Source organism: Paraburkholderia sp. SEWSISQ10-3 4 (assembly GCF_030464785.1).
Classification (GTDB): domain Bacteria; phylum Pseudomonadota; class Gammaproteobacteria; order Burkholderiales; family Burkholderiaceae; genus Paraburkholderia; species Paraburkholderia aspalathi.
The window spans coordinates 1-57,671 of the sequence record NZ_JALPRI010000032.1 but is presented as its reverse complement, the minus strand read 5'-3'; the positions used below and the strand labels follow the sequence as shown (position 1 = coordinate 57,671).

The window sequence follows — 57,671 nt, the reverse complement described above, 5'->3', positions numbered from 1 at the left end:
AAAAGGTAAAGGGCATGCTCAGCCGGGTGCTGCGGTCGAATTCACACGGTCCTGGTATTCGCGCGGCGTGCAGCCGAGTTCGCGACGAAACACCGCGTACATGTATTGCAGCGACGTGAAGCCGCAACGGATCGCCACCTCGGCACTCGACGCATCGCGCTTCGCCAGCAGCGCTTTCGCGACATCGAGTTTATGACGCAGAATTTCCTGATGCACGGTGCACTGCCGTTCGCGCCGGAAGTACTCTTCGAGCGACGATCTCGACACGCCCACGTAATCGGCAACCTGTTCGGTGCGGATGCCTTGGCACGCGTACTGGCGGATGAAGTGCCGGGCGCGCATCACATACGGACTTGCGAGCGGCTGGTGTTTGGTCGATTCGAGCACATTGATGCCGACCGGTGGCACGAGAATGCGCCGCCCCGGAAAACGCGCGCCGTGCAGCATTTGATGCAGCAAGTGAGCGGCGGTGCGGCCCATTTCTTCGGTGCCTTGAATCACGGAGGAAAGCGGAATACGGGTCAGCGTACGCGTGAGCGGATCGTTGTCGATGCCGATGATCGCCACTTCTTCAGGCACGGGAATACCCGCGATCAAACAGGCCTGCAGCAGATGCCGCGCGCGGGCATCGGTGACGGCGATGATGCCCACCGGCTTCGGCAACTGGGCGAGCCACGCGGTGAGTTGCTCGGTTGCCTGATTCCACGACGGCGCGCTGGTCGACAGGCCACGATAGATCTCGGTGCCGATCTGCTCGGCGCTATGGCCGTCCGTGCTGCGCAGGTGAGCGAATGCCAACTCACGTTGCTGCGCCCAACGGTTTTCCTGCGCTTGCGGCAGGCTATACAAAGCGAAATGCTCGAGTCCCGCGCCGATCAGATGCGTGTAGGCGAGCGAAACAAGCTTGGCGTTATCGGTCGCGATATAGGGTAAGTCCGGGGGGTAGTGCGCCGGATCTTCGAACGATGAACCGACCGCCACCACCGGCAACGGACAATCTCGCAGCGCTTCACCCACAGCGGGATCGTCGAAATCCGCGATGATGCCGTCGCCGTCGAAACGCTCGATACCCGTCAAGCGGCAGCGGAAATCTTCTTCAAGGAAGAGATCCCACGCCACGCGCGTCGACAGCAGGTAATTGCCGATGCCGGTGATGATCTCGCGGTCATACACCTTGTTCGCGTTGAACAGCAGCGCGATTCGATGGGTCGTCTGTGGTGTTTGCGGACGGGTCATGGCAGTGGGTGGCGTGCAGATCGTCAAGATTCGCAGCGCCTTCGTCTCCTGTTGGGCGCGCTCTGAAGGCAGCACCGTTTTTAAGCGTCTGGTTATTCTAGGCCGCGAACATCGCGCCGGTGTGAAACAAACGCATGGGCGGTAAGAAACATCAAGCACGCTGCGCAATTTCGCAATTGCCGATGCACCTTGCAAGCGGCAGCATGGCGTCACCTTGTCGACCGGCGCGGCGATACCGCACGGGTTGCAGTGCAGCATAAAACAGGAGACGCTGATGTCCTACTTCGAACACATTCCCGAGATCCGCTACGAGGGCCCGCAATCGGATAACCCGCTTGCTTATCGTCATTACGACAAGAGTAAGCGGGTGCTCGGCAAGACACTCGAAGAACATCTTCGCATTGCTGTGTGCTACTGGCATACGTTTGTCTGGCCGGGCGTCGATATCTTCGGGCAAGGGACGTTTCGGCGTCCCTGGCAGCAGGCCGGCGACGCCATGGAACGGGCGCAACAAAAGGCGGATTCCGCGTTTGAGTTCTTCTCGAAGCTCGGCACGCCGTATTACACGTTTCACGATACCGACGTTGCACCGGAAGGTGACAGCCTGAAGGCCTATAGCGAGAACTTCACCCGCATCGCCGACTATCTGGCGCGCAAGCAGCAGGATACCGGCGTCAAACTGCTGTGGGGCACAGCCAATCTGTTCTCGCATCCGCGTTATGCAGCAGGTGCGGCGACCAGTCCTGATCCCGAGATTTTTGCGTTCGCTGCGACTCAGGTTCGTCACGCTCTTGATGCGACCCAAATGCTGGGAGGCGAAAATTATGTGTTGTGGGGCGGCCGTGAGGGCTACGACACGCTGCTCAATACCGACCTCGTGCGCGAACGTGATCAGCTCGCCCGTTTCCTGCACATGGTGGTCGAGCACAAGCACAAGATCGGCTTCAAAGGTGCACTGCTGATCGAGCCGAAGCCGCAGGAGCCGACCAAGCATCAATTCGACTATGACGTGGCGACCGTACACGGCTTCCTGCTGCAATACGGATTGGAGAAAGAGATTCGCGTGAATATCGAAGCCAATCACGCGACGCTTGCCGGTCACTCGTTCCACCACGAGATCGCGACGGCCTACGCGCTAGGTATTTTCGGCAGCGTCGATGCGAATCGCGGCGATCAACAAAACGGCTGGGATACGGACCAGTTTCCGAACAGCGTCGAAGAACTGACGCTGGCCTTCTACGAAATCCTCAAACACGGCGGCTTCACCACCGGCGGTATGAACTTCGACGCAAAGGTGCGGCGTCAGAGCGTCGATGCGGAAGATCTGTTCTTCGGCCACATCGGTGCAATCGATAACCTGGCGCTCGCCGTCGAGCGTGCAGCAACGCTGATCGAAAACGACCGACTCGAAGCGTTCAAACGTCAGCGCTACGCAGGCTGGGAGTCGGAGTTCGGCAGCAAAATTCTGAAGGGTGACTATTCGCTCTCGACGCTGGCTACGGATGCATTGGCACGCGGTCTGAATCCACAGCACGCGAGCGGCAGACAGGAGCAACTGGAAAACGTTGTAAATCAGGCGATTTACAGCAGACGCTAAAAGGCAGTCGTGAAGTAACCGCCCGAAAAAGGGCGCGCAGTAAGACATAAAAATCGCGCGGCCACGTTGACCGCGCGAATAAAAGAAGCTTTGGGTTGTCGCTTGTCCGGTTCTGCGGCTCGCAGCGCAGACCGTCCAATCCGGTATTCCGGCTATCAGAACAAGGAGTGAGACATGAAATTCGCAACGCGTCGTACCGTACTGAGTTCGCTCGTATGTGGAGCGATGCTCGCCAGCCTGTCGCTTGTTGCGCCGCTCGCGCATGCAAGCAAGGACCACCCGGAAATTGGCTTCTGTATCGACGATCTGCGCGTCGAACGCTGGTCGCGCGATCGTGACTACTTCGTTGCAGCGGCAGAAAAGCTCGGCGCCAAAGTATCGGTGCAATCCGCCGATGCGAGCGAAGAGCGGCAGATTTCGCAGATTGAAAACCTGATCTCGCGCGGCGTCGACGTGATCGTGATCGTGCCGTTCAATTCGAAGACGCTCGGCAATGTGGTCGCCGAAGCCAAGAAAGCCGGCATCAAGGTCGTCTCCTACGACCGCCTGATTCTTGACGCCGACGTGGATGCCTATATCTCGTTCGACAACGAGAAGGTTGGCGAGCTGCAAGCACAAGGTGTCTTCAACGCGCAGCCGAAGGGCAACTACTTCATGCTCGGCGGCGCGCCGACCGACAACAATGCCAAGATGCTGCGTGAGGGCCAGCTCAAAGTGTTGAAGCCCGCAATCGACAAGGGCGACATCAAAATCGTCGGTCAGCAATGGGTACCGGAATGGAGCGCGTCGACGGCGCTGCGTATCGTTGAAGATGCGCTCACGGCGAACAACAACAAGATCGACGCAATCGTCGCTTCGAACGACGGCACCGCAGGCGGCGCGATTCAGGCACTGGCTGCGCAGCACATGGCTGGCAAGGTGCCGGTGTCGGGACAAGACGCTGATCTGGCCGCTGTGAAGCGCGTAATCGCCGGCACGCAGACGATGACCGTGTACAAACCGCTGAAGCTGATTGCAGGCGAAGCGGCGAAACTCTCCGTCGCGCTTGCGAAGGGCGAGAAGCCGGCCTTTAATGCACAGTACGACAACGGCAAGAAGAAGGTCGACACGGTGCTTCTGCAACCCACATTGCTCACCAAGAGCAATGTTGATGTGGTCGTCAAGGACGGCTTCTACACCCAGGCCCAGCTCGCGAGCCAATGAGCGTAACGTGTGCGTAGTTCAAGCCGGTGTGCCTGGCATGCGTCAGGCACATCGGCGCGATCACGCGCCCTGCAGCGAGGCATAGCGAATGAGTGAACCATTACTGACGATGCGCGGCATCGTCAAAGCCTTTTCCGGCGTGAAGGCGCTCGACGGCATCGACCTGACGGTGGCGCCTGGCGAGTGCGTCGGCTTGTGCGGCGAGAACGGCGCGGGCAAATCGACGCTGATGAAAGTGCTGTCCGGCGTCTATCCCCACGGTACGTGGGACGGCGAAATCATCTGGGAAGGCGAGCCGCTGAAGGCCGCGAGCATACGAGACACGGAACGCGCGGGCATCATCATCATCCATCAGGAGTTGATGCTGGTGCCGGAGCTCTCGGTTGCAGAAAACATCTTTCTCGGCAACGAAATTACGCTGCCCGGCGGCAGAATGAATTACGCCGCGATGTATCAGCGCGCCGATGAGTTGCTGCGCGAGCTCGGCATCAGCGGAATCAACTCGGCGCAACCGGTGATGAATTACGGTGGCGGCCACCAGCAGTTGATCGAGATCGCGAAGGCGCTGAACAAGCGCGCGAAACTGTTGATCCTCGATGAACCGTCGTCGTCGCTGACGGCTACGGAGATACACATCCTGCTGGATATCGTGCGCGATCTGAAGCGGCGCGGGGTTGCATGCGTTTACATCTCGCACAAGCTCGACGAAGTGGCGGCGGTGTGCGACACAATCAGCGTGATTCGCGATGGCCGCCATGTCGCGACCGAACCCATGCGCGCGCTGACCACTGACCGCATCATCTCCCTGATGGTGGGCCGCGAAATCAAGAACCTGTTTCCGCGTGAACCGCATCCTATCGGCGACGTAATCTTTGAAGCGCGCCACGTGACCTGTTTTGACGTCAACAATCCGCGCCGAAAGCGCGTGAACGATGTGTCGTTTACGCTGCGGCGTGGCGAGATTCTTGGCGTTGCCGGTTTGGTCGGCGCGGGGCGTACGGAACTGATGCAGGCGATTTTCGGCGCGTATCCCGGTGCGAGCGAGGCGACCGTGGTGATGGACGGCAAGCCCTTGAAAATTCGCGCCCCTGTCGATGCGATTCGCGCCGGTATCGGCATGGTGCCGGAAGATCGGAAGCGCCACGGCATCGTGCCGGGTCTGAGTGTCGGCCACAACATCACGCTCGCGGTGTTGCAACGTTTCGCGAAGGGCGGACGCATCGATTCTGCCGCCGAACTCGACACGATTCACACCGAGATGAAGCGGCTTTCGGTGCGCGCGGCGCATCCGATGCTCTCGATTGCGAGTCTGTCGGGCGGCAATCAGCAAAAGGCCGTGTTGACGCGCATGCTGCTGACGGACCCGAAGGTGCTGATTCTCGACGAACCGACGCGAGGTGTCGACGTCGGTGCGAAGTTCGAAATCTACAAACTGATTTTTCAACTGGCACAGCGCGGCATGTCGATCGTGATGGTGTCGTCCGAATTGCCCGAAGTGCTCGGTATCAGCGATCGCGTGCTGGTTATCGGCGAAGGCGAATTGCGCGGCGATTTCGTCAACGACGGCCTCACGCAAGAGGACATTCTCAGCGCCGCAATCCGTCCCGTGCAGCGATCCCTCAACCCGACCGCACCAACTGAAGCGAGTGCCGCATGACTCCCGACGTCACTTCCCAACCCGCCGACGGCGCTGCGTCGCGCGGCGCATTCGGTGGCCCGCAGCGCATTCAGCAACTGTTTGCGCGTTACAAGATTCTCGCGTTGCTGATCGCCGTGGCCGTGATCTGGCTTTTCTTCTCCTTTCTGACACACGGCGCATTCGTGACGCCGCGCAATCTGTCGAACCTGCTGCGGCAGATGTCGATCACCGGCATGCTCGCGTGCGGCATGGTGTTCGTGATCATCGCGGGCGAGATCGATCTGTCGGTCGGGTCGTTGCTGGGTTTGCTCGGCGGTGTCGCGGCGATTCTCGATGTGAACCGGCATTGGCCGATTGGCGTCACCGTGCCTGTCGTGATGCTGCTTGGCGTGCTCGTCGGCATGTTCAATGGATGGTGGTCGACCTACCGGCGTGTGCCTTCGTTTATTGTCGGCCTGGGCGGCATGCTTGCATATCGCGGCATTCTGCTCGGCGTCACCGGCGGTTCGACGATTGCGCCGGTCTCTGATGGTTTCGTGTTTGTCGGCCAGGGGTATTTGCCGCGTCTTGCGGGCGATACGCTGGCCGTCGCGCTGTTTGTCGTACTGGCGTTTCTGACCGTGCGACAACGAAGCAACCGCGAGCGTTATAAGTTGCGCGTGGTGCCGATCTGGCAGGACGTTGCGAAGGTGGTCGGGGCAGGCGTGATTCTGGCCGCGTTTGTCGCCACGCTCGATCGTTATGGCGGCATTCCTGTGCCGGTTCTGCTGCTGCTCGCGCTGCTGGGCATTTTCACGTGGATCGCAACGCAGACTGTTTTTGGGCGGCGTATTTATGCGGTGGGGTCGAACCTGGAAGCGACGCGGCTCTCCGGCGTGAATACCAATCGTGTGAAGCTGGCCATCTTTGCGCTGATGGGACTGATGTGTGCGTTCGCGGGGATCGTCAATACGGCGCGCCTCGCGGCGGGCTCGCCGTCGGCGGGATCGATGGGCGAACTCGACGCGATCGCTGCGTGCTTTATCGGCGGGACATCGATGCGCGGCGGCTCCGGAACGGTCTACGGTGCGTTGATCGGCGCGCTGGTGATGGCGAGTCTGGATAACGGCATGTCGATGCTCGATGTCGACGCGTACTGGCAGATGATCGTGAAGGGCAGCATTCTCGTGCTGGCCGTGTGGATCGATGTGGTGTCGGGATCGAACCGCCGATGAAACAGCAGGCGGTGCGTCATGCAAATGCTGACGCACCGCCTGCTAAGCGATCAAACGCTTTAGTTCACGCCGAGCAACGACTTCGGCTCCATGAAGGCTTCCAGGCCGAACGTGCCATATTCCCGCCCGATGCCCGATTGCTTGAAGCCGCCGAACGGTGCTGCCGGTTCGTGTGCCAACGTGTTGATCAGTACACGTCCTGCGTCGATGCGAGTGGCGACTGCGCGAGCCCGCGCTGCATCGGCTGAGAGTACGTACGCTTGCAGCCCGTAGCTTGTGTCATTGGCGATCGCAATCGCTTCCTCGGTATCGCGATACGCAATGATCGACAGCACCGGCCCAAAAATCTCCTCACGGGCAATCGTCATGTCGTTGCTGACGCCGCTAAATACGGTCGGACGCACGAACCAGCCGCGCTCCACGCCTTCCGGCCGGCCTTCGCCACCGGCAATCAATCGCGCGCCTTCGTCGATGCCGATGCCGATATAACGTTGCACGCGCTCCCACTGCTTGCGGCTGACCATCGGGCCGATCTGCGTAGCCGGATCGCGCGGATCGCCGGCTTGCATGCGAGCGACTTCAAAGCTCATCCGCTCTTCGAATTCCGCAAGGCGGCTCTGCGGCACAAGAATCCGCGTACCGGCAATACACGCCTGACCGCTGTTCATGAAACCTGCCTGGAGCGCCAACGGCACTGCCTCTGCGAAATCGGCGTCGTCGAGTATGACCACCGGCGATTTACCGCCCAACTCTAACGTGACGCGTTTCAATGTATCCGCGCCGGTGCGCAGAATCGTCTTGCCGACAGCCGTCGATCCGGTGAAGGAAATCTTCGCCACGTCCGGATGCGCGCTGATTTCCGCCCCCACCGTATCGCCCCGGCCCGTGACGATATTGAACACGCCCGCGGGCAAGCCGGCTTCGTGCAGCGCCTCGGTGATGATGCGAGTCTGGATCGCGCTCATTTCGCTCGGTTTGATGACGGCGGTGCAACCCGCTGCAATTGCCGCAGCCAGCTTCCCGCAGATAAAGCCGCCATTGCTGTTCCACGGTGTAATCAGTCCGGCGACGCCGAGCGGTTGCATGACCACGTCGGCCGTGCCGGCGCGGCGCGTGAAATCATAGGTCTGCAAGACCTTGATGACTTCCGCCAGGACGTCCGCTGGATATTTCGCCATCCAGCGTGCGCGTGACACCGGCGCACCGTATTCCTCGACGATTGCTTCATACAGCTCGTCTTCTCTCGCTTGAACCGCGGCGTGCATGCGTTCGAGCAGCGCGATCCGCTCTTCCTTGCTGGTACGGGAAAACGCCGGGAAGGCGCGTTTGGCGGCCGCGATCGCGCGGCGAGCGTCTTCCGCGTCGGCCAGACGCACCGTGCCGATCACCGTTTCCTTAGCCGGGTTGTGAAGATCGAACCACTCTTCGCCGTGCGGGGTGACGAACGCGCCGTCGATATAAACCTTGTCGATTTGCTGCATGAAAGCTCCTACCCAGGAAGTTGTTGCCTCAAAGATAGGCTCAAAGGATTAAGCCGACTAGCCATATAATCAAGGATGATTCGTTGAGCAGGATGGGATAATGAAGACGCCCGGTTTGAGCGAACTGGAAGGCGTGCTTGCGGTGGCGCGCCATCGCAGCTTCCGCGCAGCGGCCACGGAACTTGGCGTGTCGACATCGGCGCTGAGCCATGCGATTGCGGCGCTGGAGGCGCGCATCGGCGTGCGGCTCTTTAATCGGACCACGCGCAGCGTGTCGTTGTCCGAGGCGGGCGCGCAATTCGTCGACAGCGTGGCGCCGGCGTTATCGACCATTCGCGTGGCTATCGAGCAGGCCGGCAGCTTTCGTGACACACCGGCGGGCACGCTGCGGATCAATACGTCGACGGGCGCGGCGCGCCAGGTGATGCCCATGCTGCTGGAATATCTTCGGCGTTATCCGGAGATGAAGCTGGATCTCGTCACCGAGGGGCGCATGATCGACATCGTGGTGGAGGGCTTTGATGCCGGCATTCGGTTGGCGGAGATCGTGCCGCAGGACATGATCGCGGTGCCCTTCAACCAGCCGCAGCGTTTTGCAGTCGTTGGGAGTCCAGCCTATTTCGCCGAAAATCCGAAGCCGCGCAAGCCAGACGACCTGCGTGCACACCGTTGTATCCGCATGCGCATGCCGAGCGGGCGTATTTATCACTGGGAGTTCGAGCGACGCGGCGAGGCTGTCAGCGTGGATGTGCAGGGCATGCTGACGCTCGATGAGCCGCTGCTCATCATGGAGGCAGCCCGCGAGGGATTCGGACTGGCGTATATGACTGAGTGGAACGTGGCGGCGGATCTGGAAGCGGGCACGCTGCAGCGTGTGCTGGAGGATTGGACGCCGGCGTTTGATGGGTTGTGTCTTTACTATCCCGGGCGACGTCATGTGCCGGCGGGGTTGCGGGCGTTGATTGAGATGATTCGGGAGGGCGCGTGATAGTAAAAATCCGCCACATCTCGCATTTTTCCGCCGTTCAAGCCAGTTGCGTTGCAGCGTGCCACCACGCGATGAATAACATTTAATGAACTGACACACGGCTTGCATCCACCCTTTCCTCGAAGGGCATCCGCCAGCACGGTGCAGCTCGGCTGAAACCCTTTAGCTTTCAGTCCCCCATCCACTCTTCCGTCTTACTACTGTTCCAACGAAACAAATTCCCGCGCCAGCCCGCGCTTTCACAGCGTCCCCGCCACCGTGCAAGCTGATCGAGCCATACGATGTTAAAGCGCAGAACCTTCCTGCTAGGCGGCGCCGGCGCGCTCGGTGTGCTGCTGGTCGGCTGGTCGGTGCTGCCGCCGGGCCAACGCCTGACACCCTCCACACCGTTGTCGACGGAAGGCAACCAGGTCGCACTCAACGGCTGGGTCAAAATCGCCGCGGACAACACCGTGACGATCGTGGTGTGCAAAGCGGAAATGGGGCAGGGTATACACACGGGCCTTGCGATGCTGCTGGCCGAAGAACTCGACGCCGACTGGTCGCAGGTTCGGGTAGAGAACTCGCCGATCGACAAGATCTACAACAGCGTGCAGAACATCGTCGACGATCTGCCGTTTCGCCCGGATGACGACAGCACGGTCAAGCGCGCCACGGTCTGGATGACCCGCAAGCTGGTGCGCGACGCCGGCACGATGATGACGGGCGGTTCATCGAGCATGAACGATCTATGGGCGCCGATGCGTGAAGCCGGCGCCTCGGCGCGTGCGATGCTGATCGGTGCGGCGGCCGCGCAATGGAAGGTGGCACCCGGCGAATGTCGTACGGAAGGCGGCTACGTACTGCATGCAGCAGGTCACAAGGCGAGCTTCGGCGAACTGTCCGCGATGGCCGCACAGCAACCGCTGCCACGCAAGGTTGCGCTGAAAGATCCTGCTGAGTTCAAACTGATCGGCAAGCCGGTGCGGCGTATCGAAGCCGCGTCGAAAATCAACGGCACAGCGCGCTTCGGCATTGACGCGCTACCCGATGGTCTCATCTACGCAAGCGTGGTGATGTGTCCCACTTTGGGCGGCACGGTGGCGCATTTCGACGCCTCGCCTGCCAGGACGATGCCCGGCTTCATCAAGGCGTTTTCGCTGAAGCCCTACGCGGGTGGCAGCGGCGGCGTCGCGGTCATCGCCGACAACCCGTTCCGCGCGATGAGCGCGGTGAGTGCAATCAACGTGGTGTGGAATGACGGCGCTGCGGCCAATCTGTCGAGCGCAAACGTAGACACTCAACTCGCGCAGGCGCTGGACGACAGCGACGGCCACGCCTACTACCATCGCGGTGACGTCGACGCCGCATTGAGCGGTGCCGCGCGCACGATCAGCGCCGAGTACCACGCACCGTATCTCGCACATGGCGCGGTCGAACCAGTGAACTGCACGGTGCAGGTCGCGGACGGCGCGGCCACCGTTTGGGTTTCCACGCAAATGCCGACGCTCGCGCGGCAGCACGTTGCGAAAGTGCTGGACATCGACATCGACAAGGTCGACGTGCAAACGCAACTGCTCGGCGGCGCTTTCGGGCGCCGTCTCGAACTCGATTTCATCGCGCAAGCCGCGGCGATTGCGCGCGAAGGCGGTGGTCGTCCGGTACAAACAATCTGGTCGCGGGCGCAGGATTTCACCCACGATTTCTATCGTCCGGCGTGCGTGTCGCGACTCAAAGCCGGTCTCGACAAAGACGGCAAGCTGGTCGCGTGGCATGCCACTTCAGCGAGTCAGGCGATCGTGCCGGAATCGATCGTGCGTTACTACGGCGTGCCGCGCATTCCCATCGACAAGACCACGTGCGAAGGCGCGTTCGATCAGCCCTACGAATGGCCCGCTGCACGTGTGGCGCACAAGATCGTCGAATTACCGATCCCGATTGGATTCTGGCGCTCGGTTGGCCATTCACATCAGGCGTTTTTCACCGAAGGTTTCACCGACGAACTCGCTGTAGCCGCCGGTCAGGATCCGATTGCATTTCGCGCGGCGCTGCTCGCGCAGCATCCGCGCCATCTTGCGGTGTTAAGGCGCGTTGCAGCCTTGTCCGACTGGGGACATCCCATGACGCGTGCGGCCGATGGCACAAAGCGGGCGCGCGGCGTCGCGCTGCATGAAGCGTTCGGCAGCGTCGTCGCGCAGGTGGCAGAGGTATCGGTCGGTGCGAACAAGCAGATTCGCGTGCATCGGGTGGTCTGCGTGATTGACTGTGGACTGCCGGTGAACCCAAACCTGATTCGTCAGCAGATGGAGGGCGGCATTGTATTCGGCCTCTCGACTGCGTTGCAGGATGAAATCACTTTCGTCGGCGGTCAGGTGGCGCAGAAGAACTTCGTCGATTTCCCGGTTGTGCGGATGAACGACTGTCCGGTGATCGAAGTCGACATTATGCCCAGTCAGATGCACCCCCAGGGCGTCGGCGAACCAGGCGTGCCGCCGGTTGCGCCGGCGGTGGCCAACGCGGTATTCGCACTGACCGGTCAGCGCTTGCGCGCGCTGCCGCTGAGGGTTGCGTGAAACGCTTCAGATTGACGGAGAAAACATGGGATCGTTAAACATCAACGGCCGCGCGGTTGCCGTGCAAGCTGAACCGGACATGCCGCTTCTGTGGGTGCTGCGCTGCGACCTCGGCATGACCGGCACCAAGTTCGGCTGCGGTGTGGGCATTTGCGGCGCATGCACGATCCACCTGGACGGCAAGGCGGGCCTTGCCTGTCAGACACCGATGTCCAGCTTGCACTCGCAGAAGATCACGACGATAGAAGGCGTGCAGGGCGCCGAAGCGCAGGCGTTAAAAGCGGCGTGGATTGATCTCGACGTGGTGCAGTGCGGTTATTGTCAGAGCGCGCAGTTGATGGCGGCCTGCGCGCTGCTCAAGCAGAAGCCCAATCCCACTGACGCGGACATCGATGCGGCGATGTCCAACATTGTGTGCCGTTGCGGCACGTACCCGAGGGTAAGGGCGGCGATTCACCAGGCGGCTGCGAAACGGCGGCCCGTTTAAGGCCGGCATCACCGCAGACAGAGACGCCTGGGTGAGCCGATTACGAGCCCGGTGAGCTCAGTTCGCCAGCATCTCCACGACCGCCACCACTACCGTGAAAACGCCGATACAACCGCCCAGTGTGGCTGCGCCTTGCATGAATTGCGACATACGTGACCCCATAACGTGTGGTGTTGAGGCTCGTATTTAACCTGAATTGAAAGGTAAAAGAAAGCTTGTCAATAATAGCGATTTACCCGGATGAGGCGAGATGGGAGGGTCAAGGCGCTTTGGTGATCGGCGTCGGCACCGCGACCTTAGCCGGGGCAGCAGGAGTCCCAGCGTTAGAACCCGCAGCCCCAGGCACCGCCTGCGCGTCAGTCTCCCACCCACCACCCAGCGCGAGGAACAGATTGACCTGATCAATCGCCACCTGCCCCTCCGCAGCCGCCACCTGAGATTTCGTCGAAGTCAGCGTGCGGGTGGCATCCAGATCCGAAATAAACGACTCGCGCCCGGCGCGATACAGGCGATGTGTTTCATCCGCCGACGCAGTGGCCGACTTCAACGCGGCACGCAAGGCGTCGGCGCGGGCATAGTCGGACGCGTAGGTCGCGAGGCTGGTTTCGGTTTCGCGCAATGCGGTCAGCACCACGCCGTCGAACTTTGCCAACGCAACATTGCTTGACGCTTGAGCTTCACGCACACGACCCCGTGCGCCATTCGTGGGGAAGGTCCAGCTGATCAGCGGACCGAAGGCCCAGCGTGCCGTCGGCGAGGTGCCGAGGTCCTCCAGAACCCCGGTCAAACCCGCCGACGCACCGATGCTCACCGTCGGATACAACGCGCCCGTCGCGACCCCGATGCGTGCAGTCGATGCTGCCAGTTGACGCTCGGCCTCGCGCACGTCCGGGCGACGCTTGAGCAGCGCGGCACCGTCGCCGACCGGGATCGGCTGGCGGATCTGCGGCAACGTGCTGCAGGCCAGCACGGCTGGCGGCAAATCGGACGGCGCGCGTGCGAGCAGCGCTGCGAGCCGGTATTGCGCAATCTGGCGGCGCGCCGTATAGCGCGGAATATCCGCCGCCAACGTATCGACCTGGGTTTGCCCGCGCGTCACATCGGGCTGATTGCCGCGACCCGCGTCGCGCAATCGGCGCGATACGTCCACACGCTCCTTCTGCAAGGCCAACGATTGCTGCGCGATCCTGAGTTCCTCGGCGGCCGAGCATTGGTCGACGTACGAGCGCACCACATCCGCGACCACTGTAATTCGCGCGAGATCGGCGGCCGCCTGCACGGATTCCGTATCCGCCGCCGCCGCTTCGACACCACGCCGCAGCTTGCCGAACAGATCGATTTCGTAGGAGATGCTGATACCGATATCGCCTTCATTGACGACCGGCAGCTTCTCGGTAAGCAGGTACTGCTCGGCCGATTCCTGCGCGCGTTCGAGCAGCACCGAACTCTTGCCGGAGAAGCCGCCTTGAGCCTGCGCGACACCCAGCGCTTCACGCGAACGCGCGAGGTTCGCCGCCGCGACGCGCAAGTCGGTATTCGACTGCAGCGCCTCGTCGACCAGCTTGTTCAGCACCGGATCGTCGTAGAGCTTCCACCAGATCACCGGCACGTTCTGTCGCGTGGTCAGTTTGGCATCGGCGCCTTCGATCGGCGCGTTGGCGAGCGGCGCGTTGACCAGCGCCTGCTTCGGCAGTGCGTAATCGGGGCCGACATTCACGCAGCCGTTGAGCGCGACGCTCAACGGCAAGAGTGGCAGCAGCGGCAATAAGGGAAGGGCGCGCGACAGCTTCATTGCGACGCGCCCGACATGACGGCAGCAGATGCCGGTTGCGCAGTAGAAGCAGCGGAGGCAGCCGGGACAGCAGAAGTAGCCGAAGCCGAAGCCGCCGATGCATCCACCGTACCCGAAGCGCCCGCAGCCGGACGCTGCTTGCCGGTCGGCGACAGATCGCGCACCGACACCGTCGCGGTGCGTCCAGCGATCATGCGGAAGTCGGCAGGCACCTCGTCGAGCGCAACGCGCACCGGAATCCGTTGCGCGAGCCGCACCCAGCTAAATGCCGGATTCACGTTCGGCAGCAGATTCGACCCTTGCGTGCGGTCGCGGTCTTCAATCCCCGCGACGATGCTTTGCACGTGACCGCGCAGCACGTTTGGCTCGCCCATCACCTGGATATCGACCCGCTGGCCGATGTCGATGCCGCGCAACTTGGTCTCTTCAAAGTAACCGTCGACGCGGAACGAATGCATATCCACCACCGCCAGCACGGCACGGCCTGCCGAGACGAATTCACCGGTACGTGGTGCGCGGTCGTTCAGATAACCGTCGACAGGACTCACGATCGTAGTGCGTTGCAAATTCAGCTTGGCGGTATCGATCGCGACGTTCGCATCGGCGAGCGCCGCTTCCGCTGTTTCAACACGCGAGCGGCTTTCCTCTGCGACCTCCGCCGCAACCAGGTTGCCGAGCTGGCGATTACGCACGTCTTCGCGGCGCGCCTGATCGAGGGTAGCGCGGCGTTGCTGCGCGGTGGCCTGCGCCTGGCGCAGTGCGAGCGCGTAGCGGGCCTGATCGATCACGAACAGCACCTGGCCTTGTTTGACCTGCTGGTTGTCCACCACTTCGACCGATGAGATCAGCCCCGAGATATCCGGCGCAACCTGGATCACGTCGGCGCGTACATGACCGTCGCGAGTCCACGGCGCGAACATGTAATAGGCGACCAGTTTCCACAGCACGAAGGCTGCAACCACGACGACGATCAGGGTCAGCAGAATTTGACCGACGGAGAACCAGGTTTTTTTCACGTTATTAGTCTGTGCGAAACGACGACGACAAGGCCCAGCACCAGCACATAGATGCCGAGATCGAAGATGGAGCGATGCCAGACGAAGCGGTAAAAGCCGACGCGTTCGAACACCGTGCGAATGGCCAGGTTGATCAGATAGGCGATCAACATCAGTACCAGCACGGCCGGCACGAACACGCCGAAGATATCGATTTCACCGATCATCGCGGGAACGGGCAAAGGAGAGGATGGGGTTGCGGGACGGGCGCATCAGGCAGCGGCCTCCGGTTCGGGCGGCGTGGGTGTGATTAGCGTGGCCGGAAACAGCGAAAGACGCAAGCCGACCAGCGCGTGCAGCGCCTCGCGCAATCTGCGCGCCGAGGTTTGCGCGGTCGGGCCCGGCGCGCCGGCATTGGCTAGGCCTTGTGCGGTGACGCGCGCCACGGCTGCATCGATCGACGACATCAGGCTCTCGGGCACCGGTTGGCGCTTGCGCTGGTCGATGCACCATTGGAAGTAGTCGCGCACGTCTTCGAGGACCTGATCGATCGCAGCCGGCGCTTCGCCGCCGAGCTTGCCGGTCAGACGGCGCAGATCGAGCGCGTTGAAAGCAATGCGCAGATCGCGAAAACTTTCGATCGACGGATGGCGATGGTCGTCGGTGGCGGCAAGGCGTGGGATCAGCTGCATCAGGCGGTCGAGCATGCGTGCGGCGAGATTGCGCGGGTCTTCGATCGTCCGGGCGGACGCAGTCAGCGCCACGTCGGCCCAGCTCGAGCGCAACAGCCGGGAGGTCGCGAGTTCGGCGCCGAACGGCCGCGTCGCGCGGGTCCACAGATACGCATACAGCAAGCCGGCAAGGCCCGCGAGATTGCTGTTCAGGAAGATCAGAAAGTCGGCCGAATAGGCATCCTGAATGCTGATGAAGGTGGCCGTATTGACGGCCACGAGCACCGTTACCATGTTGAACTGCGGACGCGGGATCAACGTGCCGACAAGGATGAACGGCCCGGCGAACAGGATGACCAGCATCGGGAAATCGTGCACGTGAGGCAGCACGGCGAACAGATAGATACCGGCAGCCACCACGGCGATCGCCGTGGCGACGAAGAACTTGAACACCATGGGCGCGGGTTCGTCGAACGCGGCGAAGAAGCAGCAGGCGACTGCTGCCAGCGTCGCCGCATTAGCGCCGTCCGCCCAGCCTGAACTGATCCACAGACTGCACGCGATGACGACCGCGGCGCCCGCTGAAACCGTCGAAAACAGCATGATGCCGCGATCGAAGAACCGCTCGGTGCCGCCCAGCCGCCAGTGACGAAAACGCGGCCGCCACGAGCCTTCTTCGCGCGTGATGATGATGCGCAGCGAGCGGCAGTCCTGCCAGATATCGATCACCTGTTTCAGGCGCCACAGCGCGTTCGAAAGCAGCGCGTTGTCCCAGGTCGCCAGCGCGGCCGGCGGCGGCTGCATCGCGGCGATGCGCTCGCGCAAAGCGTTGGCTTCCGGGTCGGGGTGATAGCCCCCACTGGCTGCGGGAAGCGGCGCATTGAACCACTTGATGACGTCGTTGAGCAATGCTTCGAGGCCTTCTGGCCACGTCTGGCGACCGCTGTTGTAGAGCGCGATCAGCGGATCGGCCAGCGCCGACATCATCGGCAGCAGCAACTGCATGCGCCCGCGCAACTCGTGAGTGCGTGTCAGGATGTCCGGCCGGGTATGGTCGTAGGCCAACTGGCTCAGTAGCAATTCCAGCCCGTTGATCGTGCTCGCAATGCGCTGGCGAGCCCCCGAGATCGCCGAGCCCGCAATGCGCCCAGACAGCGTTTCGGTCGCATAGAACGCAGCGTCGCGAAACCACGCGTCGGTTCGCTCGATGATGGTGGGGGCGAGCCGGCTGGGAAACAGCGAACTGCCGACAATGCTCGCGCACACGATGCCGAGCAGGATCTCCTCGGTACGGCTGATAGCCAGATCGAACACGCCGCCTGGATTGGTCACCGAAGGCAACGCAATGATCGGCATGGTGTAGGCCGCCAGCATGAAGACGTAGCTGCGTGCAGTGCGATCGGCCACCGCCAGATACAGCAGCGTGCCGGTCCACAACGCGACGATCACGCTGAACAGGTATGGCGATTCGACGAAGGGCGGCACCAGCAGTACCGCAGCCGATGCGCCCAGCATGGTGCCGAGCGCACGATAAAGTGCCTTGGAGCGGGTCGCGCCGACAAACGGATTCGACACAATGTAGACGGTGGCCATCGCCCAGTACGGTCGCGGCAATTCGAGCGCGAGACCGATGTAAAGCGCGATCATCGCCGCGGCAAACGTCTTGACGGAGAAGAGCCAGTCGCGGATGGAGGGATAGACCATAACCCGTTACTCGGCGTCCCGGGGATTGGGGGACGCCGGAGCGTCGGCCGTGAAAGCAGCCAGCACCCGTAAGGTCGCTTCGAGATCGCTACGCGAGATACCTTTCAAAGCTTGCGCCCGCAGCGTATTCAGCTCTTCTTCCATTTTTGCGGTGACGGCGCGGCCTTCATCGGTGAGTGCCACGGTCTTGGCGCGCCGGTCTTCAGGATCTTCGTCGCGGCGCATCAGGCCGGCCGCGCACAGTTGATCGAGCAGCCGCACGAGCGAGGGCCCTTCAATGCCGATGTGATCGGCCAGCGTGACCTGCCGCACCGCTTCACCGAGCCGGCTGGCGGTGAGGAGGGGCGTGGCGCACGCTTCGGAAACATTAAAGGCCGCGAGCACGTCATGGCTCGTGCGCCGCCATTTTCTGGCAGCGACGACCAGGGTGCTGCTAACGGTGCGGCGCAAGATATCGAGATTCGACATGGCCGCTATTGTATTTCCTAAAAATTCGTTAGCAAACTATTGAATTGGATTTTTGTGAGAATGTACTCCGCGGAAGTCTGAAGTCGTAATGTGACAAACAATTGCGTCTTCTTCTCAGGCCGCGAGGCCGAGCCGGACGGTACGCGCCAGATCGTCGAGCTGGAATGGTTTGCGCAAGATCGTGCAGCGCTTGACGGCGAGACCCGAAATATCCACGTCCGCGTAACCGGTCGCGAGGATCACCGGCAAGTCCTCGCGCATCTTGCGCGCCGCGGCGATGACGTCGATGCCGTTCATGCCCGGCATCGCGAAGTCGACCACGAGCAAGTCGGGCTTGTCGTCCTGCAAACGGTTCAGCCCGGCCTGGCCGTCCGCGGCTTCGGTCACGGTGTAGCCGAGCATTCTTAAACACTCGACCAGCATCGCCCGCACCTCGCCGTCGTCTTCGACAACCAGTACGCGTTTCACGCCCACTGCGTTCCGTTCGACGTCGGAGACCACCGCGATCTGCGACGCCACGCGCTCGCGCAAGGGCAGCCAGATCTCCACTGTGGTGCCCGCGCCCTCTTCGCTGAAGAGGCGCGCAGTGCCGCCGGCTTGCCGCGCGATGCCGTAGACCTGGCTCAGGCCGAGGCCCGTGCCTTTGCCGATCGGCTTGGTCGTGAAGAATGGATCGAACACGCGCGAGACCACATCGGGTGGGACGCCTGAGCCGGTGTCGACGACTTCGAGCACGACATAGTGACCGTCGCCGAGCGTTTCATCGGGGGCTTCACGCTCTTTCACGTGAATGGCCAACTGACCACCGTTTGGCATTGCGTCGCGCGCATTGATCGCCAGATTGAGGATGGCCAGTTCGAGCTGATTGGCGTCGGCCTGGGTCCACATCTCTTCGCCGTCGAATTCATTGGTGTAGCGGATGCCCGACCCGAGCGACACGGTGATGATGTCGCGCATGCCTTGCAGCAAGGCGACCACGTCCACCGCTTTCAGATCGAGGTTGCTGTTGCGGGAGAAGGTCAGTAACTGGCCCGTGAGTTTCGCGCCACGCTCGGTTGCGCGTTTGACCGTGGCGGCCATGGCGCGAATGCGATCGTCGCTGCCGATCCGCGCGATCAACTCCGAGTTGACCATGATGACGTTCAGCAGATTGTTGAAGTCGTGCGCGATGCCGCCGGTGAGTTGCCCGAGCGCTTCCATCTTCTGCGATTGCACCAGTACGGCCTGCACTTTGGCGCGCTCGTGAATCTCCATCATCAGCCGGTTGTTGGCGGACGCAAGCTCCTGCGTGCGTCCGGCAATGCGGCTCTCCAGCGAATCGTTGAGGTGCACCAGGGCTTCTTGCGCCTCGATCAGTTCGGCCAGATGGCGGCGCGATTCGTACTGCCGCGAGCGTGCCCTTAGCGACGAGCCTACCGCGCGCCGCAACGTTTCCGAGTTCAGCGGACGCTCGAGCACCACCACGTTGCCGAGCCGCTCGAGCACTTCGAGGCTGCGCGCCGAACGGCGCCCGACGCGATTGGCGGCGAGCAGAATGAAGGGGAAGTCGGACCATGCCGGTTGCTGTTCGAGCCAGCCGAACAGGCGCGATGCGTGGCCGTCCGCGAGGGCTTCTTCGGCGATCAACGCACTGCCCGCGCCGGCATCCAGCGCTTCGGTGAGTGCATCGGCATCGCGGCAAGCAACGGATAGTCGGGCGTCCTTCTGCAGGACTTCGGCAATCACATCGGCGTCGCGGCCGAACGGCGCCAGGATAAGGACGCGTTGCTCCATGGCGTTACCGCCGCGACGTGTCGATGAGCCGATCCTGCTCGCCGAGCAGGGCTGTACCGCCGCGGTAGGAGGGCAGGCCGGAGAGCACACCTTCGAAGTCGCGCAATGCTTCGCCGACCTCCACGCCGTTTCGGCCGAGCCGGAACTGGCGGATCGAGCGCTCGTGCGCGGCGGCGCGGCTCTTCACGGCGGTGACGGCCGTCAGCACTTCGCCATGGTGTTCGAAGTAGCGGAACAGCACCACGACGTCGCTCAAATAGCTGATGTCGAGATCGTTCTGCACCTCGCCGATGATGCCGTGCTGGCCGAGCACCAGCATCGTGATAACGCCTTGCTGGTTCAGATAGCCGAGCAATTCATGCATCTGCAGAAGGAGATAGCGCTCGCCGGGCATGGCCTGGAGGTAGGCATTCAGACTGTCGATGGCGACGTATTTAGCGCCTTTGTTCTCAACCGAGTTGCGCACGTCGCTCGCGAATTCGCCGGGCGAGATTTCTGCCGGATCGATCTGGCGCAAGGTCAGCAAGCCGCTCTCGACGTGCGGCGCCAGGTACATGCCGAGCGTCGCGCAACGGATCATCAACGTGGTGAGGGTTTCATCGAACACGTAGTAGACACAGCGCTCGCCACGTTCGAGCGCCGCAATCAGGCACGACACGACGGTCGTGGTTTTGCCGACGCCAGACGGTCCGATCATCAGCGCGTTAGTGCCGGGGATCAGGCCGCCGCCGAGCAGCGCGTCGAGGCCGGACGTGCCGGTGCTGAGCACATTGGTGTCGAACGGCGTGTGATGCTCGGCTGCGACGAGGCGCGGATACACGTGGATGCCGCCGGTGTCGAGCGTGAAGTCGTGATAGCCCTCGCGGAACTTCATGCCGCGCATCTTGGCGATGCGCATGCGCCGCCGGTTGCCGCCGTAGTCGTGCACGAGGTTGTCGAGGCTGATCACGCCGTGCGCGATACTGTGCAACTGGACGTCGCCGGGGTCCGACGAATTGTCGTCGAGCAACAGCACCGTACATTCGCGGGTGGCGAAATAGCGCTTGAGCGCGAGAATCTGCCGGCGATAGCGCAACGGGTTCTGCGACAGGAGACGCAACTCGGAGAGACTGTCGAGCACGATGCGCACGGGTTTGAGTTCGTCGACCTGTTCGATGACGTTGCGCACGGTCTCGCCGAGCTCGACTTCGGCCGGGTGCAGCACGGTCTGCTCGTATTGCGGGTCGAGGCCTTCGTCGGACAGCAGCTCGAGAATCGTGAACTGGCTGAGGTTCCAGCCGTGGCTGTCCGCGACCGAGATCAACTCGGCGCGCGTCTCGGACAGTGTGATGTACAGCCCCGCCTGGCCCTGCTCAATGCCCTTGAGTAAGAATTGCAACGCAAGGGTAGTTTTGCCGGTGCCGGGCGCGCCTTCGACAAGGTACATGCGGTGGGGGGTGAGGCCGCCTCCGAGGATGTTGTCGATTCCCTCGATCCCCGAGGAAAGGCGGGCCGTTGAGGCGGCGGCAGGTAGGTTGGGCATAGCGTAGCGATCGCGTCGGTAGTGGCTTTGTTTTTTCAGCCGGTACGGACGGAATGCAATTTGTATGCCTATGGGTGCGTTGCGCCGGCCTTCGCGGGTGTGTCGCAAGCACCCGGAACGCTCAGCCGTGAACGCGCTCCTTGACCAGTTCGATAAAGCGGGTCGCCGCGCTATTGCGCAGTCCCGCAGGGTAAGCAAGATGCAGCGGAGCACTCAACTTCGCGGGATTCGTCAATGTGCAATAGACGGTGCCCACCTGGTCGTACCGTTGCATCGACGCCGGCACCAGCGTCACTCCCAACCCTGCCGCGACCAGATTGATTCCCGACACCATGCGCGGCACCTCGCGCGCAATCCGCGGGACAAACCCGGCTTGCCTGCATGCTGCCAGGATATCCGCATACATGCCCGGCGCCCCCGGCCGGCGGACCAGAATGAAGTCCTCGTGCGCCAATGCCTTTAACGACACCTGCGGCCTCTTTTTACCCGCCCCTTTCAGCAACGGATGCCCAACCGGCAATACCACCACCATCGGTTCGTCGAGCAATAACTCGAACGCCACGCCCTCGCGTACATCGACCGGCTTGCGGAGAAACGCGGCCTGAATTTGCCCCGCGGCCAAACGCTCGATAATTTCCGCCGCATTGAGTTCGGCAAGTTCCACGGCAACCTCGGGGCACACCGCGCGAAAGGCCCGGATCGTCTCGGTGGTGAAGGGATGGAACGCCGCCGAACTGGTGAGGCCGATCGAGATCGTGCCGAGCTCGCCGCGCGCAATCCGGTTCGCCCTGTCCACCGACTGTTGCAGCTCCTGCAGCAAGCGTTGCGCGTCTTCCGCAAAGGCTTGCCCCGCAGGCGTCAAAGTTACGCCGCGCGGCATGCGCACAAACAGTTCGAAGCCGATCTCTTCCTCCAGCGTTCGAATCTGCTGCGAGAGCGGCGGCTGTTGCATGGCCAGCCGTTCGGCCGCACGCGTGAATTGGCCTTCCTCAGCAACCGCCAGGAAGTAGCGCAAATGTCGAAGCTCCATCGTGTTCTGTCTCCTGGGTCGTGCTTTGCGTTCGATTCATTGCCATATCGTATAGATATGGATGGTGCATAAAACAGGTATTTTACATTTACCACGCCCAATCCTACGATCTCGTCCATCGCGTCGATCGAGGCCTGCGCTGCGTACGACAAGTACGGCAAGCAGGCTCGAGCGCCCCGCGACATAAAACAAAATCCACAGGAGACGATAGTGAAAAAGCAATGTGCGGTGGCCGCATTGGCCGTGGTGAGTTGCGCGAGTGCGCATGCTCAGGCATCGGTCACGCTGTACGGGGTGATCGATACGAATATCGAATTCCTCAACCATGCAGGGGCCAGTGGTGGCTCGCTGGTCCGCGAGAACTCCGGTGGACTGAGCAACTCGCGCTTCGGTTTTCGTGGGACCGAAGACCTCGGCGGCGGCAATAAAGCGTTTTTCATTCTCGAAGCAGGTTTCAACGGCAACGACGGCACCAATGCAACTGCCGGCGTGCTATTCAACCGGACCGCGGCGGTCGGGGTGTCGAATGAAGCCTTCGGTGCGTTGTCGGCGGGTTTGCAGTACACGGCGATGTACGACACGCTCATCAAGTACGACCCGATGGTGTTCGGCCAGCAATACACGTGGATGCCGACCACCGGCTCCGCGGACGGCTTCTCGTTCAAGGCGCGCGTGAACAACTCGGTCAAGTATGTGGGCCGCTTCGGCGGCTTGACCGCGACGGCGGATTACAGCTTCGGCGGCACGGCGGATTCGTTTCAAAGCAGCGCGGCATACGGCGGCGCGCTTGATTACGACAGCGGCAGCTTTGCCGCAGCGGTGGCTTACGACTACCGCAACGGCGCCATCAATTCGACCGGCATGTGGACCAAGTCGCGCAACTGGAGCGCGTCGGCGCGCGAGCAGATCGGCGACGTAACCGTCATGGGCGGCTACGAGCACTATCTGTTCAACCCGACCAAAGGCAAGACGGTGTCGTCGGCGTTGTGGTTCGGCGGCGTGCGCTATCTGATCGCGCCGACGTTCCGTTTGACGGCCGCCGCGTATTACCAGAGCAACAAGGCGGACAACGTATCGAACTCGTTGATGGGCGTGCTCGGCGCGGACTATATTCTGTCGAAGCGAACCGATGTGTACGCAACCGTTGCCTATGCCGCTTCCACGCGCTATGCCAACGACCAGTACACGCCGGTCGGCTTGACGAGCGACACCGCTTTCGGTCCGAACCAGACGGGTGTGACGCTCGGTATCCGCCACCGGTTCTGAGTTTTTGAGCTTTTCAACGACAGATTTGACGATGCGCCGCGTTCAAGACAGTGCACGGTGATCAGGAGCAAGCTGCATGACATTCAATCTTTCACGACGTCTGGCGATGGGGTGCGCGGCAGCCGGTGCCGCCATGCTGGCGTTGCTCGCGCAACCGGCATTCGCGGTGCATCCCTACGAGTCGCATCTGAAACCGGTGGCGACGATCTCGGATACACGGTTTGTGATCGACACGCCGCAAGGGCAAGCTGAATTTCCGCTGTACCTGTCGAAGGATTGGACCGTCGCGCAGCCGCAGGTGACGCGTGCGGTGATCGTGATTCACGGCAAACTGCGCAACGCGGACGTGTACTTCCGCACCGCGCAGAATGCACGCGATGCTGCTCATGCGGATCCCGATAGCACACTCCTGATCGCGCCGCAGTTCCTCGCCACGCTCGACACGCGTATGCATAACGAACCGGCCGACCTGCTGCGCTGGACCGGCGACGCGTGGATGGGCGGCGAAGCGGCGCGGGCGCCGCAGCCCATCAGTTCGTATGCAGTGCTCGACGCGATCGTCACGCGCCTCGCGGATCGCAAGCTGTTTCCGAATCTGCGGCACGTTGTATTCGCGGGGCATTCAGGCGGTGGCCAGGTCGTGCAGCGTTATGCGGTGGCGGCGCATAACATCGGCGTGCTGACGGACGAAGGCATCGACGTGCGCTACGTGGTGGCGAGCCCGTCGACGTATGCGTATTTCGATGCACAACGGCCGAATGCGCAAGGTGTAGCGGCGCCGTTCGATGCCGCACAATGCGCCGATTTCAATCAATGGAAATACGGCATGGACAATCGGCCGCCGTACCTCGACGACCGCTCGCCCGCACAACTCGAAGCGACGTATGCGTCGCGCCGCATTGACTATCTGGTCGGCGGCGCGGACGACGATCCGCAGCAAAGCGCGCTCGATAGAAGCTGTGCCGCCGAAGCGCAAGGTCCGCAGCGTGTCGCACGTGCTGAGGCGTATTACCGCTACATCCAGTCGCGTCATCCGGAAGGGTTGAAGCAGAGTTTTCATATCGTGCCGGGTGTGGGCCACAACGGCGCGCGCATGTTGACGTCGGTCTGCGCGTTGTCGGCGATGTTCGGCACCAAAGGATGCGAGCAATGAGCGGGGCGAGTTTGAATCAGCGTGACGGTGCGGTGTCGGCTACGGTGGCATCGAACGGGCTGAGCCCGTCGATGGTGCGGCGCGCGATCTTTGCCTCAGTGCTCGGCAACGGGCTCGAGTGGTTCGATTTTCTGATCTACGGCTACTTCGCAAAGATCATCGCGCAGGTGTTCTTTCCTGGCGGCAGCGGCTTCGTGTCGATCATGCTGACGCTCGCCACGTTCGCCGTGGGCTTTATCGTGAGGCCGATCGGCGGCATTCTGCTCGGCATCTACGCGGACCGGGCAGGGCGGCGCAAGGCGCTTTCGCTGCTGATCATTTCGATGGCGGCGAGCACGCTGTTGATGGGCCTCACGCCGGGCTATGCCAGCATCGGCATCGCGGCGCCGTTGCTCGTGGTGCTCGCGCGGCTGTTGCAAGGGCTCTCGGTGGGCGGGCAGTTCGCGACGGCCTCGGCGATGCTGGTCGAGTACGCGCCGCCGCATAAGAAGATGTTCTACGGCAGCTTCAATATGTCGGCGCAGGCGTTCGCGTTGCTGCTTTCGTCAGGCGTCGGTTATCTGCTAACCACGCAGCTCACGCATGAGCAACTAGTGGCGTGGGGCTGGCGCCTGCCGTTTCTGTTCGGCGCGTTGGCGGGGCCGTTCGGTTTCTACATCCGGCATCGCGTGGCGGAATCGCCGGAGTTCGAGCGCTTGCTCGATCAAAAGGACAAGCCGCCGCGCGTGACGGTACGGCAGTTCTTCCGCGATAACGGCGACGCGGCGATCTGCGCGATGGGCGTGATCATCATCGGCGCGGCGACCAATTATGTGTGGCACTCGTATCTGTCGGTGTATGTCGAGCGGCAATTGCATCTGCCGCTGTCCACCGCGTTGCTCGGCGCGTTCGTGTCGGGCGTGCTGAATCTGTTTCTGTTTCCGCTGTCCGGCAAGCTTGCCGATCGTTACGGCGCGTACCGGCTGTTCTATCCGATCGTGATCACGTGGATGGTGTGCGTGTATCCGCTGTATCACTTCGTCGTGACGAATCCCACGCCGGGGCATCTGTTCATCGCGCAGATGGTCGCAACGGTGTTCCTCGCCGCCATGTCCGGTTCGCACCCCGGCATGCTCGCGACGCTGTTTCCGGTGCGCAGCCGTTCGGCGGGCGTGGCGCTGTCGTACAACATTGCGGTGACGCTGTTCGGCGGCATGGCGCCGCTCACCATCACCGCCTTGACGCATCTGACCGGCAGCAGTTTGACGCCGGCGTTCTACCTGATTTTTGCCGGTTTCGTGTCGCTTGCGATGGTGTATTTCACGCGCTCGGGACGTGAGCCGGGCGGTGCAACGGCGAAGTTCGTCACGCGTTAGCCGCCACTAGCCAGACTGATTAGATGACTCACGAGCTTATTGCATGACCCAGCCTTTGATTACCGATGACGAACGCGCGCCAAATGAACGTCCGGTTGCCGTCGTCGCGAGCCGGCATCTGAGTGTCGCGACGCTTGCGGGTAGCGGCACCGTGCCGGTGTTCGCGAACGGCGACTGGCTTGCGCCGACGCATGACGTCAAGCGTGCCGTGATTCTGATTCACGGACGCCTGCGAAATGCGGACACGTACTTCAATCTGGCGGAGCGCGCGTGCGCACTGGCTGGTGGCGATGCGGCCGATACGCTGCTGATCGTGCCGCAGTTCCTCGCGAGTGCCGACGTTGGCGCGCATGCGTTACCGCCATCCACGCTGCATTGGGAATGGACTAGCTGGATGGGCGGCGACAACGCCGAAGGTCCGGCGCCGCTCAGTTCGTTCGATGTGCTCGACGCCATTCTGCAGACGCTGGCGTCGCGTGAGCAGTTTGCGTCGCTGACCGAGGTGGTGATCGCCGGGCATTCGGGCGGTGGCCAGGTGGTGCAGCGCTATGCCGTGGTGACGCGCGGTGAGGCGCCGCTCGTCGCGCGCGGAATTGCGCTGCGCTATGTGGTCGCGAATCCTTCGTCGTACGTGTACTTCGATGCGATGCGGCCGACAGCATCAGGTGAATTCGTGGCGTTCGATGCGACGGCATGTCCGTCGTTCAATCGCTGGAAGTATGGGCTCGAAGATTTGCCGGCCTATGCTTCGAGCGACGGTGATTCGAGCTCCGCTGATGCGCTCGAATCACGCTATGCGCGTCGTGACGTCACCGTGCTGCTCGGCGGCGCGGATTGCGATCCGCAGCATCCGGCACTCGACCGTTCATGCGCTGCGCAGACGCAGGGCGAGCATCGGCTGGGGCGCGGATTGGCTTACGCGCGCTATATGGCGTTGAGGCATCCGGAAGCGGCGGCGAAGCATCGTACGTTTGTGATCGACGGCGTCGGGCACGACGCGAACGGGATTTTTGCATCGGCGCAGGGGCTGGTGGCGTTGTTCGGCAAGGCATGAACCGTGCTACTGCGATAAGGCCAGCTTTCAAAGGACTGTGCCGACATGAACAAGACCCGAATTCTCGCGGCCGCGATCGCCGCTGTATCACTTGGCGCCTTGCTGCCGTGCAGCGCGAATGCTGACGATGCGCCTAGCCCGTGTGCATCGCTCAAACGGATCGTCGCGGCGGCGCCGGACGGCCTGGCTTCGCTGACACCGGATGACGGCAAGGGCGTCGCGCAACCCTACGGCGATGACGCCCAGTGTTCGGCGAGCCGCGGGAGTTATCAATGCACGTGGACGCCGCATCACGACGCCGGTTCGAGCGCGGACGCGCTGCAGGGTGTCGCGGCGGACATCGCCTCGTGCCTGCCGGACGCGACGCATGATCAGAATTCACCGGGACGTCAGCATTTTTATCTTGGCACGCGCGCCAAACGGACCGATATCACGTTGACGCGGGCTGATTCGAGCAAGTTGAGGCTGGTTGTATCGGGCAAGTGAGCGGGCACGTGCGTTTCGGACTATCCGAGCGTAGCCGTTATTGTGATGCTGGCCACCATGTCCAGCCGCGTCGCGAGCGTCGCAACTCGACCATCGAGAGCGGCGCGATTTCGATGTGCGGAAACACGCCCGGCGGCGCGCCGAGTGCATGAACGATCGCGGCCCGGATCACAGGCGCGTGCGTGACGGCGACCACGGTCTGTGTGTTGCCTTGTATGACGTCCTCGCTCAACGCACCGTTTAGCGCATCGAGCCACTGTCCCACCCGCTTCACGAGTTGACTGAACGACTCGCCGCCGTGCGCGGCCGCGTCGGGATCGTGTGTCCATGCGGCGAGGTCGTGTGGTGCTTCGACCGCGAGATCGGCAAGGCGGCGGCCGTGCCACCGGCCGTAGTCCATATCTGCCAGCCGCTCGTCGACCGATGCCGCGGCGCCGAGCCCCAAGGCCGACGCCGTATCGCGCGCACAAACGGCAGGACTGACGAAAACCGCCGCGTCATCCGGAATCGACAGACGCGCTCGTGCGGCGGCGGCTTCGGCGAGGCCGCGTGCGTCGAGCGGGTCGTCGGCAGGGAAGCGGCCCGCGCGCATCGCTGCGGTCGATGCGTGGCTGATCAGTAACAGCCGTATGTCCATTCGGTTGATTTCCATAAAGCCCGGACTAAAGCGGGACGCCGCGTACATGCTTTGCATTGCCGAGAGGCAAAGTTTAGCGCGTAGAATAGCGTCACTGCGAAGCACGGAAGCCGGTGAGAGCCCGGCGCGGTCGCGCCACTGTAATCGGCATTCATGAGCCGAAAGCCAGACCTGAGCTTCGCAGCATCCCTCTTCAATCGACTATCGGGGCGCGTTACCCCCAGGAGATGTCCATTATGTCCAACGCTGTTTTCGATTCCACGACACAGCCCGTCGCCCAACCTACGCCGATTCCGCTGCGTGAACTGCTGCCTTGGGTCGTGTTCGGCGGCTTGCTGCTGTTGCTCGCGCTGTATTTCGTTGGTGCGGAGCAGGGCGCCACGTCGCTGGTGCCTGGCATGTATGTGCACGAATTCGTGCACGACGGCCGCCATCTGCTCGGCTTTCCCTGCCACTAACGGAGTCGAACATGGTCGGTAAATTGTTGGTACGCGGGATGCTTGCAGGCATCGCCGCGGGATTGCTCACGTTCGGCTTCGCGAGATTGGTGGGCGAACCGCAGGTCGATCAGGCGATTTCCTTCGAGGAAAAGGCTGACGCCGCCAAAGGCGAAGCGCCCGAACCCGAACTGGTGAGCCGCGGCACCCAGGCGGGCCTCGGACTGTTGACGGGCGTGGTGACGTACGGCGCCGCGTTCGGTGGGCTGTTCTCGCTGGTGTTCGCGTATGCGTATGGCCGCGTCGGTACGCTGAGTGCGCGCGCGTTGTCCGCATGGCTCGCGCTTGGCGCGTTTATCACGCTGGTGATTGTCCCGAACATCAAGTACCCGGCGAATCCACCCTCGGTGGGCGACCCCGAGACGATCGGGATGCGGACCGGCTTGTTCTTCCTGATGATTGCGATCTCGCTGGCTGCAATGGTGTTTTCGCTGAAGGTTCGACGCCGCGCGGCACTGAAGTTGGGCGCATGGAATGGTTCGATCGTGGCGGGCGTCGTGTTCGTTGCGATCATTGCGGCCGTGCAACTGTCGATGCCGACGATCAACGAAGTGCCGGCGGCTTTCCCGGCGGTGCTGTTGTGGAAATTCCGCGTCGCGGCCATCGGCATGCAGGTGATTATGTGGACAACCCTTGGGCTGCTGTTCGGCGCGCTCGTTGAGCGAAGCAAATTGCTGGCTCCCGCGAGCCGCAGCGCCGCGAAGTCTGCTTACCTTTGATGTGAACGGCGTGACCGTGCGAGCCGCGGTCACGCCGACGTGCAGCGCGAGAGAAGCCAAATACATCAAGTACTTGGCGCGTTTGCCGGAATGTTATCCACAGGCTTGTGAACGTTTTCTGTGGATAAGCCACCCCTCTGCAATGCGCCGCTCCGCGCCAACCGTGTCGGCGATCATCGCTGCGTCCCCCCGCACCGCAAGCAACAAACCGATCTGCGTCAAGCACTTAGGTACGATGCCCCGTTGTTATCAACAACCCTATGAACATTTTCTGTGGACAAGTGCCATGGCCGCATAACGTTATGCAAATCGCTTGGTTGCCCGAAGCCGGGGCAAATCCGACACTCACTCCAATCTCAAGCAAACCGAGCCTGGAGCCATGTCGAACACATCAAGCTTGCGCCCATCATGGGCCACTCACTTCGCGGCACTTCTGCTGCTGGCCGCATCGGCACTAACGACGACAACGGCCATCGCCGCGCCACCTTCGGGCGATCCGATCCTGATAGGCGTCAGCGGCCCGCTGACCGGCCAGAACGCTCAGTACGGCGCGCAATGGAAAGCTGGTTTCGATCTTGCATTGGATGAGATCAACAGCCACAACGGCATCAACGGCCGTCCGCTGAACTACGTCTTCGAAGACAGCCAGAGCGATCCACGCCAGTCCATCACGATCGCGCAGAAATTCGTCAACGACCCGCGCATCCTTATCGAACTCGGCGACTTCTCGAGTCCCGCTTCGATGGCAGCGTCGCCGATTTATCAGCATGCCGGCCTCGTGCAACTCGGCTTCACCAACTCGCATCCTGACTTCACCAAAGGCGGCGACTACATCTGGAGCCCATCGGTCAGCCAGGCCGACGCGCAGCCGCTGCTTGCCGACCTCGCCGTGAAAACGCTCGGCCTCAAGCGCATTGCCGTGCTCTATCTGAACACCGACTGGGGACGCACCAGCAAGGACGTCTTCGTCAAAGCCGCCAATGAACGCGGCGCGCAAGTCGTTGCGGCCGAAGGCTATCAGTCGGCCGAGAAAGATTTCCGCGCGACGCTAGTCCGCGTGAGCGCCGCGAACCCGGATGGCATCGTGCTGATCTCGTACTACTCCGACGGCGCGCAGATCGCCCGCCAGGCGAGAACTAGCGGCATCAACCTGCCGATTGCTGCGGCCAGTTCCGTGTATTCGCCGAAATTCCTCGAACTCGGCGGTGAGGCCGTCAATGGCGTGGCGACGAACACCAGCTTCTTCCCCGGTGAATCCGGGCCTGAAGTGCAAAGCTTCGTTAAACGCTTCGAGGCGAAATACCACCGCGAGCCGGACGCGTTCAACGCGTATGCGTATGACGCCGTCATCATCGCCGCCTATGCGCTGCGCGCCGGCGGTCCTGACCGCAAGGCCGTGCGCGATGCGCTGCCGAAGCTGCACGACATTCCGAGCGTCGTGTTCGGCAAGGCCAATTTTGATCCGGCGACGCGTCGTGTGATCGGCGTGAAAAACATCAACGTGGTGGTGAAGAACGATAAGTGGACGTTGCTTGAGAGTAAGGCGACGGTTGCGCAGAAGTAGGCGTTCCGCTAGCGGTCTTGCGCTCCGAACATTCACAACATTCACGACTTTTGCGCCATGAGCCTTTTACTCGACCACATTGTGATTCGCGTCCACGATCTGACGCAGACCATTGAAAACTTCACTGCGCTCGGTTTCACCGTGCAGCAAGGCGGCACCCATGCCGATGGCGTGACGCATAACGCGCTGATCGGTTTCGCGGACGGCAGTTACATCGAGCTGATCGCCTTTTTGCAGGCGGCGCCGCAACGTCGCTGGTGGGACGTGGGGCAGCGTCACGGCGATGGATTTGTTGATTACGCGTTGCTGCCGTCGAGCGTGGGCGCAGTAATCGATGCCGCTCATGGACGAGGTCTGCTATACGACGGTCCGCAGGCAGGTGGGCGTGTGCGTCCGGATGGCGCGCGGCTCGAGTGGCAGACCGGCCGGCCGCAAACCAGCGACTTGCCGTTCCTGTGCGGGGATATCACGCCGCGTCATCTGCGTGTCGCTGAGGGCGCGGTGCGTGAACATAAGAACGGCGTGCGAGGGGTGGCGAGTTTGACGGTCGCTGTGAATGATCTGACGGCGAGTTTGCAGCGGTATCGGGCGTTGCTCGGTATCGGTGAAGGGGAGACGCGGACGGTGGCTTTGCCGGGGCTGGGGGCGGTGTCGGCGACGGTGTCGATTGGTGATACGTCCGTTGTGTTGCTGAGCCCCGTGCACGTCGATGCCGCGAGCGTTACCGCCGAGGGCGCGGCGTTGCGCCGGCAATTGGCCACGCGTGGGGAAGGGGTGTTGGGTGTCGCTTTGCGCGCTGATGGTAAAGCACAGCCGCAGGTGCTCGACCGTGATCGCACGCATGGCGCGTGGTTCGAGATCACTGCGGGGTGAGGGGAATCGCTTTTCGGCGCGCAGCGCTTGGTAAGTTAAGTGGATCAAGCAGTTGGCGCTGTTGTGGGGTTGTTATCCACAGGCTTGCGAACATTTTCTGTGGACAAGTTCACAACAGCTGCTGGCCTTGAATACCGTGGGCAAACAAAATCCGAATTCCATCGCCGCTTAGGCGCTCCCATTCCTAAGCGCCCAATTGAACACGCTCCGCGTTCTGGTGGCCGGCTGTGTCAACCGATCAAACAACTGGGCGACGGCGCCATCGAGTTGAGCGAGCGCTGGTGCCTTTGCCGGATCGACATCAACGGCAGCAGTCATCGGCACGGGCCCTTCCAACTCGTCACGTGTAGTCACTGCTACGCCACCGTTGTACCTGGCGATCAACGAGTCCAGCCGCGCAACGATCGATTCCACATGCGCAGCGCTAACATTCGCCGCATTGAGCGACACATCTTCCGACGACGTGAGCCGCCGCGAAGGATCACTCAGCACTCGAGCCCAATGCAAGCAGCACAGCAGCGACCCGGTGGCAAGTTCAACGCCGGGATTCCACACCACCACCCGCTGTGTCTGCAGTGGTTTCAACGCGATCCGTAGATCATGCCAGGCTCGATCGAGCTTGCGCATGACCGACGCCGTCTCGGGCGCTTGAGCAGTCGAGCCAGCAAGCCGCACCACTTCGCGCAGTGCGCCAAGCACTGCTCCAAGCCTCGTCTCGACGTGCCGGGTCGCCGCAAGCGGCATCATCAAAATCGCGACCGCAAACGACACGAGGCAACCGACCAGTACTTCTTCGATCCGCAACTCGACCAGCGGTCCCATTGCGAAGCCCAACTCGCCGTAAACGAGCCCGACGAGCACGGTAATGAAAAACACCCCTGGCGCATACGCACTCAGGATGTAGTAAGCCCATCCGAATACGCACAGGATCATCGTGGCCACGAGCAACACGGACGAGTCGTGCAGCGGCGCGACGAGCAACACGCTGACTAACGCGCCCGCCAGCGTTCCGGCGAGGCGCTGTGCGCCGCGGTAGATCGTGTCAGCGCGTGATCGCGTGCCGAGAAACACCACAAACGTCGTGATGACCGCCCAGAACCAGCGCTCGGGAGACAGCGAGTGGCCGATCAGCATCGCGAGAAAGGCAGCGGTCGTGGCGCGCGTGGCGGGCAGCCAGCAGAGTTTGGCGCGCAAATCGGCAAGCCATGACGCGGCGGACTGAGCACTCGTAGCGCCAGCCGGTGAAGGCGAAGCGCCGCGCACATGGCCTTGATGCGCAATTTCCTTGAGCCGCACAATCGCGTGATGCAGCATGTCGGCGCGTGCATGAGCGCCGCCGTGCGCCGGCGCTGAAGCAAACGCATGCTGTCCCGCCGCCACTTCCACTTCGACGATTCGCTCGCGAATCGTCTCGGCGTCGGGCGGATTCAGCAACGTCAGTTGTTCTTCAAGCGAGAGCGCGGCTTCGTTCAGTGCTGACAGATGCACCGCGCTCGGTGCCGCGAGTACACGCGAGGCGCGCAACGTCACCGTATGAATGGCAAGCCGGAAGCTGGCAGCCGCACGCATCGGCACGATCACGCGGCCGACGAGCGTGACCATCAGCGGACCGAACGCGGACAGCAAGAGCGACTGCACAAGATGCAGGGCAGAAGGATGCAGATACAGCCCAAGATAGAAGCACACCACGCCCAGCATCGCGCAACCCAGCGCACGCGGACCGCAGGCCTGGACCAGCATGCCAACGAACATCACGACCAGGAAGCCCGCATCCCCAGTGAGCGGATAACGGCTCAGCACGCTCGCTGCGGCAAAGCACACGCAGGCGCAGAGATAAAGACAGAGAAGCGTGCCGAACCACGCAGGCCGCCGCGCATCGCGCACGAACAGCGGCGCCACCATCGCAAAGAGGATGCCGGGCGCGGCGAGGGTAATCGGCTGGTGATGAAAGACGGTCCACGCGATGCTGGCAATGCCGGTGAGCAGGCAGGCAAGCGCAACGCGCAGCGCGGTATGGAGACGCACGAGTCCCGGGTCCGCAACCAGCAGGCGGTCGGCAACGCGTGAAAACGCGGCAGCAATCATGATCGATGATATCCAGGCTAAATGGCCGCCACCGGCTTTTGGCCGATTGCGACAGGGCGGGCGTGCGAGCCCGCCACCTTCGTAGCGTCGAATAGGGCTGCCGTGCCGGGATCACCGGCTGGAAACCCCGTCCGACGACGGGCGATAACACTCGAACAGGCATGCCGGACGCGCTGCAAAGGGTGGCGCAGCGCATCCGGCGGGTTCGGGTTTTCCCGGATGATACCGGGTCAAAAATGCGGTTGTCGAATTTTTGCGGCAGCGCAGCAGTACTGGAGCGTAATCAGGTCGCGTCGTGGAAAATCACCCCGAGCGTGTGCCGGTGGCCCGAGCGCAGGCGGCTCACGCCGTGCCGCAGATTCACCCGATACACGCCGCGTGTGCCCTGCACCGGCCGGTGATGGACCGCAAACACCACGGCGTCGCCCTTGCCGAGCGGCACGACTTCCGTACGTGTCTGCATCCGCGGACGCTGCTCCGTCATGACGAACTCACCGCCCGTGAAATCCTGGCCTGGCTCCGAGAGCAGTATCGCGACCTGAAGCGGGAACACGTGCTCGCCGTATAGATCCTGATGCAGGCAGTTGAAGTCGTCCTTGGCGTATTGAAGAATCAGGGGCGTTGGACGCAGCTGGCCGGCGGCGTGACAGCGCTCGATAAATTCGCCGTGGGCGGCCGGATAGCGGACATCGATATTCATCGCCTCGTTCCAGCGATTCGCGACCGGCGCGAGGCGCGGATAGAGCTCGGCGCGCAAGTCGGCGACCAACGGCGGCAGCGGATACGCAAAGTACTTGTACTCACCACGACCGAAACCATGCCGTGCCATCACGACGCGGCTTCGGTACAGATCGTCGCGCGGATAGTTTGCGCTCAGCGCATCGCATTCCTGCGCACTGAGCAGATTGCGCAGCATCGCGCAGCCATATCCGTTCAGTTCTTCTTCGACATCGAACCAGTCGATCGCGTCGACGCGCTGCGTGAGCGGGCTGGTGACCTTGTCCGCCTTCAGTGCTGCCGTGTGTTTCCGCTTGGGCTCGAACCCCAGCTCCAGTTCCAACTCCGGCGAGTGCGACTGCGAGTGAAGAGCCTTCGCGACCATATTCATGAGCATTCTCCGTAAGGCGATTCATCAAACGATGACCGAGTGTAAGCACACGCTCACGGCCACGCACTCCGACTCTTGCTCTCCAATTCCCGTATCGTTATGGCGGCGCTCGAACCCTGCCCCGCAGGTTCGGAGGTATCGAAAACGCAATCCTCGCGAAACCTGACGCGAAGTTCGTAGTAAAACCTTATCTGGCCCACCAAACAGCGTATTCGGAGACTTTGCCCATGTCCGCCGCCCCAGAGAACCTCGATAGCTGGCTCGACAAAGAGGTCGTGATTGAGGACGACATCACCGCCTTTCCGCTGACGGCAATGGCCGCCACCCTGGACCGGGAAGAAAGCGGCGATACGGTGCCACCACTCTGGCACTGGCTGTACTTCCTGCCGGTCGCGCCGCTGTCGGATGCCGGTCCGGATGGTCATCCGAAGCGCGGTGACTTTCTGCCGCCGGTGCCGTTGCCGCGCCGCATGTGGGCCGGTGGCCGGCTGACGTTCCATGCGCCGCTCAAAATCGGCGAGCATGCGAGACGCACGTCGACCATCGCCAATATCGAAGACAAGACCGGCCGCTCGGGCCGTCTCGTGTTCGTGACGGTGCAGCACACGATTGAAGTTGGCGGTGAACTGAAGCTCGAAGAAGAGCACGACATTGTCTATCGCGATGCGCCGCAAGAGGGCGCCCGACCACCGCAAGCGGCACTCGCCCCCGAGGGCGAAACGTGGAGCCGTGCGATCGATGCGGACGCCGTGATGCTGTTTCGCTACTCGGCACTGACCTTCAATAGTCATCGCATTCACTACGACTACCCGTATGTGACCGAAGTGGAAGGCTATCCCGGGCTGATCGTGCATGGTCCGCTGATCGCGACGCTGCTGGTCGATCTGGTACGCCGTGAACAACCGGACGCGGTGGTGCAAAGCTTCGCGTACAAGGCGCTGCGGCCCACCTTCTCTGGTCAGGCTTTCACGGTATGCGGCAAACTTTCTGCCGACGGTAGGACCGTCGATCTGTGGGCCAAAGACCATGAAGGTTATCTGACGATGCGCGGTACGGCCGCGCTTGAGTAGGCAACCGGGATCAAAGCCAAAGCGAACGGGGATTGCTGGGGCGCGACAAGAATATTTCCAATAAGAAACGAGCCGCATCTGCCGAAGCGCCGCTAATTTGCCGCTAACCACGCGGGAATCAGTCCGCACAGGCTTGCCCCGTGTACCCTCGAATCAACCCCAGCAAGCCAACTCGCATGTCCAGGCACCCCGCCCCTGGGCAAATACCCTTGCCGCCACAAAATCCCGCGTGTATAGTTTCCGAACTTACTCTTGTTTCGCATCGGAAATTAAAGGGATTCTCATGGACGCTTCCACCATCCTCGCCGACCTCGGCATCGCCCACGCGGCGCAAGCCGGCGACATCGCGGTTCATTCGCCGATCACCGGCGAACTCATTGGCCGTGTGGCCAGCAACACGGTGGCGGAAGTCGACGCGGCCCTCGCCAATGCGAAAGAGGCGTACACCGCCTGGCGCAACGTCCCGGCGCCGCGCCGCGGCGAACTGGTGCGCCTGCTCGGCAATCGCCTGCGTGAAAAAAAGCACGCACTTGGCAGCATCATCACGCTCGAAACCGGCAAGATCCTGCAGGAAGGCTTGGGCGAAGTGCAGGAAATGATCGACATCTGCGACTTCGCGGTCGGTCTGTCGCGCCAGTTGTACGGTCTGACGATCGCCTCGGAACGCCCGGGCCATCGTATGGCTGAAACCTGGCATCCCATGGGTACGTGCGTCGTGATCTCGGCGTTCAACTTCCCGGCCGCAGTGTGGTCGTGGAATGCGGCGCTGGCGCTGGTGTGCGGCAATGCGGTGATCTGGAAGCCGTCGGAAAAGACACCGTTGACCGCGCTTGCCGTCAACCAGATCCTCAGCGAAGCATTGAAGGAATTCGGCGACGCGCCGGCCGGCCTGACCGCGCTGATCAACGGTGGCCGCGATGTCGGCGCGAAACTGGTGGCCGATCCGCGTGCATCGATCGTCAGCGCGACGGGCAGCACGGAAATGGGCCGCACGGTCGGCGTTGAAGTGGCGAAGCGCTTCGGTCGCTCGCTGCTCGAACTCGGCGGCAACAACGCGGGCATCGTCGCGCAAACGGCAGATCACGAACTCGCAATGCGCGGCATCCTGTTCTCGGCCGTGGGTACGGCTGGGCAGCGTTGCACGTCGCTGCGGCGTCTGTTCGTGCACGAAAGCGTGTACGACAAGACCATCGAACGTTTGAAGCAGTTGTACAGCAAGGTGCCGATCGGCAATCCGCTCGAAAAGGGCACGTTGATGGGGCCGCTGATCGACAAGCAATCGTACGCACGCATGCAGGAAGCGCTGCAGCAGGCTACGGCCGAAGGCGGCAAGGTGTTCGGCGGAGAGCGCGTCGAGGTGAAGGGCCATGAAGGCGGGTACTACGTGCGTCCGGCGATCGTCGAAATGCCGTCGCAAACGGCGGTGGTGCTGAAAGAAACCTTCGCTCCGATTCTCTACGTGCTGCGCTATTCGGATTTCGCGGATGCGGTCGATGCAAACAATGCAGCGGTGCACGGTTTGTCGTCGTGCGTGTTCACGACCGATCTGCGCGAAGCTGAACGTTTCCTGTCCGACTCGGGCAGCGACTGCGGCATCGCTAATGTGAACATCGGACCGAGCGGCGCGGAAATCGGCGGCGCGTTCGGTGGCGAGAAGGAAACCGGCGGCGGTCGTGAGTCGGGTTCGGATGCGTGGAAGGCCTACATGCGCCGCGCGACCAACACGGTCAACTACTCGTCGGCGTTGCCGCTCGCGCAGGGCATTGACTTCAATATCGACTGATCCCGCCAGTAGCACTACAGCGATAAAGCAATCGATCAGTAGAGCGTTCAGCAGAAAGCAGCGGCGCATTCATGCGCCGCTGTTCACAACTTCTTTCAGCAATTCGTTTGCGCCGCCCGCCGTTTCAGAGCGGCCACGCTACTCGTGGAGTAAGACGTGAGTTCCAAAGTCGTGATCGTCGGCGGTGGGGTGCTCGGCAGCTCGGTTGCGTATTTTCTGCAGCTTAATGATCCGTCGGTCAGCGTGACGGTGATCGAACGTGATCCGACGTATGCGCGTTCGTCGTCGGCATTATCGGCTGCATCCATTCGCCAGCAATTTTCTACACCGCTTTCCATTCAGATGTCGCTATTCGGCATCGAATTTCTGCGCTCGATCGGCGAGCGGCTCGAAATCGACGGCACGAAGCCCTCGATCGATCTGCACGAAGGCGGCTATCTGTTTCTCGCTACGCCCGCCGGTGAGGCGACTCTGCGTGAGAATCACGCGCTGCAAAAGCGGCTTGGCGCCGATATCAGTTTGCTCGACAAAGACGCATTGCAAGCGCGCTTTCCCTGGCTCAATACCGAAGACCTCGTTGCCGGCGCCTACGGCGAAAGCGGTGAAGGCTGGTTCGACGGTTACGGCCTCGTGCAGGCACTGCGCAAGAAAGCGCAAGCGCTCGGCGCGCGCTACATTGCCGCCGACGTCACCGCGCTGCATCGCGACGGCAAACACGTGACGCAAGTGCAAACCGCGGATGGCGAGGTCTACGCCTGCGATTTCGTAGTGAATGCAGCGGGCGCCTGGTCGCGCAAGGTTGCACAGATGGCCGGTATCGATCTTCCAGTGTTCGCACGGCGCCGCAGTATTTTCAATGTCACGTCGCCTGCGCGACTCGAACGGTGCCCATTGCTGATCGATCCGAGCGGCGTGTATTTCCGGCCTGAGGGCAACTCGTTCATCTGCGGTACGTCGCCGTCAGCGGATAACGATCCCGACGATTTGCCGCTCGACGAAGTCGATCACGCACTATTCGACGACGTGATCTGGCCGACGCTCGCGCATCGCGTACCGCAATTCGAGGCGCTGCGCGTGCAGAACTGCTGGTCCGGCTACTACGAATACAACGTGCTCGATCAGAACGCAATCATCGGCTACCACCCGGACGTCGATAACTGCATTTTTGCCAATGGCTTTAGCGGGCATGGTTTGCAACAAGGCCCGGCAACCGGCCGCGGCATCAGCGAATTGATTCTGCATGGCCGCTATACGACGCTCGATCTCGGTTCGCTGAGTTTCACGCGTGTGCTCGAAAACCGGCCGATCGTCGAGAAGAACGTGGTTTAGCCCGCGCGTTCGAGGTGATGCGGAAAACGCAATACGTAGTGCGTAGATATCGTTTGCCGCCCACCCGGACGATGGCCACAATCGACGCGGATCTTCCATCGATAAGATAAACGGCCCGTCACCATGTTCACGTTCAATCCTGCATTCGAAGCGCCGACTGGTTCGCCGATCCGCGAGCTGTTCAAGTATCTGGCGCAACCCGGCATGATTTCGTTTGCCGGCGGCTACCCGGCGAGCGATCTGTTCGATCGCGAGGGTCTGGATGCGGCCGCCGCGCGTGCGTCGCAGCAGCAGCCCACGCTCTGCCTGCAATATGGGCCGACTGATGGCCTCGCCGTCCTCAAGGACCAACTCGCGCTTTTGATGACGCGGCGCGGTACGCCTTGCACGCCGCAGGAATTGCTCGTCACGACCGGTTCGCAGCAAGGCCTTGATCTGCTGCTGCGAGTGATGGTCGCGCCGGGTGACGTGGTGCTGGTCGAACAGCCCGCCTATCCGGCGACCTTGCAGGCATTGAAGCTGCAAGAGGCGGACGTGGTGACGGTGCCGGTCGATCAGGATGGACTCGATGTCGCTGCGCTGGCCGCGTTGCTCGAAGCGGGAACATTAGCTCGGCCACCGAAGCTGCTCTACACCGTGCCGACTTTTGCCAATCCAACCGGCGCGACCTTGTCGCTCGAACGCCGCATGGCGTTGTTGAAGCTGGCGGCGCGTCACCATTTTCTGATCGTCGAAGACGATCCCTATGGCGACCTGCGTTTCAGCGGCGCGGCGTTGCCGTCGCTGCTCGCGTTGAGCGATCAGGTGCCCGGTTCACGCGACTGGGTCGTGCATTTTTCGAGTCTGTCGAAGATCGTCGCGCCGGGTTTGCGGGTCGGCTGGATGATCGCGCACTCGGAAATTTTGCGCCGCTGCGTGGTTGCCAAACAGACCGTCGACCTGTGCAGCTCGCCGTGGACCCAGGCGATCGCCGCCGAATATCTCGCGAGTGGAGCGCTGGAGCGTCATTTGCCGAGGATCATCGACGCCTATGCCGTGAAGTGCCGCGCGCTGTGCGACGCGTTGGATGAGCATCTGGGTGACGCCATCGCGTTTCATCGTCCTGCCGGCGGCATGTTCGTATGGGCGCGATTGAAGGGTGGGCAGAATGCGTCCGACACGCTGCGTGCCTGTATCGAGCGCAATGTCATGTTCGTGCCGGGCGTCGCGTTTTATAAAGACAATATCGATCTGACGGCACTGCGTCTGTCATTTGCAGCGCCCGGCGTTGCTGAAATCGAAACCGGCGTGCAGAGAATGAAGCAGGCGCTCGCACTGGTTTGATGACGGCTAACGCGGCTAACATAGTATTGGCGGTAAAGCAGTAAGGGCAATGCCTGAAATAACCCGGTGAGCACGTAGTGCGTAGCCGGGTTTTTTTATGCAGATGCTAAATCGCTGGGATTTAGCATAACCATCCCGATCCGGTAAAGCAGCATAAGGCCGCGCCTGGTCGGACTATGCTCGCAGGCCCATCTGTGGGCCGTTGAAGCCGGCAACGGGCGCAAGCGTTCCCGTCTGTGTATGCCGCCGCCTTCCGCCGCCGTTTAACTCAAGTCGTTGCTTCAGACGAGCGCGTTTTCAAAATATTTAATTTCGCTCGTTCAATATTTCCGTCAAACTCCTGAAACATGGCTGAATGTTAAATGGCGAGTACCGCTGGTTTTGGACTAAAAATATCGGTTATCATCGCTGCCTTCGGCGAATGATTTCGGTGAGTTAATTCATCGGCCATCCACGTTAATACCGTCGCATCGAACCAGAAAAAATCAGATGAAGATGTCGCGAAAAAAGATTGCAATCCTGGTAGTCGGTCTTCTGGTCGTGGCCGGCATCGTCATTCAGGCGGTGTGGCGTCCATTCGGGCATCGCAAAGCCTCCGGGACCAGCGAAATCGTGCTCGATATTCATCACCCGGATGCGGTGATCGACAGCGAAGCCCTCTCGCGTTTGCCACGCGATATCTTGCGTGTGCCGCTGTTACACGACGTGCTGACTCAAGACTTCGTCGACTATTACGAATCAAACGACACACGCTTGTCCACAGAAGGCGCGCTGCGCCGTCTCGCGTTCGAACATCAACTCGACTGGCGCGATGAACTGATCCGCCGCGTATTCGACGAACCCGCGCATGTGCTGCTGTGGCGCTCGCCGGACGGCCGCCTCGGTTACTGGGTGATGTCGATGCACCGTAACGGGCTGGCGAAGCTGCTGCAAGGCTTCGGCAACGTCGCCGCGAGCGACTCGCAGTTGAGCCAGGTCGCCAAACTCTCCGGCGATGTGCCGGTCTACGCGTTGAAGCTGGCGGTTGGCCGCACGATTCTGTTTGCAACGAAGGACGACCGCCTTGTCGTGATGTCCGCCCCGGGCGTGCTGCTCGACGCGAAAGGCAGCTTGCTGGGCGAGCGGGCCGACGCCGTGTCCGAGATGCTTTCTTCCGGCCGCGACGATGCGACGCGCGCCTATCAGCTGGACGCGCCGGGCGATGCGCCGAAGGGCCACCGGTTGGTGGTGTCGGCCAATTATTTGTCGTTTGGTTATCAGGCATTTTTCTCCGGCATCGACGCACTGCGATTCGATTTTTCGCCGAACGGCAGCGCTGCGGCGAACTGGCAGACTTCCGCTTTGATCGAGCCGGGCAAGTTGCCGCAGGCGTGGAATAGCGCCGACTTGTGGCGTGCCTTACCGGCCAATCCGGCAGCGTGCACGAGCTTGCCAGCGGACTGGAAAGAAGCCTCGGGCTTGTTGGGCAAGGTGGCCGATGTGGGCGCGGATGGCGCTTCTGCGATCGGCGATCAGCTCACTGGCCCCGCGGCCGTTTGCTGGTATGCGAAGTCCACATTGGTTGCGCCGGTGTTCGTCGCTCGCGTGAAGACACAGGACGCGACGAGCATCGCTGCGCTGCAGACCGCGCTCGGCAAGACCTTTGGCGACGTGATCGGCGCGTATGAGGCGAAGGCCGCCAAATCCGGTGATGCCGATTCGGGCTATCGTCGCTTGCCGGTCACGAAGCGTGACCAGGGCGCCGGCGTTACCGTGTGGCAACGGCCGGTCAGCGCGCTCTCCGGTACGGCGCTGTCCAGCAAGGCGTCGTTCGCCTCGCAACTGTCTGCAGAGCGCTATTTCCCCGTGATGCTTGCACTGGCGCACGGTTATCTGATTTTTTCTCCTGATTCACGTCTGGTCGACGACACGCTCGCCGTGCTCGACAAGCGGTATCCGGCGCTGGCCGATACGCTCGCGCCGCAGCGCCTGCCGCGCACGATTCTCACGCTGACACCTTCGTCCGCGGCTGCGTTGATCGAACGCGAAGCGGGCGCGGCCTTGCCGGCGGATCAGGAAGCGGTGTTCCGCAATGCGTCGCGCACGCACCTCGTGCCGAAGCTGCATGCGCTGGCACACTACCCGCCGGTTTCGTTGACGCTGCCGCAGAACTTGCCGGGGTCGACGGGTTGGGTCCCGGTGGAATGGTGGTTCGATCGCGCGAAGGCGGGTGCGGATCCCGCTGCCACCGCGGGAGTAGCAGACTCGCCTGCAGATCAGCCCGGCACCGAGGGCGACTAAGTGCGCCGCCTTCACGTCCCCGACGTGGCATTCGCGACGAATGTCCGCACGGCACGCCGCATCTGGCTCGCGCGCGCTGCGTCAGCGCTTGTCATGGCCAGCCTCGCACCGTGTGCGAATGCGCTCACCAGCACAACCGCATCGCCCGACCCCGACGCGCTTTCGCCGCAGCAATCCGCTGCATTTCGCGCGTGGTTCGTGCGCATCGTCGACCAGCAAATGCGCCGTGGCCCGACGCCGCGCTGGACGCAACGCGATTGCGCGGGCCTCGTGCGCTTTGCCGTCGGCGAGACGCTCAAGCCGCACGACACCAAATGGTTGCGCGCGAACGGCATGACCAGTCTCGCGGACACCAGCAGCATGCCGCCCGAGTTGCAGTTATCGGCCTCGCAACGCGGAATCGCGAATCGCTGGACGCAACTCGACGGTTCCACCGGCGCTTACGCATCGGCGATCGCACTGATTCAACGCAATAGCCGTTTTGTTTCGAAGGACGTGAACCAGGCGCTGCCTGGCGATCTGCTGTTCTTCGACCAGGGCGACGACCAGCATCTGATGATCTGGTTGGATCGCTACATCGCTTATCACACAGGCACCGTTACGCCGACCGATACAGGTCTGCGCGCCGTGGCCGTCTCCGATCTGATGCAATGGAAAGATTCCCGCTGGCAGCCGCTCGACGGCAATCCGAATTTCGTTGGCGTGTTTCGTTTGGACTTTCTGACACCATGACCCGAATGAACTCCGTCACTGCGTCGCGCGCCTGGCTCGGCAACCTGAAACGTCGTGCAGGCTTCACCGTGGTCGCGCTCTTCGCGGCGCTGACGCTCGCCATCGCACCAACGGCCTATGCCGACGACGCCGCCTCGAGCAGCGCCGCCGATGCCAACATCGCCGCGAACCCGACGCTGCAAACAGCGCCATCGAGTAATTTCGCGTCGCAGAAGGTCGACGGCCAGCCATTCTTCCTGCTCTCGGATGCGAGCTTCGGCAGCGATCAGTTGGCGCAGGTGCGTCTCGAAGCGCCCGGCCGCGAGTTCAAGGACGCGCTGCAAGCGTACGGCGGTGCGGACATCGTTGTGTATCGCGTACCGAAACCGCTGGACTTTTTGAAGGCGCAGAAGAATCTGCATCGCCTGAACGTCGCGCCGAATTATCAGGGCGAGGGCCTCGCAAATACGCTGGCTTATCTGTGGGACCGCTGGTTCACCGAAGCGCGCCGCGCCTGGCAACGTGTGCTCTCGTTCGCGACGCGTAGCAAGGCAACCGAAGCCCAGCCGCAATTCAAGCTCGGCGAGCAGACCGGCAAGCAGACGCAATTCCAGCAGAACTCGCAGTTCGCACCGCTGAAGGGCTATGACATGGTCGCGCGCTTCCGCTATCCGATCTGGGACGCGAAGGTGATCCAGCCGCCGAAGGGTGTCAATCTCGAAGGCAGCAGCAGTAACTTCATCGAAGCGAGTTCGGGCAACGTGATGATTCCGGTGGGCAAGCTGCCGCCGGGGCTGTATATCGTTGAGGCGGTGATCGGCAACTATCGCGCGCATACCTTGCTGTTCGTATCGGACACGGTTGCGGTCGTGAAAGCGGCATCGAGTGGCATGCTGGTATGGACCACACGGCGCGATAACGGCAAGCCGGTGGCGAATACCGACGTGAACTGGACCGACGGCGTAGGCGTGCTGCAAAGCGGCACCACCGGTAACGACGGCGCACTGGTGCTGCAACACGTTAGCCCCGAGCGCAGCTACGTGCTCGGCACCGATCCGCAAGGCGGCGTGTTCGTTTCGGAGAATTTCTACTACGACAGCGAGATCTACAACACCAAGATCTACGCGGTGACCGATCGTCCGATGTACCGGCCGGGCGACGCAGTGCATGTGAAGTTCATCGGCCGCACGTTCCAGAACGCGACGCAATCCACCGCGCCTGCAGATGCCGATATCAAGCTCGACGTGCTCGATCCGAACGGTGCGCCGGTGGCGACTAGCAAGGTGCATTTCGCTTCCGATACGGGCGCGGATGCGTCCTTCACGCTGCCCGCCGATGCCACCGCCGGCGGCTATGCGCTGCGCTTCGATTACAACGGCGATGTATACGGCAGCGCGTTTCGCGTCGCCGAATATGTGAAGCCGCATTTCGACGTCAACCTGTCGATGGATAAAGCCGACTATGCGACGGGCGAGCAATTGAAGGGCAAGATCCAGTTGCGCTATCCGGACGGCAAGCCGGTGCGCGACAGCAAGGTTTCGGTCACGCTGCGCGCGCAGAAAGTGACGATCGTCGACGGTGAACTGCGCTACGCAGGGTTGTTTCCGGTCAAGCTGGAACAGCAGGAACTCACGACCGATAGCGACGGCAACGCAAGTCTCACGCTGCCCGCTGCAAAAGAACCGAGCCGATATGCGTTGACCCTGTTCGCGCAGGACGGCGCGGCCTACAAGGTGCGTGTGACACGTGAGGTGTTGATCGCGCGCGGCGCGACGCCGTATCGCTTGTCGACGGCCAAATCGTTTTCGCAGCCGAAGGAAGCGGTCAATTTCGATCTGCAAGCGCTTGGCACGATCGATCCGTCTTCGCATGCGCCGGCCAAGTGGGAATGGACGCGCCTTGAATCGCAGACTCATGGCGAAGGTGCAATCAAAGGCGCAACGGCAGGCGGCAAGCTGTCGTTCCCGGTGCAATTCGACGAACCGGGTTCGTACATGCTGTCGGTCAAGGACGATACCGGCAACCTGCTCGCGGCTACAAGTCATTGGGTGGCGGGCGATGGTCTGAAGGCGATTCCGGGCAGCGTCGAGATCGTATTCGATCGCGACAGGTACAAGATCGGCGATACCGCCGAAGCGCTGATTACCTTCCCGATGCCGGTCGACGATGCCCTCCTGACGCTGGAGCGCGACAACGTCGAACATCGCGCGTTGCTCACAGCCGGCGGCGACTGGCTGCAACTGCAACGCGTAGCGCCGTCGCAATGGAAGGCGCGTATCAAGGTCGGTGAAGCATTCGCGCCGAACATGACGTTCTCGGTGCTGTACGTGCATGCGGGCGAATACGTGTTCCAGAATGCAGGCATCGTGGTCGCGCAACCGCAGATCGAATTGAACGTGAAGAGCGACAAGCCGGTGTACGGTCCGGGCGATACGGTCACGCTCAACTTCGACAGCACGCTGAACGGCAAGCCGGAAGCGGCGAATCTGACGGTCAGCGTGGTCGATGAAATGGTCTACGTGCTGCAGCCGGAGATCGCACCGAATATCGTCGACTTTTTCTATCATCCGCGCCGCAACAATGTGCGGACGTCGTCGAGTCTGTCGTTCATTACGTACGATCTTGCGCGCTCGCCGTTGAAGGGTGCACCGGGCGGCCCGCAACGCGCCAACTACAACGAGCGCGGCGTGAAGGTGCTCGAACGGCCGCGTCGTGACGATCAGGACACAGCCGCCTGGGAAGGCACGCTGAAGACCGACGCGAACGGTCACGCCACCATGACCTTCAAGATGCCGGACTCGCTGGCCCGCTGGCGCGTCACCTTGCGCGCGGCGGCGCCGGACGGCATGGTCGGTCAACGTACTGCGTACGTGCGTTCGGACAAGGCGCTGTATCTCAAGTGGAGCGGGCCTTCGCATTTCCGCGTCAACGATCAGCCGGCCATCGACATGATCGCCTTCAATCAGACCGACGCGGATATGGACGCCGAGTGGGTGGTCGACGGCGGCGGTCTCTCGCTGAATCAGAAAGTCACGCTCAAGCGCGGCGCGAACTACCTGCGTTTGCCGACCGGTGCGTTGAAGGCGGGTGTGATCAACGCGAGCCTGCGGCGGGCGGGTAAGGATGTGGATCGCTTGCAGACCACCATCCAGCTCGATGCGAGCGGCTGGCTCGATCTGCATCAGAACACGGTGGCGCTCGACGGCTCGAACAAGCCGCTCAATCTGCCGCAAGATGCGCAGGACGTTAGCGTGCGTTTCATCGGCAGCGCCACGAGCCAATTCGCGCGCGTTGCCGACGATCTGATCAACTATCCGTACGGCTGCGCCGAACAGACGTCGAGCCGCCTGATTCCTTTGGCGCTCGCACACGATGCGATCGGTCGTGGCGATAGCGCCAGTTCCACGCAAGGGCTTGAAGCGCTGTTGCGTAATCAGCGCCAACGTCTGGCGATGCTGGCCGGTGTCGGCGGCACGTTCGGCTGGTGGGGCGACACGACCGGCGGCAGTTCGCTGATCACCGCCTACGCGTATTACGCGGACTGGCTCGCGAGCCGCAGCCTCGGCATTACGCTGCCCGCTGACAACTGGCAGCATGCAATGGACGTCTATCGCGACGCCGGTGCGAAAGAGCCGCTGCTGCATCGCGCGTTGGCGCTGTGGTTCATGCAGCAGATGGGCCTGCCGGTCGCGACGCCGGTGTCGGGTGTTGCGGCGGACTTGCAGAGCGATTCAGCGGTTTCGGCCAATGCTTCGGCCCCTACACGCAACGGCACATATGGCGCGTCGGACAGCATCGTGTTCGCGCAAGCCGATTCGCCGCGCGGCAAGCAGATGGCGACGCTGCTGGTCGCCAACATGGCGCGTAGCACGAGTGCTCAACTGCCGGACGGCTTCGATGCAGCGGCGAGTGCTGCACGCACGGCATTGGCCAACGATCCCGCACCGCTCGTGCAGAGTCTGCTTTATATGACGGGTGGCGATGGTGGTGCGGCGATCGATGCATCGGCCTTGCTCGCGAAGAGCAGCGCCGACTACCCGACGCTCGATCGCGCGTTGACGTTGCTGTGGGTGCGTAAAGCGCTCGGTGGCGACACGGCGCCGGCTTCGCTGCCGTCGCTGCAAGGTGCGGGTTGGACGCGCGCCGCGACGCCGACTGGTACGCCGCTGTGGAAGTGGACCGGCGCCGCTTTGCCGGCCACGCTCGACGCAGGCGGCGCGCGCACCGACGTGAGCGCGCTGGTTTCGTTCCGCAGTCATACGAGCGAGGACAGTCGACTGAACATCACCGTCGAACGTCGTTTCTACAAGCTGGAGCCGCTCGAAGTGAAGGTCGATCCGAAGAAGGCGGGTGGCGCGGAGAGCCAGCTGGGCCGCTCGGCTTTTACCGCGCGCCTGGTCAAGCAGGGCGATGCGATCGACAGCAATGCGCTGTACGTCGACGAAGTCACGCTTACGCCGCGCTCCGGCAATGCGTACCACTACGGTCTGCTCGATGTGCCGCTGCCGCCGGGCGGCGACGTGGAGGCGACCAGCTGGGGTGTGTCGATCGACGGTTTGCCGGGCGAGAAGGAAGGGGTAAGCGGCCCGCAGCCGTTTGCGCGTGCTGCTTCGTATGAGATGGGTGAGCTGGCGTATCACCAGCCGGTGCCTTTGCTCGATCGTCCGGTGACGCTGCGGCAACTGGTGCGCTTTGCGTTGCCGGGTACGTTCGCGTTGCCTCCAGCACGCTACTTCCGCATGTATCAGCCGGACGCCAAGGCGTTCGAAGGCGGCAGGAGCGATCGCATGACGACTCTGCGTATTCAATAAGCGAGATCGCTATGTTCTCCGCTCTTCGGCACTCGCGCGATCGTCTGGCAGCTACGCTGCGGATCGCGCTCGCCGTGGGAGTGGGGTGTGTTTTTAGCGGTGCGGCTGCGGCGATGGCGGCGTCGACTGTGTCACTGCCTGCGGGGGCAAAGTCGTCGTCAACCGCATCGCCAACTTCGCCGTCCGTTGCGTCCTCGGCGCAAATGCTGCGCTTCGCATGGTTGCGCGATGGTCAATCGCAGCTTTGGCAGTTCAACGCCGGCGGCGCTGCAGACGGCCTCGTGCCCCAGTCGGCGCGTCCGTTGCCGGCGACGCTGGAGACGCCGCTCGGCAGCGTGTGGAAGCTGTTCGTCTATGGCTATCTGGTCGATCGCAATATCGCCACGCCGGATTACACCTGCAGCGGCGGCGATCCTGAAGAAGTGTATTGCTGCATGACGGGCGGGCACATCGACCGCGAACATGCGCTGGTGCAATCATGCGGACGCTTTTTCGAGCCCGCACGCCTGCAACTCGATCCCTCTGATTGGCGCAAGTATTGGACGGCCGCGCATGCACCCGCATGGCTGCGCGACCTTCATGCGATGACGCCGACGCACCGCGTGCCCGTGACCGACCTGCTCGCCGCATTGCAGGCGATGCCGGCCAAGCCGCGCGAAGCGGCGGCGAGCACACTGGTGTCGGTGCTGACGAGCGGGCGCGGCGAGGGCACCGTGGCGCTATACGGCAGCCTGCTGCGCGCCAAAACCTGGACGATGCCGGATCCCGCGCGGCCTGGTGCCTCGATCGGCGGCGCAGCAGGCTGGCTTGCCGATGGCACGTCGGTATGGCTCGGCGGCGCCGGCGGCAGCGCGCGCGTGCTGGCGGCCGCCGCGCCGCGCATCGCGCCCTTGCTCACGCAAGTCACCGTGCCGGACGACAACGCGTGCGTGCTGGTCGACTTCTTCAGCCGTTATCCGATTCGTCAGGTGCTCAGCGACAAAGGTTCGGCTGCGGTACCGGACGGCCCATTGCGTGGCGAGTTCCGGATCGGTTTTGTCAATGGCAACTGGGCGCGTGTGGAAAGCCGCGGCGAACTGCGCCTCGATCGCGACGCTGCAGGCGCATCGCAAGTGGTCGGCCGCTTCGGCATGAATGACTACGTCGCGCGAGTGGTCGAGCGCGAGGGTGACACGAGCCAACCGGAAGCGGCAAAGGCGTTGGCAGTAGCGGCGCGATCCTACGTCGTGCAGCACGGCAATCACGATCATGGCTGCTTCCGTATCGATGACAGCAGCAGCACGCAGCGCGTCCTGCCGCGCGTGCCGACCGCCGCCGCGCGTCGCGCCGCGGATCTGACCGACGCGCTGGTGCTCACCGGCGTGCCGGTTCAGTATCACCACGACAAGGCCGCGCCTGGTCAGATGAGCTGGCTCGCCGCGAAAGCGTCCGCGCAAACCGGCCTCACGTTCGACACCATTCTCTCGCGCACCTGGCCGCAAGCGACTTTGACGTCGTTCGAGAGCCCGCTGTCCGGCGATTGCATCCAGGTGGCCGGCGCCCAGCAATGGCTGCAGCGCAACGCGCCGTTGTGGGCGCGGCGTATGGACGGCGCGCCCGGCTACGAAACGCCCGATCTGCCGGCCGTGTGCGCGGTGCGCGAAGGTCGGCCGTATGCCGATGCGCAGCGCAATCGCGTGTACGTGTATCGCCTGCAGACCGAAGAAGACCGTATCGCGCTGGCGCATGAATATATTCACCTTGCGTTCCAGCATCATCCGCGTGGCCTCGATGAAGACTTCGTCGAACGTACCGCGCGCACGCTGATTCGTACCGACAATCCGATCCAATGAACACCGTCTCGCGCTCGCTTTCTGCCGTGTTCCGTGCGCTTCCTGTGATGCGCCGCGTTCGCATTCCTGCGGCCGTTGCTTTGGCACCTCTTGCGCGCGGTGTTCGCGTTCACATGGCAATTGCTGTGGCCGCGGCTGTGCTGGCGGCAGGCATGACGACAAACGTGCAAGCCGCCGGCGCGGACGGTAATGGCGGTGCGCTCGCCGACCTCACCGGCGCATTCGGCGGCTGGCGCCACAGCGGGCTGACGAACGAAGGCGAGCACTTCGTCGCGGCGTATCCCCGGCCGCCGGTCGACCGTGGCGCGCAACGCTATCGCACGCTGATCGAAGGGCGCCTCAAACATATCGACAAACACGCGCGCAAGCCGCCCACACTGGTCGTCAACGGCAATCCAACGCCGCTCTATACCGACGACGAAGGCGCATTCGCGCGCCCGTGGGCATTTGGCGCGGGCTCGAACAGCATCGAGTTGATTTCCGCCGACGGCAAGCAGCGCCAGCGCATGCAGTTCTACGAAGCGGACCGCAGCAAGCCGCAGGCGAAGCTGCGCGCGATCGTCACGTGGGACGATCCGAAAGCGCAGGTGGATCTGCACGTGATTACGCCGGACGGTCTGCACGCGTTCTTCGCCAACCCCACGCTCGAAGACGGCAGCGGATTCGATGTCGATTCGGTGGACGGTGCGGGGCCGGGAATATTTTCGTCGGCGGCGCCCGAGCACGGTACGTGGCTGTTCTTTCTGAACTACTGGGGCAACTTCGATTCGACCGGCTACAACTTCGACGCCGCCGCGCACGAGCGCGACGTGATTACCGCGACGTTGACGCTGGTGTTCAATGAAAACACGCCGAACGAGCGGCGTGAAACGATGGTCGTGCCGCTGCGTAAGATCGGCGACCTGCAGCTCGTGAAAAGCGAGCGACTCTGACAGCGGGATGGGAGCAGTGACGATGAAGGTCAAGACGACGGGGTGGGTGAAGGCCGGCTGGATGATGCTCGTCGTCGCCTGTTTGCAGGCTGCGACGGTGGCGCACGCGAGCGATATCGACTTCGGCGCGCCGTTGAACGGCTGGCGCAACACCAGCGGTGACAGCGAGCGTTATACGCAGGACGTGCATTACCCGGCGGTGTCGGTATCGACGCCGGAAGGGCAGTCGAAATTTGCGCTGATCGAAGGGCAGATCCGTAACACGCCGAAGAAGAAGGGCACCACGGTGGGCACGCTGGTGGTCGACGGCACGCCGTTGCCGCAGCGCGTTGAGGAAGACGGCAAGTTTTCGCGGCCTTACGCGTTTCCGTCCGGCAGCAACAGCGTGGAACTGCGGGCGCCGGATGGCTCGCGCAAACGCGTGCAGTTTTACGACGCCTACAGTGGCAAGACGCAGCCCAAGTTGCGCGTGTTGCTCGCATGGGACACCGACGGCACCGATCTGGACTTGCACGTGGTGTCGCCGGACGGCGCGCACACCTGGTATGGCGATCGCGTTGCGCCGAACGGCGGCGCGCTCGATGTGGATGTGACGACCGGCTACGGGCCGGAGATTTACTCGTCGGCGGCGCCCTTGAAGGGCACGTATCTGGTCTATGTGAATTACTACGGTAGCGGGAACAGCGGCAGCGATATGACCGTCGCGCAGGTGACGATCATCACGAACGAGAACACGCCGAACGAAAAGAGCGAAACCATTCGGGTGCCGATGCGTAAGGCAGGCGAGCTGACGCTCGTGAAAACATTCGTGATGCCGTAAAACAGTTGCTCTCTTGCGGGCCAGATTTCAAATTTTCACGCTGTCGTAGTCAGTTTTGCGAAGGAAAGACCACCCGCCCGCCATGCATACTTGCTTATGCGTACGCGGGCCTCAAAAACGTATATTTGCCAGCCGGGGGAAGAAAAAATGAACTCACTCGACCAGAAGCAACCGCTGTTGAGCTATGACGGCAAGCTTGGAGAGCTGTACGGGATATTCATCAAAAATCTGTTGCTGCAGATCATCACGCTTGGCATTTATCGTTTTTGGGCCACCACGAATAACCGTCGATATATCTGGTCGCGCATGCGTTTTCAAGGTGAGCGATTTGAGTACACCGGGACGGGCGGCGAACTGTTCAAAGGTTTTCTACTGGCGATTGCGATTATCTTTGGCGCGATTGTCGGTGCAGGCATTCTTAGCGCGATTCTGCGCGCCATCACTGGGAGCGCTGCACTGGCTCTCGTGCCGATCATTGTTCTTTACATCGTGATCGCGGTGATCGCAGCAGGGGCGTATTTCAGCGCGCAGCGTTACCGCTTGAGCCGCACCCAATGGTGTGGGATCCGCGGCGGCATGACCGGCTCGTCGTGGGTCTATGGTGCGTACGCATTGCTGTATGGCCTGCTGTGCATCGTCACGCTTGGACAGATGGTGCCGTGGGTGTCCATGCGCCTGGCGGAGCGACGCATCAACGCGAGCAGTTTCGGCAGCCTGCCGTTTCATTTTGAAGGGCGCGCACGTGCGCTGTATGGCGCGTTCGTCGGCACGTTTTTGGGCATCGTCGCGCTGTTCGTCGTGCTCGGGGCAGTTTTCCTCAAGAGCATCATGGCGTTCCTGCCCATCGGGCATGCGCCGCTGAAGGCTCATGATCCCGCCGCGTTCGCCGCATTCGGCTCGATATTCCTGTTCTACGTGCTGTTTATCGTCGGCGCGTTGCTGATCCAGTGCTTCTATCTGGCGCTGGTGACGCGCCATGTCATGGGCAATACGACGCTTGGCGCGCAACTGCGTTTCGGCAGCAGCATTACCGCCGGGCGTCTGCTCGGCATGATGCTGGGCAATCTGGCGATCATCGTTTTTACGCTGGGTCTGGGTTTTCCGATCGTGCTGCATCGCGTGATGCGCTTCGCAGCCGATACGCTGCAGGTGTCCGGTCAACTCGACCCGCAGACGCTCGGTCAAAGCGATCAGCAGCCGCCGCGCACGGGCGAAGGCATGCTGAACCTGCTCGATCATGGCGGCGCGTTCTGACGCGGTTGTGGAGTCTTCAGTGCCGAGCGGTACACGCTATTACGACGGCCATACCGCCGCGCCTCATGTGGCAACGCTGCGCTGGAGCGAGGCGGTTCTGTCGATCGACGGTGTTGAGGGTGAACTGGCGGTTTGGCCGCGTGCGCGGCTGATCGTCGGCGAGCCCGACCCGGAAGGCAGAGTCGCGTTGTCGTGCAAAGGCGAACCGGGCCGCGTGTTGGCCGATGCCTTTGCACTACCTGTGCAGATGACGGCGCCGCGCGGGCAGCGTTGGCATTATCTGGGCTGGGTCACGATCGGCGTGGCGGCACTGGCGCTTGCGTTCGTACTCGTCGTGCGACTGCCTGCAGCTGGCGCGGCGCTTGTGCCGCGCAGCGCGGAAAACCGGCTTGGCGAGATGGTGGAGTCGGTCGTGGTCGGTAAGCATCGGGTGTGCCGCGGCGACGACGGACAACGCGCGCTCGAACAACTCGAAGCGCGCCTCGCTCACGCGGCGGGGATCGCGCAGCCGGTACGCGTGGTGGTCATCGACAGCAAGACGGTCAATGCACTCACGCTACCTGGCGCACGCATGATCATCATGCGCGGGCTGTTCCAGCGCGTCGACAATCCCGATCAACTGGCTGGCGTGATGGCGCACGAGACAGGACATATCGCGCGGCGCGATCCGTTGACCGCTTTGTTTCGCAGCGCCGGCATCACTCTGATCAGCACAACCCTGGGCATCCATCTTGGTTTCGCAGACGTATCGTCACTGGCGGGGCGATTGGTGGGACTATCGTATAGCCGTGACATGGAGTGTCTCGCCGATGCGAACGGCGTTGCCTATCTGCAAGCGAGCGGATTGCGCAGTGATGGGCTCGCGGGATTTTTTGCGTTGACTGAGAAGCGTAATGGCAGCGGTACGATTGGGTTTCTGTCGGATCATCCGCGTACGCTCGACCGGGAAAAGCTGAATCAGGGATCACCTGTCGGCGAAAGTGCATTGACGGCGCAGCAATGGGCGGCGGTTCGGGCAATGTGCGGGAAGCCGTGAGCGATGCGACCTGTCGTGTCGGAAGCGTAGATGTGAAAAGCAATGCGCTCAACGACTTGGGTGACTCTTGCTCAGGATATCCACAGGCTTCTGAACAGTTTCTGTGGACAACAAATCGACCTATGGAATTCGTTCTGTAGAACCGCGTGTTGCGCACGCAGCCGTCGGATACGTTTCGGGCCGGAGCAATGCATCCGACGGAACTTACCGTTTCTTTCCAGTGCTCAAGTTTTGGCGTACCGCCGTCGATAGTTCCTGTAAGCGGTTGTGCGTCGAACCGCCGTGTGCGAGCGTTCTGTTTGCATTGCCACGGCGAACTGGGGCGGCGCATGCGTTGGGCGAAATAAACGGAGGTTGCCATGCAAATCGACAGTGCGCTGTCGTCGACACTGCCGGAATCGGATCGCGCGATGATGAAGAGCCGGTCCGTAACGGACAACGCGGACGACACGGCCACGCAGGCTGTTGCGTCGAATACATCCGAACAGGACGACGCCGTCCACATCTCCGCCGAAGGCGCAGCGACGGCGGCGCAAGAGGGCAATACGATTCAGGACGGTGCGGTAAGTGATTCAGCGGGGGGGAGCGCGTCGACGACCGATACCTCGGCGGTCAAGGCGTTTGCGTACGGTACGTTGGGTCTCGAACGCCCGGATCAGCCTCATGAAGAGCGTAATGCGTTCTACACGGCCGGGCGTTGGCTGGCAGCGGGACTCACCATTGGTGGGATCATCTCGTTGCTTGCTTGAATGGGGAGGGGGAGATGCGCTTGCCGTGCATGGCGCACGACAAGCGCAACGACCGGCTTGGCTTAGCGGTCGAGGAACGACTTCAGACGATCTGCGCGGCTCGGATGCATCAGCTTACGCATGGCCTTGCTTTCGATTTGACGAATCCGCTCGCGCGTGACGTCGAACTGCTTGCCGACTTCTTCGAGCGTGTGGTCCGACTTCGTGTTGATGCCGTAACGCATACGCAGCACCTTCGCTTCGCGCGGCGACAGTGAGTCGAGCGCGTCGTCGATAGCGGCGCGCAAGTCGGCCTGCATCGCTGCGTCGGCCGGCGAGGAAGCTGCCGAATCTTCGATCATGTCGCCGAGCGTTGCGTCGCCGTCGTCACCGACCGGCGTTTCCATCGACACCGGCTGCTTGGCGATCTTCAGAATGCCGCGCACCTTCTCTTCCGACAGTTCCATGCGTTCTGCCAGCACCGACGGATGGGCTTCCTGACCGGTTTGCTGCAGGATCTCGCGCGAAATGCGGTTGAGCTTGTTGATCGTTTCGATCATGTGCACCGGCACGCGAATCGTGCGTGCCTGGTCGGCGAGCGAGCGCGTCACAGCCTGACGAACCCACCACGTTGCATACGTCGAAAACTTCCAGCCGCGGCGGTATTCGAACTTGTCCACCGCCTTCATCAAACCGATGTTGCCTTCCTGAATCAGGTCGAGGAACAGCATGCCGCGGTTGACGTACTTCTTCGCGATCGAGATCACGAGACGCAGATTCGCCTCGATCATCTCGCTCTTGGCCTTGCGCATCTTCGACTCGGCCGCGACCATCTGACGATTGATCTCTTTCAGATGCTTGAGCGGCAGCGAAACGGTTGCTTCGATGTCGATCAGCTTCTGCTGTTCCGACTGGATTGCCGGCAGATGGCGCTCCAGCGCCGCGCCGTACGTCGACGTGCCGCGCGCGGCACGCTCGGTCCAGCCCAGATCGGCTTCATGACCCGAAAACGATTCGATGAACTGCTCGCGCGGCATGCCGCTCTTCGTCACGACGATTTGCAGAATGCGGCGTTCGATTGCACGGACTTGCGCGACCTGGTGTTGCACGTCGCCGCACAAGCGGTCGATGGTGCGTGCCGTGAAGCGGATCTTGGCGAGGTGCTGCTGAATCTCTTCGCGAGCGCGCAGGTAAGCCTTCGAGCTGACGTCGCCGCGCGTGTGCGAGGCGTTCTGCTGGTCGGACAGAATGCCGACTTGCGCGAAGATTTCCAGGCAATCGCTGGTGAGCTGCTTCAGGCGTGCTTCGTCTGCTGCCGAGGAGTCGGCCGGGCCGGCATCGTCGTCGTCTTCGCTATCGCTGTCGTCATCGGTGGCGTCTGCGTCGACGTCGGCTGCTGCGTCCGCGCTCGCGCTTTCTTCTTCCGCCGCAACCGTATCTTCATTCAGACCGTCGACCAGTTCGTCGATGCGCAGTTCGCCGTCCGCAACCTGTTGGGCGCTCGCCAGAATGGCGGAGATCGCGAGCGGGCAAGCGGCAATCGCCTGCACCATTTCGTGAAGACCGTCTTCGATGCGCTTCGCAATCGCGATTTCGCCCGCGCGGGTCAGCAGTTCGGTTGCGCCCATTTCGCGCATGTACATGCGCACGGGGTCGGTCGTACGGCCGAACTCGGAATCGACGGTCGACAGCGCGACTTCGGTTTCCTCGTCTGCCTGATCGTCCGACACCACGGCGGGGGCGTTCGAGTTGAGCAGCAGCGTTTCCGCATCCGGAGCCTGCTCGTAGACCTGCACGCCCATGTCGTTGAAGGCGCTGACGATGCTGTCAATCGCCGCCGTCTGCGCGAAGTTGTCGGGCAGGTGGTCGTTGATCTGCGCGTGGGTCAGGTAGCCTTGCTCCTTGCCCAACTGGATCAGCGCGCGCATCTGGCGCTGGCGTTCTTCAGCTTGTTGCGGCGGCAGTTCGGCCGCTACGGGGATCGCTTTGCCCGCGCCTTTGCCCTTGGCCGTACGGCCAGCGGGCGCCTTGGCGGTGTATCCGGCAGTTTCGTGTTGCGAATCTTCGCGATCAAAAGGGTTCACGTATTCTCCTCTAGAGGCTTCGCTATGAGACGCAAGACGCTACCGTCAGGCGTTTCGAGCATGGCTCAACATCACCTGAGTGACTCAACGCGGTTGTTTGGCTGTGCTCTGGGGAGCAAAAAAGATGAGCCCGCGCGAAGCGGGCCGATAGAAATGTGCGAAATTCGCGCGGCTCGCATTATATACGAGCTTGCGCCTTCGCGCGCATTATGAGCGCACCAATTTGTCATGCGCTCTTGTCGCAGGGTCCCTTCATCGCCTGTCATCCGTAAGTTCAGGTGGGGGCAGAAGGCCGCACTTCAACTGCTCGTCGTGCGCGTATGCAGGCTCTTCACTATAGGCTATGTCGGCCACTCCCGCACGACCGGATGACTTTCCGTCGATCTTGCTTCATATAGTGGGGCGCATGTTTCGGCGTCAAATCGCACTTGGTCAAAAGAAAATTCACAAAAGGGGGTTGACGACCTGTCGGTCGTTCTCCATAATCTCGTTTCTCTGCTGCTGATGCAGCGACGCAGAACGAAGCGGT

The 57,671-nt window shown here is 62.1% G+C and carries 43 protein-coding genes and 1 riboswitch; of the genes, 29 read left to right on the top strand and 14 right to left on the bottom strand.

Going from position 1 to position 57,671, the window contains the following annotated elements; genetic code table 11:
- Positions 1-18: 18 nt before the first annotated feature.
- Entirely contained in the window at positions 19-1,236 is a 1,218-nt protein-coding gene (locus M0D68_RS34340; protein ID WP_093635097.1) for a DNA-binding transcriptional regulator, read from the bottom strand.
- Between the two features lie 274 nt (positions 1,237-1,510).
- On the opposite strand from M0D68_RS34340, the gene xylA reads away from it, so the two are divergent.
- The 4 genes from xylA to M0D68_RS34320 all read left to right on the top strand — a co-directional run bounded on the left by xylA (position 1,511) and on the right by M0D68_RS34320 (position 6,889).
- A complete protein-coding gene (gene xylA / locus M0D68_RS34335) occupies positions 1,511-2,833 on the top strand; it encodes a xylose isomerase (RefSeq protein ID WP_211706638.1) in 1,323 nt (440 codons plus the stop codon).
- Between the two features lie 174 nt (positions 2,834-3,007).
- Complete coding sequence (gene xylF / locus M0D68_RS34330; RefSeq protein ID WP_054040132.1) at positions 3,008-4,036, top strand: D-xylose ABC transporter substrate-binding protein; 1,029 nt, start codon at positions 3,008-3,010, stop codon at positions 4,034-4,036.
- Between the two features lie 88 nt (positions 4,037-4,124).
- Positions 4,125-5,693, top strand: a complete 1,569-nt coding sequence (gene xylG / locus M0D68_RS34325) for a D-xylose ABC transporter ATP-binding protein (RefSeq protein WP_266226706.1) — start codon at positions 4,125-4,127, stop codon at positions 5,691-5,693.
- On the top strand, positions 5,690-6,889 hold the full coding sequence (locus M0D68_RS34320) for a sugar ABC transporter permease (RefSeq protein ID WP_093635100.1): 1,200 nt from the start codon (positions 5,690-5,692) through the stop codon (positions 6,887-6,889). The genes xylG and M0D68_RS34320 overlap by 4 nt, the downstream gene beginning before the upstream one ends.
- Before the next feature lie 59 nt (positions 6,890-6,948).
- Here M0D68_RS34320 and M0D68_RS34315 read toward each other — a convergent pair whose 3' ends face one another.
- Complete coding sequence (locus tag M0D68_RS34315; protein WP_200653075.1) at positions 6,949-8,370, bottom strand: aldehyde dehydrogenase family protein; 1,422 nt, start codon at positions 8,368-8,370, stop codon at positions 6,949-6,951.
- A gap of 100 nt (positions 8,371-8,470) precedes the next feature.
- Here M0D68_RS34315 and M0D68_RS34310 point away from each other — a divergent pair, with 100 nt between their 5' ends.
- From M0D68_RS34310 to M0D68_RS34300, 3 genes are all read left to right on the top strand, one after another.
- Entirely contained in the window at positions 8,471-9,358 is an 888-nt protein-coding gene (locus M0D68_RS34310) for a LysR family transcriptional regulator (RefSeq protein WP_200653076.1), read from the top strand.
- A gap of 281 nt (positions 9,359-9,639) precedes the next feature.
- Entirely contained in the window at positions 9,640-11,910 is a 2,271-nt protein-coding gene (locus tag M0D68_RS34305; RefSeq protein WP_200653077.1) for a xanthine dehydrogenase family protein molybdopterin-binding subunit, read from the top strand.
- 25 nt (positions 11,911-11,935) lie between these two features.
- Complete coding sequence (locus M0D68_RS34300) at positions 11,936-12,397, top strand: (2Fe-2S)-binding protein (RefSeq protein ID WP_093635104.1); 462 nt, start codon at positions 11,936-11,938, stop codon at positions 12,395-12,397.
- A gap of 259 nt (positions 12,398-12,656) precedes the next feature.
- Here M0D68_RS34300 and M0D68_RS34295 read toward each other — a convergent pair whose 3' ends face one another.
- From M0D68_RS34295 to M0D68_RS34260, 8 genes are all read right to left on the bottom strand, one after another.
- The gene (locus M0D68_RS34295) at positions 12,657-14,189 is read right to left on the bottom strand and encodes an efflux transporter outer membrane subunit (protein WP_093635105.1); all 1,533 of its coding nucleotides are present in this window, start codon (positions 14,187-14,189) and stop codon (positions 12,657-12,659) included.
- Entirely contained in the window at positions 14,186-15,205 is a 1,020-nt protein-coding gene (locus tag M0D68_RS34290) for an efflux RND transporter periplasmic adaptor subunit (protein ID WP_200653078.1), read from the bottom strand. The genes M0D68_RS34295 and M0D68_RS34290 overlap by 4 nt, the downstream gene beginning before the upstream one ends.
- Positions 15,202-15,411 (bottom strand): DUF1656 domain-containing protein, encoded by a 210-nt coding sequence (locus M0D68_RS34285; protein ID WP_054040146.1) that lies wholly within the window; start codon positions 15,409-15,411, stop codon positions 15,202-15,204. The genes M0D68_RS34290 and M0D68_RS34285 overlap by 4 nt, the downstream gene beginning before the upstream one ends.
- A 45-nt stretch (positions 15,412-15,456) precedes the next feature.
- Positions 15,457-17,559 (bottom strand): FUSC family protein, encoded by a 2,103-nt coding sequence (locus M0D68_RS34280; protein WP_200653079.1) that lies wholly within the window; start codon positions 17,557-17,559, stop codon positions 15,457-15,459.
- A 6-nt stretch (positions 17,560-17,565) separates the two neighbouring features.
- A complete protein-coding gene (locus M0D68_RS34275) occupies positions 17,566-18,027 on the bottom strand; it encodes a MarR family winged helix-turn-helix transcriptional regulator (protein WP_093635108.1) in 462 nt (153 codons plus the stop codon).
- A gap of 114 nt (positions 18,028-18,141) precedes the next feature.
- On the bottom strand, positions 18,142-19,800 hold the full coding sequence (locus tag M0D68_RS34270; RefSeq protein ID WP_266226702.1) for an ATP-binding protein: 1,659 nt from the start codon (positions 19,798-19,800) through the stop codon (positions 18,142-18,144).
- A gap of 4 nt (positions 19,801-19,804) precedes the next feature.
- Positions 19,805-21,322, bottom strand: coding sequence for an ATPase domain-containing protein (locus M0D68_RS34265; RefSeq protein WP_266226701.1), 1,518 nt, complete (start codon positions 21,320-21,322; stop codon positions 19,805-19,807).
- Positions 21,323-21,443: 121 nt separating this feature from the next.
- Positions 21,444-22,352: a LysR family transcriptional regulator gene (locus M0D68_RS34260; RefSeq protein ID WP_093635111.1), complete on the bottom strand. Its 909-nt coding sequence runs from the start codon at positions 22,350-22,352 to the stop codon at positions 21,444-21,446.
- Between the two features lie 210 nt (positions 22,353-22,562).
- Here M0D68_RS34260 and M0D68_RS34255 point away from each other — a divergent pair, with 210 nt between their 5' ends.
- The 5 genes from M0D68_RS34255 (at position 22,563) to M0D68_RS34235 (ending at position 27,666) form a co-directional block, all read left to right on the top strand.
- A complete protein-coding gene (locus tag M0D68_RS34255; protein WP_093635112.1) occupies positions 22,563-23,618 on the top strand; it encodes a porin in 1,056 nt (351 codons plus the stop codon).
- Between the two features lie 76 nt (positions 23,619-23,694).
- On the top strand, positions 23,695-24,771 hold the full coding sequence (locus M0D68_RS34250; RefSeq protein ID WP_266226699.1) for an alpha/beta hydrolase: 1,077 nt from the start codon (positions 23,695-23,697) through the stop codon (positions 24,769-24,771).
- Positions 24,768-26,126: an MFS transporter gene (locus M0D68_RS34245; protein WP_200653083.1), complete on the top strand. Its 1,359-nt coding sequence runs from the start codon at positions 24,768-24,770 to the stop codon at positions 26,124-26,126. The genes M0D68_RS34250 and M0D68_RS34245 overlap by 4 nt, the downstream gene beginning before the upstream one ends.
- Before the next feature lie 43 nt (positions 26,127-26,169).
- Positions 26,170-27,180 carry an alpha/beta hydrolase gene (locus tag M0D68_RS34240; RefSeq protein WP_200653084.1) on the top strand — a complete coding sequence of 337 codons (1,011 nt, stop codon included), beginning with the start codon at positions 26,170-26,172 and terminating at the stop codon, positions 27,178-27,180.
- Positions 27,181-27,225: 45 nt separating this feature from the next.
- The gene (locus M0D68_RS34235; RefSeq protein WP_093635116.1) at positions 27,226-27,666 is read left to right on the top strand and encodes a hypothetical protein; all 441 of its coding nucleotides are present in this window, start codon (positions 27,226-27,228) and stop codon (positions 27,664-27,666) included.
- Positions 27,667-27,703: 37 nt separating this feature from the next.
- Here M0D68_RS34235 and M0D68_RS34230 read toward each other — a convergent pair whose 3' ends face one another.
- Complete coding sequence (locus M0D68_RS34230; protein ID WP_266226698.1) at positions 27,704-28,303, bottom strand: histidine phosphatase family protein; 600 nt, start codon at positions 28,301-28,303, stop codon at positions 27,704-27,706.
- 54 nt (positions 28,304-28,357) lie between these two features.
- Positions 28,358-28,497, top strand: a riboswitch (cobalamin riboswitch).
- Between the two features lie 42 nt (positions 28,498-28,539).
- On the opposite strand from M0D68_RS34230, the gene M0D68_RS34225 reads away from it, so the two are divergent.
- The 4 genes from M0D68_RS34225 (at position 28,540) to M0D68_RS34210 (ending at position 31,956) form a co-directional block, all read left to right on the top strand.
- Positions 28,540-28,761 (top strand): CbtB-domain containing protein, encoded by a 222-nt coding sequence (locus M0D68_RS34225; protein ID WP_054040208.1) that lies wholly within the window; start codon positions 28,540-28,542, stop codon positions 28,759-28,761.
- 11 nt (positions 28,762-28,772) lie between these two features.
- Entirely contained in the window at positions 28,773-29,519 is a 747-nt protein-coding gene (locus tag M0D68_RS34220) for a CbtA family protein (protein ID WP_200653086.1), read from the top strand.
- 379 nt (positions 29,520-29,898) lie between these two features.
- Positions 29,899-31,083, top strand: a complete 1,185-nt coding sequence (locus tag M0D68_RS34215) for an ABC transporter substrate-binding protein (RefSeq protein ID WP_256457395.1) — start codon at positions 29,899-29,901, stop codon at positions 31,081-31,083.
- A 57-nt stretch (positions 31,084-31,140) separates the two neighbouring features.
- On the top strand, positions 31,141-31,956 hold the full coding sequence (locus M0D68_RS34210; RefSeq protein ID WP_200654019.1) for a VOC family protein: 816 nt from the start codon (positions 31,141-31,143) through the stop codon (positions 31,954-31,956).
- A 168-nt stretch (positions 31,957-32,124) separates the two neighbouring features.
- On the opposite strand, the gene M0D68_RS34205 is transcribed toward M0D68_RS34210, so the two are convergent.
- Positions 32,125-34,041: an FUSC family protein gene (locus M0D68_RS34205; protein ID WP_266226694.1), complete on the bottom strand. Its 1,917-nt coding sequence runs from the start codon at positions 34,039-34,041 to the stop codon at positions 32,125-32,127.
- A 283-nt stretch (positions 34,042-34,324) separates the two neighbouring features.
- Positions 34,325-35,149 (bottom strand): 2OG-Fe(II) oxygenase, encoded by an 825-nt coding sequence (locus M0D68_RS34200; protein ID WP_266226692.1) that lies wholly within the window; start codon positions 35,147-35,149, stop codon positions 34,325-34,327.
- 227 nt (positions 35,150-35,376) lie between these two features.
- Here M0D68_RS34200 and M0D68_RS34195 point away from each other — a divergent pair, with 227 nt between their 5' ends.
- The 13 genes from M0D68_RS34195 to M0D68_RS34135 all read left to right on the top strand — a co-directional run bounded on the left by M0D68_RS34195 (position 35,377) and on the right by M0D68_RS34135 (position 55,079).
- Positions 35,377-36,219 carry a MaoC family dehydratase N-terminal domain-containing protein gene (locus M0D68_RS34195; protein ID WP_093635123.1) on the top strand — a complete coding sequence of 281 codons (843 nt, stop codon included), beginning with the start codon at positions 35,377-35,379 and terminating at the stop codon, positions 36,217-36,219.
- Between the two features lie 283 nt (positions 36,220-36,502).
- A complete protein-coding gene (locus M0D68_RS34190) occupies positions 36,503-38,002 on the top strand; it encodes an aldehyde dehydrogenase family protein (RefSeq protein ID WP_200654023.1) in 1,500 nt (499 codons plus the stop codon).
- 156 nt (positions 38,003-38,158) lie between these two features.
- Complete coding sequence (locus M0D68_RS34185) at positions 38,159-39,331, top strand: FAD-binding oxidoreductase (RefSeq protein WP_200619479.1); 1,173 nt, start codon at positions 38,159-38,161, stop codon at positions 39,329-39,331.
- Between the two features lie 123 nt (positions 39,332-39,454).
- On the top strand, positions 39,455-40,654 hold the full coding sequence (locus tag M0D68_RS34180; protein WP_266226691.1) for a PLP-dependent aminotransferase family protein: 1,200 nt from the start codon (positions 39,455-39,457) through the stop codon (positions 40,652-40,654).
- 489 nt (positions 40,655-41,143) lie between these two features.
- Positions 41,144-42,934 carry a DUF2138 domain-containing protein gene (locus M0D68_RS34175; RefSeq protein WP_266226689.1) on the top strand — a complete coding sequence of 597 codons (1,791 nt, stop codon included), beginning with the start codon at positions 41,144-41,146 and terminating at the stop codon, positions 42,932-42,934.
- Between the two features lie 93 nt (positions 42,935-43,027).
- Complete coding sequence (locus tag M0D68_RS34170; protein WP_266226715.1) at positions 43,028-43,666, top strand: DUF1175 domain-containing protein; 639 nt, start codon at positions 43,028-43,030, stop codon at positions 43,664-43,666.
- Positions 43,663-48,456, top strand: coding sequence for an alpha-2-macroglobulin (locus M0D68_RS34165; RefSeq protein ID WP_266226687.1), 4,794 nt, complete (start codon positions 43,663-43,665; stop codon positions 48,454-48,456). The genes M0D68_RS34170 and M0D68_RS34165 overlap by 4 nt, the downstream gene beginning before the upstream one ends.
- 11 nt (positions 48,457-48,467) lie before the next feature.
- A complete protein-coding gene (locus M0D68_RS34160; RefSeq protein ID WP_266226686.1) occupies positions 48,468-50,288 on the top strand; it encodes a DUF2300 domain-containing protein in 1,821 nt (606 codons plus the stop codon).
- 152 nt (positions 50,289-50,440) lie between these two features.
- The gene (locus tag M0D68_RS34155) at positions 50,441-51,220 is read left to right on the top strand and encodes a YfaP family protein (RefSeq protein WP_211706667.1); all 780 of its coding nucleotides are present in this window, start codon (positions 50,441-50,443) and stop codon (positions 51,218-51,220) included.
- Between the two features lie 22 nt (positions 51,221-51,242).
- Positions 51,243-52,040 (top strand): YfaP family protein, encoded by a 798-nt coding sequence (locus M0D68_RS34150; RefSeq protein ID WP_200619474.1) that lies wholly within the window; start codon positions 51,243-51,245, stop codon positions 52,038-52,040.
- Positions 52,041-52,187: 147 nt separating this feature from the next.
- Positions 52,188-53,294 carry a YjgN family protein gene (locus M0D68_RS34145; protein WP_093635145.1) on the top strand — a complete coding sequence of 369 codons (1,107 nt, stop codon included), beginning with the start codon at positions 52,188-52,190 and terminating at the stop codon, positions 53,292-53,294.
- Positions 53,295-53,313: 19 nt separating this feature from the next.
- Positions 53,314-54,330 carry a M48 family metallopeptidase gene (locus tag M0D68_RS34140; protein WP_266226685.1) on the top strand — a complete coding sequence of 339 codons (1,017 nt, stop codon included), beginning with the start codon at positions 53,314-53,316 and terminating at the stop codon, positions 54,328-54,330.
- Positions 54,331-54,689: 359 nt separating this feature from the next.
- On the top strand, positions 54,690-55,079 hold the full coding sequence (locus M0D68_RS34135) for a hypothetical protein (RefSeq protein ID WP_266226684.1): 390 nt from the start codon (positions 54,690-54,692) through the stop codon (positions 55,077-55,079).
- 62 nt (positions 55,080-55,141) lie between these two features.
- Here the strand turns inward: M0D68_RS34135 and rpoD are convergent, their stop codons facing one another.
- Positions 55,142-57,142, bottom strand: a complete 2,001-nt coding sequence (rpoD, locus tag M0D68_RS34130) for an RNA polymerase sigma factor RpoD (RefSeq protein WP_200575239.1) — start codon at positions 57,140-57,142, stop codon at positions 55,142-55,144.
- Positions 57,143-57,671: the final 529 nt, after the last annotated feature.

Excerpts from the sequence above, each read along its gene's own strand:
- M0D68_RS34340 (WP_093635097.1), bottom strand. The coding sequence starts at position 1,236 with ATGACCCGTCCGCAAACACCACAGACGACCCATCGAATCGCGCTGCTG.
- xylA (WP_211706638.1), top strand. The coding sequence starts at position 1,511 with ATGTCCTACTTCGAACACATTCCCGAGATCCGCTACGAGGGCCCGCAA.
- xylF (WP_054040132.1), top strand. The coding sequence starts at position 3,008 with ATGAAATTCGCAACGCGTCGTACCGTACTGAGTTCGCTCGTATGTGGA.
- xylG (WP_266226706.1), top strand. The coding sequence starts at position 4,125 with ATGAGTGAACCATTACTGACGATGCGCGGCATCGTCAAAGCCTTTTCC.
- M0D68_RS34320 (WP_093635100.1), top strand. The coding sequence starts at position 5,690 with ATGACTCCCGACGTCACTTCCCAACCCGCCGACGGCGCTGCGTCGCGC.
- M0D68_RS34315 (WP_200653075.1), bottom strand. The coding sequence starts at position 8,370 with ATGCAGCAAATCGACAAGGTTTATATCGACGGCGCGTTCGTCACCCCG.
- M0D68_RS34310 (WP_200653076.1), top strand. The coding sequence starts at position 8,471 with ATGAAGACGCCCGGTTTGAGCGAACTGGAAGGCGTGCTTGCGGTGGCG.
- M0D68_RS34305 (WP_200653077.1), top strand. The coding sequence starts at position 9,640 with ATGTTAAAGCGCAGAACCTTCCTGCTAGGCGGCGCCGGCGCGCTCGGT.
- M0D68_RS34300 (WP_093635104.1), top strand. The coding sequence starts at position 11,936 with ATGGGATCGTTAAACATCAACGGCCGCGCGGTTGCCGTGCAAGCTGAA.
- M0D68_RS34295 (WP_093635105.1), bottom strand. The coding sequence starts at position 14,189 with ATGAAGCTGTCGCGCGCCCTTCCCTTATTGCCGCTGCTGCCACTCTTG.
- M0D68_RS34285 (WP_054040146.1), bottom strand. The coding sequence starts at position 15,411 with ATGATCGGTGAAATCGATATCTTCGGCGTGTTCGTGCCGGCCGTGCTG.
- M0D68_RS34280 (WP_200653079.1), bottom strand. The coding sequence starts at position 17,559 with ATGGTCTATCCCTCCATCCGCGACTGGCTCTTCTCCGTCAAGACGTTT.
- M0D68_RS34275 (WP_093635108.1), bottom strand. The coding sequence starts at position 18,027 with ATGTCGAATCTCGATATCTTGCGCCGCACCGTTAGCAGCACCCTGGTC.
- M0D68_RS34270 (WP_266226702.1), bottom strand. The coding sequence starts at position 19,800 with ATGGAGCAACGCGTCCTTATCCTGGCGCCGTTCGGCCGCGACGCCGAT.
- M0D68_RS34265 (WP_266226701.1), bottom strand. The coding sequence starts at position 21,322 with ATGCCCAACCTACCTGCCGCCGCCTCAACGGCCCGCCTTTCCTCGGGG.
- M0D68_RS34260 (WP_093635111.1), bottom strand. The coding sequence starts at position 22,352 with ATGGAGCTTCGACATTTGCGCTACTTCCTGGCGGTTGCTGAGGAAGGC.
- M0D68_RS34250 (WP_266226699.1), top strand. The coding sequence starts at position 23,695 with ATGACATTCAATCTTTCACGACGTCTGGCGATGGGGTGCGCGGCAGCC.
- M0D68_RS34245 (WP_200653083.1), top strand. The coding sequence starts at position 24,768 with ATGAGCGGGGCGAGTTTGAATCAGCGTGACGGTGCGGTGTCGGCTACG.
- M0D68_RS34240 (WP_200653084.1), top strand. The coding sequence starts at position 26,170 with ATGACCCAGCCTTTGATTACCGATGACGAACGCGCGCCAAATGAACGT.
- M0D68_RS34235 (WP_093635116.1), top strand. The coding sequence starts at position 27,226 with ATGAACAAGACCCGAATTCTCGCGGCCGCGATCGCCGCTGTATCACTT.
- M0D68_RS34230 (WP_266226698.1), bottom strand. The coding sequence starts at position 28,303 with ATGGACATACGGCTGTTACTGATCAGCCACGCATCGACCGCAGCGATG.
- M0D68_RS34225 (WP_054040208.1), top strand. The coding sequence starts at position 28,540 with ATGTCCAACGCTGTTTTCGATTCCACGACACAGCCCGTCGCCCAACCT.
- M0D68_RS34220 (WP_200653086.1), top strand. The coding sequence starts at position 28,773 with ATGGTCGGTAAATTGTTGGTACGCGGGATGCTTGCAGGCATCGCCGCG.
- M0D68_RS34215 (WP_256457395.1), top strand. The coding sequence starts at position 29,899 with ATGTCGAACACATCAAGCTTGCGCCCATCATGGGCCACTCACTTCGCG.
- M0D68_RS34210 (WP_200654019.1), top strand. The coding sequence starts at position 31,141 with ATGAGCCTTTTACTCGACCACATTGTGATTCGCGTCCACGATCTGACG.
- M0D68_RS34205 (WP_266226694.1), bottom strand. The coding sequence starts at position 34,041 with ATGATTGCTGCCGCGTTTTCACGCGTTGCCGACCGCCTGCTGGTTGCG.
- M0D68_RS34200 (WP_266226692.1), bottom strand. The coding sequence starts at position 35,149 with ATGAATATGGTCGCGAAGGCTCTTCACTCGCAGTCGCACTCGCCGGAG.
- M0D68_RS34195 (WP_093635123.1), top strand. The coding sequence starts at position 35,377 with ATGTCCGCCGCCCCAGAGAACCTCGATAGCTGGCTCGACAAAGAGGTC.
- M0D68_RS34190 (WP_200654023.1), top strand. The coding sequence starts at position 36,503 with ATGGACGCTTCCACCATCCTCGCCGACCTCGGCATCGCCCACGCGGCG.
- M0D68_RS34180 (WP_266226691.1), top strand. The coding sequence starts at position 39,455 with ATGTTCACGTTCAATCCTGCATTCGAAGCGCCGACTGGTTCGCCGATC.
- M0D68_RS34175 (WP_266226689.1), top strand. The coding sequence starts at position 41,144 with ATGAAGATGTCGCGAAAAAAGATTGCAATCCTGGTAGTCGGTCTTCTG.
- M0D68_RS34170 (WP_266226715.1), top strand. The coding sequence starts at position 43,028 with ATGGCCAGCCTCGCACCGTGTGCGAATGCGCTCACCAGCACAACCGCA.
- M0D68_RS34165 (WP_266226687.1), top strand. The coding sequence starts at position 43,663 with ATGACCCGAATGAACTCCGTCACTGCGTCGCGCGCCTGGCTCGGCAAC.
- M0D68_RS34160 (WP_266226686.1), top strand. The coding sequence starts at position 48,468 with ATGTTCTCCGCTCTTCGGCACTCGCGCGATCGTCTGGCAGCTACGCTG.
- M0D68_RS34155 (WP_211706667.1), top strand. The coding sequence starts at position 50,441 with ATGACGACAAACGTGCAAGCCGCCGGCGCGGACGGTAATGGCGGTGCG.
- M0D68_RS34150 (WP_200619474.1), top strand. The coding sequence starts at position 51,243 with ATGAAGGTCAAGACGACGGGGTGGGTGAAGGCCGGCTGGATGATGCTC.
- M0D68_RS34145 (WP_093635145.1), top strand. The coding sequence starts at position 52,188 with ATGAACTCACTCGACCAGAAGCAACCGCTGTTGAGCTATGACGGCAAG.
- M0D68_RS34135 (WP_266226684.1), top strand. The coding sequence starts at position 54,690 with ATGCAAATCGACAGTGCGCTGTCGTCGACACTGCCGGAATCGGATCGC.